The organism is Oleiagrimonas citrea (genome assembly GCF_012395255.1).
Taxonomy (GTDB): Bacteria; Pseudomonadota; Gammaproteobacteria; order Xanthomonadales; family Rhodanobacteraceae; genus Oleiagrimonas; species Oleiagrimonas citrea.
The window spans coordinates 338731-396401 of sequence record NZ_JAAZQD010000002.1 but is presented as its reverse complement, the minus strand read 5'-3'; the positions used below and the strand labels follow the sequence as shown (position 1 = coordinate 396401).

Here is a 57671-nt window from a genome sequence, read left to right as displayed (position 1 = left end):
GGACTTCGGGTCGCGAGATGACCTGACGGTTATTTTTGAACAGCCAGTGTTCCTGCTTTGTCGACATGTCGAAGAAGAGTACGTTGTGCACCTGCGTCGACACCGAACCGGAGAATGAAACCGTCGAGTCGGGGTCGGCTGCTTTCAGCGGTGCGTAGAGCATGGGAGTGCCCGAAAGGTCCCGCATCAGACCCAAGTGCAGCGCAGGCACGTGCGGGTGCGATGCGGTATGGGGCGTGATCGAACCTTCCTGGGCGACTTCGTTTCGTCCCGGGTGGAATCCGCTCGGAATCAGACTGAAAACGATCAGAGCGAACACCAGCAGGGCCAGCAGCAGCACGCCGTTGATCCGCCATACCCAGCGGAAAACGCCATCGAAAAAGTTCTTGATGCTCGACATGCAGCCCCCTCCCTCGCCTATCGTCGCGCGTTTGTGTTGAGCATACACATTCGGCATTGTCTGCGCCGGGCAGGCGAGATTAGAGCTTGTCGTTGAGTAGTTTCTCCAGCTTGACCTGATCGGCGGCGAAGCGGCGAATACCGTCGGCCAGTTTCTCGGTGGCCATGGCGTCTTCGTTCTTGCCCCAGCGGAAGGCTTTTTCGTCGAGGCTTCCGGGACGCTCCGCGCGGTGTCCGCTGTCTTCGAGTTGGCGCGGCAGTTCGGCGTCGGTGGCGTCCAACTTTTCCAGAAGGTCGGGGCTGATGGTGAGGCGGTCGCAGCCGGCCAGGGCGGTGATCTGCCCGGTGTTGCGGAAGCTGGCGCCCATGACCACGGTGTCGACGCCATGACGCTTGTACCAGTCGTAGATCTTGCGCACGGAGTGCACGCCGGGATCGTCCTCGGCGGCGAAGTCGTCGTGGTCGGTATTGGCGATGTACCAGTCGTAGATGCGGCCGACGAAGGGCGAGATCAGGAACGCGCCGACGTCGGCGGCGGCGACGGCCTGCTCGAAGGCGAACAGCAGCGTCATGTTGCAGTGGATGCCTTCGCGTTCGAGCTGTTCGGCGGCGCGGATGCCTTCCCAGGTGGAGGCGATCTTGATGAGGATGCGGTCGGTGCCGATGCCGGCATCGTCATACATGCCGACCAGGCGGTGTGCCTTGGCGATGGTGGCCTCGGTGTCGAAGGACAGGCGGGCGTCGACCTCGGTGGAGACGCGGCCGGGAATCCGTTTCAGGATGTGCGAGCCGGCGTTGACGGCGAGTCGATCGCTGGCGTCGAGGATCTGCGTCTCGCGGTCGTTGCTCTGGCCGCGTGCCCAGTCCAGTGCGTCGTCGATGAGCGTCTTGTAGCCGTCCATGGAGGCGGCCTTGAGCAGCAGCGACGGATTGGTGGTGGCGTCGACGGGCTTGTGGCGTTCGATGGCGTCGAGGTCGCCGGAGTCGACGACGACCGTGGTCATCGCGCGCAGTTGTTCGAGCTGGGAAGCCATGGGTTTCCTTGGGGGATGCGTGGCGGAACGTTCAGAGTAAAACCGTGGCGCGGGTCAGTACAAATCGACCGGGTCGACATCGATGGACCAACGCACGCGGCGCGCGCCCTCGAGCGCGGACAGCGCTTCGCGCCAGGGCCTGAGGACGGCGTGCAAGGTGTTGCGCGTATCGGCTTCAAGCAGCAGCTGACCGCGATGGCGGCCAGCGCGCAGTGGCATCGGCGCGGGCATCGGCCCGGATGTGCGCAGCGCGTCGGATGCCGGTAGCGCTTCGCGGGCAGCGGCGAGAAAGGCGTCGACGTGCTCGCGGCGGGTGGCGTCGGCGCGCAGCAGCGCCTGATGGGCAAAGGGCGGCAATTGCAGCGCGCGGCGTTCGTCCAGCATGAGTGCGCAGGTGGCACTGTAGCCGCGGTGAAGCAGAGTCTGCAGCAGTGGGTGTTCGGGGTGGTGCGTCTGCAGCAGGACGCGTCCGGGCTTGCCGGCGCGTCCGGCGCGTCCGGCGACCTGCACGATCAACTGCGCCAGTCGTTCGTTGGCGCGGAAGTCGAGGCTGTGCAGGCCTTCGTCGAGGCTGGTGATGGCGACCAGGGTCAGGTTTGGCAGGTCATGGCCCTTGGCCAGCATCTGCGTGCCGACCAGGATGGCCGGGCGGCCGTCGGCGAGCGGGCCCATAAGATCCTCGAAAGCTTCGCGCCGGCGCGTGGTTTCGCGGTCGATGCGCAGAACCGGGATATCGGCGTAGCGGGTCTGCAGGGCTTCTTCCAGGCGTTCGGTACCGTGCCCTTGGCGGTGCAGGCCCTCGCCGCCACAGCCTGGGCAGGCGGTCGGTACGGGACGTTCCAGGTCGCAGTGATGACAGATCAGGCGGTTGCGGCCGTGGTGCAGCGCCAGCGGTTTCTCGCAACGCTGACATTCGGCGTGCCAGCCGCACAGGTGGCAGGTCAGCAGCGGTGCGTAGCCGCGGCGGTTGCGGAAGATCAGCGCCTGCTCGCCGCGTTCGACGCAGGCATCCAGCGCGGCCAGCAGCGGGTTGGACAGGCCGTGCTGCATGGACTGGCCGCGCACGTCGATGATCTCCGCGCGCGGCGGCTTGCTATGCGCGCCGGTGCGCTCGCGCAGGTTCAGGCGTTGGTAGCGGCCAGCGTCGACATTGGCCAGCGTTTCCAGCGACGGCGTGGCCGAGCCGAGCACGATCGGCACGCCGAGCCGTTGTGCGCGGACCACGGCCAGGTCGCGGGCGTGGTAGCGGAAGCCTTCCTGCTGCTTGTAGGAGGTGTCGTGTTCCTCGTCGACCACGATCAGGCCGGCTTCGGGTAGCGGCGTGAACACGGCCGAGCGCGTGCCCAGGATCACTCGCGCCCGGCCGTTGCGTGCGCGCAGCCAGGCGCGCGCACGCGCGCCCTCGGCCAGGTTGGAGTGGAGCACGTCGACCGTCACGCCGAGTCGCGCCCGCAACCGCGCCACCGTCTGCGGGGCGAGGCCGATTTCCGGCACCAGCAGCAGACACTGGTGGCCGGCGGCCAGCGCGCGCTCAATCAGTGCGATGTAGACCTCGGTTTTGCCGCTTCCGGTGACGCCGTGAAGCAGAAAGGGAGCGAAGCCGCCCAGCGTGCCGGCCACGGCGTCGATGGCTTCGCGCTGGCCCGCGTTGTGCTCCGGTCCGGCCAGGGCGGGCGGCGTAGGTGGGTCTTCGGCGGTAATTGTGCTGTCGACCAGGCCGGCCTTCTGCAGGCGGCGCGCGGCATCGCGCCAGCCGGGCAGGCGCAGATCCAGTTCGCTGGCGCGCAGGGGCGTTTCTGTGAGCAAGTCGAGCAGCGCGCGGCTGCGTCCGCGTCGTTTGCCTTCCCGTTGCGCCGCGTGCCCTTCCTCGCTCAGGCTCCAGCGTTCCTCACCCAGTGTCGGCCAGGGCTTGGCCTGGCGCAGTGCGGTGGGCAGCGCGTTGTTGAGGAAGACATCGCCGGGCGTGCCGAGCCAGTAGTCGGTGGCCCATTTCAGGCTGTCGAGCAGTTCGCCGTGCAGCAGCGGTTCGTCGTCCAGCACGCGCTGTATCCGTTTCAGCTGCTTTTCGGGAACGCTGCTCTGTGCAGCATGCTCGACCACGATGCCGACTTGCATCCGGCGACCGAACGGCACCAGCACGCGCGTGCCGACCTCGACCGTGCCGTCGGTCGGCGGCAGGTAGTCGAACAGGCGCGGCAACGGAACCGCAAGGGCGATGCGCAGGACGGCGGACATGCGGCAAGTGTAGCGGGGAGCGCGCCGTGTGCAGGGCGAACGTGGTCAGCCGTGTGCGATGCGTTCAGTGCGCCATGCCGAGCGCCACGCCCACCATCACCACCGTGGTGAGCAGCACGCTGTAGAGCGTCCCAATGAACAGGAATTTCCAGATGGTGGCCGGCCAGCCCTGACGATAGACACGTTTCTGCATCCACAACAGGTAGATGGGGATCCACAGCAGCAGAGCGCGCATCAGCCAGCTCAGCGGATGCTCCAGCCAGGCGGCATGCGGGGTCAGCCAGTGAGAGAGCAGCCCGACGCCTGTGATCAGAAGCACGCTGAGGAACAGGAAGGCGTGGCTGTGCATGGCCACGATCAGGTGTTCCATGTACAGGCGACGCTTGAACAGGTAGAAGACTTTCAGCAGCAGGGCGAAAAGCGGAGCCATCAACAGCAGAGCCTGCGGCAGGGTGCCGAAGACGCCATCGGTCATGCGTCGCCGGGCGGCGCTGCGCTCGCGCGCGTTGCCTTTAGCGAAGGCTTTCCAGTTGGCTTCGATGCGTGAGGCGAGGGTATCCGAATCGGCTTCCTGCGACGCCGGTGTGGCGGCGGTGGATGTCGTTGCGGGCAGTCGGGAAGACGTGGCCGGCACGGGAAGCGGGGGTGCGCCGAGTTCGCTCAGGCGCTGGTTCGCCTGCTTGCGGAGGATGCGTTCGCTCCGGTCGATCTGCTCGATGGCCAGCGTCGGCACGTTCGGAGCCTGCCGTACTTGATCCAGGTCCTGAAGCCGCTTCTGCAGCGACTGGCGCACTTGCTCCGGCGTGTGGGCGTCGGCGAAATTGCTCGTATCGGGGGTGGCGCTGTTCTCGATCTTGGACAGGCCGCTGTCGATCGTGGAAATGTTGTCGACCGACCAATGCAGTGCAAAGAACGTCAACAGGCACAGCACGAACATGAGCCGGAACGGTGCGATGTAGCGGATGCGCCGGCCGGCGAAGTATTCCAGGGTCAGGAAGCCCGGTTTCAGGAATAGTTTCGGCACGGTATGCAGAATCCGGCTGTCGATATGCAGCACGGTTTCGACCGTTTCCTCCACCAGACCGTGCATGGGTCGCAGCACGCTGTGTACGGATTGTCCGCAGCGATGGCAGTACGCGCCTTGCAGCGGTTCGCCGCAGTTGGTGCAGTGCGCGCCCTCGAATACCTTGATGTCCTGCATGAGCTCCCCCCGATGAGCGATCGATTCTGACATAAGGCGGCAGCCTCATCGCGTGGTCCCTACGTCCATGGGTGGGTGCACGTCATGCGTCAGATACAGGGCACAGTTCACGGTTTTCCTCGGAAAAGTCCCTAAGTGTCCGCTTAGTCACGTATTTCCCGGTTATCCACAAAAGCTGTGGATAAGTCTGTGGACGTTGTTGGGATCATGGCCCCCAGAGGGCATGGCTATGGGGTCGGTTACATATTGGTGAAAGTTTAACCAGTCTGAAATAATTGTTTAAAAACATGCGCTTATAAATGTGTCGAAAGTCATTCGGAAGCTCGCCTCGGCCTTCGCTCACAGGTTGCTGAGACGCAACGCCGACTGTGCACAACCTGACGCGCGGGGTGTGAAAAATACTGTCGCGACAGTATTTTTGCCGAATCCGTGCACCGGCAAGCACTTGCGCGGCCCGGGTGGCCTGAAACCTCAGGGGGAGAAGTCGGTCGGGGTCACCTGAACCCCCAACCGCGGCTAGAATGACCGGCCCGAATCCCCCGGCGACTGTCCGTGCCCAAGCCCTTATCCAGCATCGATCGCGTGCGCGTTGCGCGTGAAACCGGCGCGTTGCTGCGTTTGGCGCTGCCGTTGATCGCGGCGCAGCTGGCGGCCGTGGGTACGAATGTGGTCGACGCCATGCTCTCCGGGCATCTGAATGCGCATGTGCAGGCGGCGGTGACAACCGGCGCCGGCATCTGGACGCTGGCGATCCTGATCGGCATCGGCACCATGCTCGCGGTGCCGCCGACCGTGGCGCAGCTGGATGGCGCCGGACGCCGCGGCGAGATTGGTGCGACGATCCGCCAGGCTCTGTGGATCGCGCTGCTGCTCGGACTGATCCTGGTCTACGCCGTGCGGCACGCCGAGTTCATGCTGCGGCTGGTGGGTGTGGTGCCGAGCCTGCGCCCCGATGTGGTGGCGTTCCTGCACGCCGTCGGCTGGGGCGCGCCGGCGCTGACGCTGTATTTCGCCCTGCGCGGACTGTCCGAAGGGCTGTCGCTGCCACGGCCGTCGATGTTCTTCAGCCTCGGCGGTCTCGTGCTGCTGGCGCCGCTGGGCTATGTGCTGATGTATGGCCGGCTGGGCTTTTCCCCGATGGGCGCGCGCGGTAGCGGCATCGCCACGGCGATCGTGCTGTGGTGCGAGATGCTCGGTTTCGCGTTTTACGTCCTGAAACATCCGAACTACCGGGGCATCCGCCTGACCGAACGTTTCGATCTGCCGCATCCGCGCGTGATGGGCGAACTGCTGTACCTGGGCGCGCCCATGGCGTTCACATTGCTGATGGAGGGCGGCCTGTTCGTGGCCGTGGCGCTGGCCGTCGCCACGCTGGGCGAAACGGTCACGGCGGCGCACCAGATCGCACTGAATGTGTCCTCGGTGGCCTTCATGGTGCCGTTGGGCACGGCCATGGCGATCACCATCCGCGTCGGTCATGCGGCGGGCCGCCGGGACGTGATCGGCGTGCGTTACGCGGCGCTGTGCGGCGTGGGCCTGACGCTGTTCACACAGGTGGTGTCGAGCAGCCTGATGCTGGGCATTCCGCACGCGATCGCCGGGCTGTACAGCGACGATGCGGCGGTGGTCGGGATGGCCGCGCAGCTGATGGTGCTGGCGGGCCTGTTCCAGTTCTCGGACGGCATCCAGGTGGCGTCCAACGGCGCTCTGCGCGGACTGAAGGATACGCGCGTGCCGATGCTCATCAGCGCGTTCGCCTACTGGGGCGTGGGCATGCCGGCAGGCTGGTGGCTGGCGTTCCATCTGCATTGGGGCGCGCGCGGCATGTGGGCGGGACTCGTGGTCGGGCTCAGTGCCGCGGCGGTGCTGCTGTTCACGCGGCTGTGGCGCACGCTGTCCAGCGAACGCTGGCTGCGTCACGTTCCGCTTGCGCCGGGGGCGGCGGTGGACGACTGACCTGTGGCAGATGACCGGATCGGGGCGACACGCTAGGCTGAGTCACCGATTCATCTGGAATGCGTTCATGGCGGGCACCCAACGCAACGGCTTCATCGCCTTCATCGTGCTGATCTTCCGCGGTCTCAACCTGTTCCGCTTGCTGATCCTCAACGTCATCTTCTTCGGGCTGCTGCTCCTGCTCTTCAGCATGCTGTCGGGTTCGAACAAGCCCGAGGTGAAACGCGACAGCGTGCTGGTACTCCAGCCGCAGGGGCAGTTGGTCGAGCAATATAGCGTCGCACCGCTCGAGCGCATGCTGGCCGGTTTGTCTGGCGATCCGATCGGCCAGGTGCAGGTGCGCGATCTGGTGGCGGCGATCGACCATGCGCGTACCGATTCGCGCATCACCCGCATCGTGCTGCTGCCGGGCGAGCTGCGCGCCGGCGGCTTTGCCGCGTTGCGCGAGGTCGGCGCGGCGCTGGATCGCTTCCGCGCGAGCGGCAAGCCGGTCGACGTATGGGCGCCGAGCATGGACCGCAGCCAGTACTACCTGGCCGCGCACGGCAGCAAGGTGCTGCTGGACCCGATGGGCGGCCTGCTGATTACCGGTCTGTCCAGCTACCGTCTGTTCTACAAGGATCTGCTCGACAAACTCGGCGTCGACGTGCATCTGTTCCGCGTCGGTCAGTTCAAGTCCGCCGCCGAGCCCTACGTGCTGGATCAGGCTTCGCCGCAGGCCAAGGAGGCCGATGCCTACTGGATGGGCGGACTGTGGAAGCAGTGGCTGAACGACGTCGCCAAGCAGCGCAAGTTGAATCCGGATGCGTTGCGGCAATCCGTGGACAGCGTCACCGACCGTCTGGCCGCGGCCGGTGGCGACCTGGGCAAGCTGGCGGTCGAGGATCACCTGGTCGACGGCCTGGCGACGCGTCGCGATCTGGTGATGATGCTGCGTAAGGACGGCGTGCCGGCGGGCGCGAAGGGGCAGGGCATTCGCGAGATCGACATGAAGGATTACTTGCGCGCGGTGAGCGGCCCGGTGTCGTCGAGCCGCGATCATGTTGCGGTGATCGTCGCCGAGGGCGAGATCGTCGGCGGCAAGCAGCGGCCGGGCAAGATCGGCGGCGCCTCCACCGCGCAGCAGTTGTACCGCGCGCGCATGGACAGGCATGTGCGCGCCGTGGTGCTGCGCGTCGATTCGCCCGGCGGTGAGGTCTACGCTGCCGAGCGCATCCGTCGCCAGGTCGCGCTGCTGCGCGCCGATGGCAAGCCGGTCGTGGTCTCGATGGGCGACGTGGCGGCCAGCGGCGGCTACTGGATATCCATGAACGCGGACCGCATCTTTGCCGAACCGAACACCATCACCGGCTCCATCGGCATCTTCGGCATGGTCTACAACGTGCCCGGTCTGCTGAACAAGATCGGGGTGCACAACGACGGCGTCGGCGTCGGCCCGCTGGCCGGCGCGGGTGACATCACGCGACCGCTGAATCCGCAGATGGCCCAGTTGATGCAGGGCGTGATCGACAAGGGCTACCGCGACTTCGTCGGCGGCGTGGCCAAGGCGCGCGGCAAGACCTTCAAGCAGATCGACGCTATCGCGCAGGGGCGTGTGTGGACGGGAACGCAGGCCTTGCAGCGCGGTCTGGTCGATCAGCTCGGCGGGGTGCGCGATGCCATCGCCTACGCCGCGAAGAAGGCCGGGCTGAAATCGAGCGCGGTGCGCTACATGGCTCCGCCGGGAAGTTCCGGTCTGAAGCGGTTGATGACGGGCTTCGGCGACAGCGCCGCGGCGCATGCATTAGCCAGTCTCGGTCTGCAGCCGCCGGCCTGGCTGCGCGAGATGCGCGAGCGCATCCCGGGCTGGACCCTGCTGCAGCACGCCAAGCCGGGCAAGCTCAACGTCTACGCCGACTGCCTCTGCGCGCCGCGTTGAGACATCGGGTGGCCCGTGATCGTTACTGCTGCGCGTCCTGCAGGGCCTTGCGCTCGGCGTCGTCGTGGGCCTTCAGGGTCTGCTGCACCGACTTGGCGCGGTCGCGCGTGTTCAGCAGCGGGGTGAGCGGGTTCGAGGCCGGCATCGCGGTGGATGCGGTGGCGGCCTTCGGCTGAGGCGGCTGCGGCGTATCGGGTGCGGGCGACTTCGAACAGGCGGCCAGCAGCGCGACGAGCAGTCCGCAGGCGGCGGTTTTCATGTAACGCATGAGTAAGTCCCCCGAGGCATGAATGTCCGCCGCAGTCTCGCGCGCGTTCGCGCACGCGGCAAGCGCATGCGTTGTACGATGCGGCGAAAGGGTCGTGTGGCGCACATTTCCCATCGTCGCGCACGGCCGTGCTCCTGATACGTGAAGGAAGAATCGAGCATGCATCCGCGACTCACCAGCTGGCGTCTGCACGGCCAGACCGCGTTGATCACCGGCGCCAGCAAGGGTATCGGCCTGGCCTGCGCGCGTGAACTCGGTGCGCTGGGCGCGGACTTGCTGCTGGTGGCGCGCGACGGCGACTATCTCGAGCAGGTTCGCGACGAGCTGGCCGAGGAATGTCCAGACGTGCAGGTGCGCGCGTTCGCTGCCGATCTCGCGCAGCCCGAGGAGCGCATGGCCGTGTTTGATTGGGTTGCCGACCTGGGCGTGCCGCTGTCGCTGCTGGTCAACAATGTCGGTGGCAATGTCATCAAGACGGCGCTCGAATACACCGACGAGGACGTGCGCGCGCTGTTCGAGCAGAACCTGTTCAGCGCCTTCGACATGAGCCGCCTCGCGCATCCGAATCTGGTGCAACACGCCAACGCCGGCATCGTGAACATCGGCTCGGTGTCGGGCGAGGTGCATGTGCGTACCGGCGTGCTCTACGGCATGACCAAGGCCGCGCTGCATCAGATGACACGCAATCTCGCCTGCGAATGGGCCGGTGACGGCATTCGCGTCAACGCGGTGGCGCCGTGGTACATCCGCACCCAGCGCTCGGAGCCGGCGCTGGCCGACGAGGACTACCTGGAGGAAGTGCTCGAACGCACACCAATGCAGCGCATCGGCGAACCGGAAGAGGTGGCGGCGGCGGTCGCGTTTCTGTGTCTGCCTGCGTCCAGCTACATCAGCGGAGAACTGATCGCCGTCGACGGCGGATTTCTGCGCTACGGTTTTTAGCGCAGGTGATGTAGCAAGGCCGGAGCGGGTCAAACAGTGGCTTGAGCTGCTCCGGCCCCACCATGCATACATGGCCGAAAATGGCTGGTTTAGTCTTTCGTCGGCGCTAAGCTTGGCGCATGACTTCCGTGGCCGATCCACTGCAGCTTCCCGAGCACCAGGTATGCGAACAGGCACGTCTGAGTCGCGACGCGCGCTTCGACGGCCTGTTCTTCACCGCCGTGCGCTCGACCGGGATCTACTGCCGTCCGGTCTGTCCTGCGCCCGCGCCGAAACCGCAGCACGTCACCTACTACGCCACGGCCGCGGCGGCCGCGGCGGCCGGTTATCGACCGTGTCTGCGCTGTCGGCCCGAACTGGCGCCGGGCGCGTGGGCGTGGCGCAGCGGCAACGAACTGGTGGCCGGCGCGTTGCGCATGATCGAGGACGGATTGCTCGATCATGCGCCGGTGGCCGTGCTGGCCGAACGGACCGGCTTGAGCGAACGCCATCTGCGCCGTCTGTTCGCCGACACGCTGGGTGCGAGCCCGCTGCAGGTGGCGGCGACACGGCGCCTGCTGTTCGCACGCAAACTGCTGGACGAGACCGCCTTGCCGATCACGCAGATTGCGCTGGGTGCGGGCTACGGAAGCGTGCGTCGCTTCAATGCGGCGTTCCTCGACAGCTTTGGCGTGCCGCCGCGCGAGATGCGCCGTCGCCGCGTCACGACCGACGCACCGGGTGTGCGACTGCGGTTGGGGTATCGACCGCCCTACGACTTTTCCGCGATGCTCGATTTCCTCGCCGCCCGCGCCATGCCGGGCATCGAGCGCGTCACCGATGATGCATACGAACGCGTGTTCCGGATGCGCGGCGAAGCGGGGCGACTGCGCGTGCAGGCACTGGCTGGTGAGTCGGCGTTGCAGTTGCATGTCGAGCATCCGCGAACGGATGTGCTGACCGACGTCGTGGCCCGCGTCCGGCGTCTGTTCGACCTGGACGCCGAGCCGCAGGCCATCGCCCAGGGGCTGTCCGGCGACCCGCTGCTGAGGCGTCTGCTGCGGCGGCATCCGGGCATCCGCGTGCCGGGCGGCTGGGACGGCTTCGAGATCGCGGTGCGCGCGGTGCTGGGTCAGCAGGTCAGTGTCGCTGCGGCGCGCACGCTGGCTTCGCGCATCGTCGAGCGCTGGGGCGATGCGCTTTCTCTGAGCACGCCGGACGGTACTCCATTGCATGCCTTCCCGACGCCGGGTGCGCTGGCCGATGCCGAACTGGAGGACGTCGGCGTGATGGGGCAGCGCGCACGCACGATCCGCGCGATGGCCGCGGCCGTCGCCGCCAGTGAGGTCGATTTCCGTCCCGAACGCGGTCTCGATGCCTTTGTGTCGATGTGGACCGCCTTGCCCGGCATCGGTCCGTGGACTGCGCACTACATCGCCCTGCGCGCGCTCGGTCATCCGGATGCCTTCCCGGCCGCCGACCTGATCCTGCGCCGACGCGCCGGGGCGGGTCGAACGCTTTCGACCCGAGAACTGGAAACGCGCAGCGCGGCCTGGCGGCCGTGGCGCGCCTACGCCACGCTGTTGCTGTGGCGCTGCGAGGAGTGACGACCATGTTCTACCAGGACCGCCTCGACACGCCGATCGGCGTGCTCACCCTGATTGCCGACGAGGACGGCGCGCTGGTGCGCGTGAATCTTCCGCAGTCGCGCAAGCCGCCGCCGGACCTCGGGCCGGTGCATGAGGATCGCGCACGGCTGGCGCCGATCTGTGCGCAATTCGCCGCCTATTTCGCCGGCGAGCGTTTCGATTTCGACCTGCCGACGCGTCCGCACGGCACACCGTTCCAGCGCGAGGTCTGGGAGGGGCTGCTCGATATCGGCTACGGACGCACGGCGAGTTACGCTGAGCTGGCCCGAAGCATCGGTCGGCCGCGCGCCGTGCGCGCCGTGGGCGCGGCCAATGGCGCCAATCCGCTTTCTATCATCGTGCCCTGCCATCGCGTGATTGGCGCGGACGGCAGCCTCACCGGCTACGGTGGCGGCATGGAAGCCAAGCAATGGCTGCTCGAGCACGAACGGCGCTGCATGCGCGCCGCGTGAGGGTCAGCGATTGCAGCCGACCATGTCCTTGCGCAGCGCCGCGGCCTGCCGTTCCAGCGGCGGACGGTCGCTGCGAAAAGCCTTCCGGATCTTGTCCTCGACCTCGTCGAGCTGGCCGCGGAGTGTGAGGCAGATTTCGTACGGACTCATCGGCCGACAGCGATCCTGCACCCAGGTGTAGTGTCCGGAGACCAGCCCCTTCGTGATGCGTCCACGCGCCAGTTGCGGGTCGGACGCCGCGCGCCGGGCGGCGTTCTTGCCACCGTAGGTATTGGCCAGCGGCAGCTGGAATGCACCGAGCATGCCCAGCGGCGCCAGGTAGGCGTTGGGATGGCCATTGCGGCTGACGTACACCTTGCCGTCGGTGGCGCGCACGCAACTGTAGAGCTGCGGAATCGTGACCGGGGCAGGCTCCGGTCTGGGCGCCGGCGCGATACGTGCCGGTGGCGGCTCGGGCGGTGCGCTAGGCGGTGCTGCCGGGGGATGGCTCACTGGCGGTGGCGCGGGCATGTCCAGCGTCTGTTGCTTGCTGGCTTTTGTGCACGGCGTGTCCTGATAGCTGACCTGGCCGTTGCGGTCGGTGCACTTGTAGATCGTGTCGGCCGCGGCCGGTGCGCTGATCAGCAGCGACAGAAGCAGGAGCGGAAGGCCGCGCCGGAGCGCGGCTCGCCGTGCATATGCGGAAAGATGCCGGGCCATGGCCGGATTGTAACCGCACGCGCATGAAGCGCGCGTGCGCTCAGAACTCGGGTTCGTAGGGTTCGCAGGCGAAGCCCGCGCACAGGCCGCCCTGACCGGTGTTGGCCATGCCGGTGATGCTCATCGGGCATTCCATCAGGCCGATGCCGTGGTCGGCGCAGGTCTGACGCAGCGCGTCGTAGCCGGGCAGGTCGCGCATCACGTCGAGATCGCCGCCGTAGCTGAGCGTCACGGTCGGCACCATCAGGCCGTGTCGGATGCGTTCCTCGATGTGCTTGAACAGGGTTTCCGCGGCGGCCTCGAAACCGCGAACCTTGGTCATCGGCTCGGTATTGCCGCGCCAGCCGCGCAGGATCGGCTTGATGTCCAGCGCCGAGCCCAGGGTGGCCCCGAACAGTCCGATGCTGCGGTCGCCGCGCCTGCGCGCGCGCTGACGCAGGTAGTTGAGGTCGCGGGGAATCAGGAAGCCGTGCGAGTTCTGCGCGACCTGTTCCAGTCGTTCGCGCATTTGTCCCGGACTCTGCTCGGTTTCCAGCAGACGCACCGCTTCGATGACCGGGATTGCCGAGCCGGCGAACAGCGTCTGCGTATCGATCACGCGCATCAGGAACGGGCCGGTCACACCGGCTTCCTGGCGGACCGGACGGTAGTTCTTCAGGATCGAGAAGCTGGCTTTGCTGACCTGTTCGTGCACCGGACTGCGCGTGGCGGTGATGGTGAAGCAGAACACGCAGTCGTAGTCGATCACCAGCCGTTCCATGAACAGCTGCATGACTTCCTCGGCGGAATAGGGGGTGGTCTCGGCGGCATGGCTTCGACTGCCCATGCCCGAGTCCAGAAAGCGCTGGGTTTCGACCGGATCGTGCTGGTCGGCGAAGGTTTCGCCTTCCACGTTGACGAAGATCGGCAGCACCGTGATGTTGTTCTTCTGCACAAATTCCAGTGGCAGATCGCACGTCGCATCCATGACCAGACCGATACGCATAGAAACCCTCCCAAAAGTCGTACGCATGGCTGACGGTGTGAAACCTATCACGTAATCAGCCCTTTCAGTGCAAGCTACGTTGCGCTAACAAAAATGGTTGCAACCGATGTCGAACGTCTTCAGCGCAGGGATTTGTAGGTATCGGCATCGAAGGCGTCGACCTGTACGACTTCGTTGCGCGCCTCGCGCGCCTCGTCGAGCAGTTCGTATTCCTCGTTGCTGATGACGCCGGCCTGCAGCGCGAGGTCGTCGAGCATATAGCCCGGCGCGCGTTCGAGCTTGCCCGCGCGCACAGCATCGCGCATCTTGGTCTCGACCGGAATGGCGCGCACGGCCTTGTCCAGCGCGGCTTCGAGCATGCCCAGCCCGGGTTCGTCGCCCTGCGGCACGAAAATGTCCTCGGTCAGGTGGATGCGCGCTTCGCGGTCTTCCAGGATGGTGCGCGCCACGCGCCGGCCGAGTCCGTCGGACGGCGGGCGGAAGCGGGCGCCAAGCGGGAACACCACGATGCGCGCCAGCCACGAGGCGGCGCGGTTGGGCAGGTTCTCCATCACGCCGCGCAGCGCTTCCTGGGTGCGGTACAGCGCGGTCGCGGCGCTCCAGCGGGCGAGGTCGTAGTTGCTGGCGATCTTCGGCTCGTCGAGGTAGCGCTTCATCGCGGCGGCGGCCATGTACTGCCAGGCCAGCGCATCGGCGAGGCGGCCGGAGATCTTCTCGCGCCGCTTCAGCGTGCCGCCCAGTGTCGCCATCGACAGGTCGGAGACAAAGGCGAACGCGGCCGAGAATCGCGACAGGTGCTGGAAGAAGCGCTTCAGATCGCCGTTCGGGGCGCTGGCCAGGCGACTGCCGGTCAGCGCCAGTGCGAAGGCGCGCATGGCGCGGGTGCAGACGAAGTTGACGTAGCCGAACAGGGCCTTGTCCAGCTTGGCCTCGTCCTTCTCCTCCACCGCGCCGATCAGCTTCTGCACGAACGGGTGGCAGCGGATCGCGCCCTGGCCGTAGATGATCATCGAGCGGGTGAGGATGTTCGCGCCTTCGACGGTGATGCCGACCGGGATCGCCATCCACATGCGCGAGAGCACGTTGCGCGGGCCACGCTGGATGGCGGCGCCGGCACGGATGTCCATGGCGTCGGCGACCACTTCGCGCATGCCCTCGGTCAGGTAGGCCTTGGCGATAGAGCCGAGCACGGCGGGGCGTTCGCCGGCGTCCAGCGCGCCGCAGGTGAGGGTGCGCGTGGCGCTCATCACGTAGGTCATGCCGGCGATGCGGGCCAGCGGTTCCTCGATGCCCTCGAAGCGGCCGATGGGGGTGTCGAACTGCTCACGCACCGTGGCGTAGGCGCCGCAGATGCGCGTGGCCATCTGCGCCGCGCCGATCGACAGCGCCGGCAGCGAAATGGAGCGACCGGCGGCCAGCGACTCCATCAGCATGCGCCAGCCGTGGCCGATCTGCTCGCGGCCGCCGATGATGGCGTCCAGCGGCACGAACACGTCGGTGCCGACGGTGGGGCCGTTGTTGAAGGGCACACCCATCGGGTCGTGGTGGCGGCCGATCTCGATGCCGGGTAGGTCGCGCGGAATCAGCGCGCAGGTGATGCCCAGGTCCTCGGCGCCGCCGAGCAGGCCGTGCGGGTCCTTCAGGCGGAAGGCCAGGCCGATCAGCGTCGCCACCGGGGCCAGCGTGATGTAGCGCTTGTCCCAGGTCAGGCGCATGCCCAGCACTTCCTCGCCCTCGTACATGCCGCGCTCGACGATGCCGGTCGACTGCGTGGCGGCGGCGTCGGAACCGGCTTCAGGACCGGTCAGGGCGAAGCAGGGCACTTCGCGGCCATCGGCCAGGCGCGGCAGATAGCGCTGCTTCTGTTCGTCGGTGCCGTAGTGCAGCAGCAGTTCGCCGGGGCCGAGCGAATTGGGCACCATCACGGTCACTGCGGCGGCGATGGAGCGGCTGGCGATGCGCGTGACCACGCGCGAATGGCCGATTTCGGAGAAGCCCAGGCCGCCGTATTCCTCCGGGATGACCATGCCGAAGAAGCGTTCGCGCTTGAGGTAGTCCCAGACCGCCTCGGGCATTTTGCGGTCCTGTTCGATCTGCCAGTCGTCGAGCATGCGGCACAGGGTCTCGACCTGGTTGTCCATGAATGCCTGCTCGCGCTTGCTCAGTGGCTGGCAGCGGAAGTGCTGCAGGCGATTCCAGTTGGGCATGCCGGAGAAGATCTCCGCGTCCCACCACACCGTGCCGGCCTCCAGTGCGATGCGTTCGGTCTCGCCGATGCGCGGCAGCGCGCGGCCCATCAGCGGCATCAGCGATTTCGCGAACAGTGCGCGCCGCAGCGGTGCGAAGCCGGTGATCAGCGCCAGCGCCACGGCCAGCAGCAACAGCAGGCCAAACAGCGCGGGTGAGGCCACGCCGTGCACCAGCCAGGTCAGGAACAACACGGTCAGGGCGGCGGTCCAGCTCTGCCAGCCGCGGCCGCCGATGGCGAAGGCGAACAGCACGAGCACGGCGATGAGGATTCCTGCAAGCAGCATGGGGCGACTCCTTATCCGCGACGCCCCCATTCTGACGGTCTACGCGCGTGACTGCCAAAACATCTTTCGCGTGCCGGTGCGTTGCGGTTCATGTCCGCGGGGCGTGTCGCCGGTGCCGGCACCGATTCATGCCTGAGCGCGTACAATAGGCGGGATAACCGAAATGTGTGTTTCCTGCCGGCGTGGCGTCGCCGGCGCTGCGCGTCGCATGCCGCGGCGCGCCCGATGCGAGAATCTGCGTGAAAGACAAGAATGAAATCGTCGCCAACTGGCTGCCGCGCTATACCGGCACCGAACTGGGCGACTTCGGCGACCATATCCTGCTGACCAATTTCGGCCATTACCTGGAACTTTTCGCCCAGTGGCACGGCGTGGAGATCCGCGGCGCGGATCGTCCGATGCCCAACGCAACCGCCGACGGCATCACCATGATCAACTACGGCATGGGTAGCCCCAACGCCGCCACGGTGATGGATCTGCTGTCGGCGATCTCGCCGCAGGCAGTGCTGTTCCTGGGCAAGTGCGGTGGCGTGAAGAAGAAGAACAAGATTGGCGACCTGGTGCTGCCGATCGCGGCCATCCGCGGTGAGGGCACGTCCAACGACTACCTGCCGCCGGAAGTGCCGGCGATGCCGGCGTTCCAGCTGCAGCGCGGTGTGTCGACCATGATTCGCGACCTCGGCCACGACTACTGGACCGGCACGGTGTACACCACCAACCGTCGCGTCTGGGAGCACGACGAGAGCTTCAAACGCTACCTGCGCCAGACCCGCTGCATGGCGGTGGACATGGAAACCGCAACCATCTTCGCCGCGGGCTTCGCCAATGGCATTCCCTCCGGCGCGCTGCTGCTGGTGTCTGACCAGCCGATGATTCCCGAGGGCGTGAAGACCGAGGCCAGCGACCGCAAGGTCACCGAGAACTACGTCGAGGCGCACATCAAGGTGGGCATCGAGGCGTTGAAGTTGGTGCGCCGGCACGGTCGCAGTGTGAAGCATCTGCGCTTCGAGGAAGATCTCGAGATCGATCCCGACGAGGATTGACCCCGCGGGCACGCGCGGCGCTCCGGGAGGCGCTCGGGGTGTCGCGCAGCGTGCCCTTTTTTCTGTGTTTTTTGGACAACGTTGTCAATCGATTGGTGCGTGTGCTTGCCAGCGCGCGCAACGCAACGCTGTGCTTCGGCTGGTTTGCATGTTGGTGTGCCCGGTATGCGTGCAGTTGTTATGCAGGCAATGATTGTTCTTCTGTGGTTCACCGGATTTCGGCGTGCGGACGGTGATCGACATGGTCTTCGATAGAGGTCTGTCCGCCACGAAAACGTGAACTGCGTCACATCATTCGAGGCTTCTTCAGTCTTGCTGGACAAGTTTGTAGACAACGTTGTCATCCGGTTGCTATCACAACCGGCATGACCGCATCAGAACGGTCGCCCGCACGGACGCGGACGGCGACTGTCCCCACCGATCACCCGGACGTGGTCGGTCGATCGCCAGGCAGCAAGGCCAACACATGCGATTCCCGAATGAGGAGGAGACAGAGATGATGCAGACACAGCAATGGAAGAGATGGGCGCACCTGACCCTGGGTGCGTTGGGCAGCGTGGTCGGCGGAAGCATCGCCACGCTGATGCTTGCCGTCGTGCCGGTGCGCGCGGTGCATGCGCAGACGGCCACCGCCTGCGCCGCGCCGTGGAGCGCGACGACCGCCTACAACGGCGGCGACGTCGCCAGCGAGAACGGCGTCAACTACCTGGCCAACTGGTGGACGCAGGGCGATGACCCGGCCACGAACAACGGCCCTGGCGGCTCCGGGCAGCCGTGGACGTCGCAGGGTGCCTGCGGTTCGTCGGGTTCCGGCGGCGGCACGGGCAGCGGAAGCTGCGCGGCGACGTGGAGCGCCTCGACCGCGTACAACGGCGGCGATGTGGCCAGCGAGAATGGCGTCAACTATGTGGCCAACTGGTGGACGCAGGGCGACGACCCCGCCACGAACAACGGCCCGAACGGTTCCGGTCAGCCGTGGACGTCGCAGGGAAGCTGTAGCGGTAGCAGCGGCGGCGGCAACAATCCGCCGACGGCGAATTTCTCCGATGCGATCAGCGGCCTCAGTGTCAGCTTCACCGATGCCTCCAGCGACAGCGACGGCTCCATTGCCTCGCGCGCCTGGAACTTCGGCGATGGCGGGACTTCGACTGCGACCAACCCCAGCCATACCTACGCCGCGGGCGGCACCTACACCGTGACCCTGACCGTGACCGATAATGGCGGCGCGACGGACACCAAGAGCGCGTCCGTGACCGTGTCGAGCGGTAGCGGCGGCGGCGGTACGCCGGCGGGCTTCATCTTCAGCCCGTACAAGGACATCACCGTCAATCTGAATTGGAACACCAACGTGATGTCGACCAAGGTCACCGGCTCGCTGATCCCGGTGGTCGGCAGCGGTAGCCTGATCTCGGACTACGAGCCGAATCTCGGCGCGATCACCCTGGCCTTCGCCACCGGCACCTGCGGCAGCGAGAACTGGGGCGGCGTGCCGGGAGCGGACTTCGCCAGCGCCAACGTTTCGGCGCTGGACAGCGCGGGCGTGGACTACATCGTCTCCACCGGCGGCCAAGCAGGCACCTTCAGCTGCTCCGATCCGTCGTCGATGGTGCAGTTCATCCAGCGCTACTACTCGCCGCACATGGTCGGCGTCGACTTCGACATCGAGGGCGGCCAGACCGCATCGCAGCTCAACGCGCTGGTGCAGCAGGTGGCTTATGCCGAGACGCAGTACCCGAACCTGCGCTTCTCGTTCACGCTGGCCACGCTGGCCGCGTCGGACGGCAGCTACGGCGGCCTGAACTCGCTGGGCGACACGGTGATGCAGGCGATCCAGAGCAACAGTCTGCAGCACTACACCATCAACCTGATGGTGATGGACTACGGCTCGGCGGGTTCGAACATCTGCGTGGTCGTCAATGGCGCCTGCGACATGGGCCAGTCGGCGATCCAGGCGGCCAAGAACCTCGAACACACCTACGGGGTGCCGGCCAGCCAGATCGAGCTGACGCCGATGATCGGCCTCAATGACAACACGTCCGAAGTGTTTACGACGGGCAACGTCGACACCGTGGCCAACTACGCCAAGAGTGCGGGCCTGGCCGGCGTGCACTACTGGTCGCTGGACCGCGATACGCCGTGTGCGAGCAATAGCGGCTACGCGTCGCCGACCTGCAACTCGGTCTCCGGCACCACGTCGCTGGAGTACACCAACCGCTTCCTTCAGGACTTCGGTCTGTAAGGCAGGCCACGGAAGGCATGAACGGACCGGGCCTCGTGCCCGGTCCGTTTCGTTTCGGGCATCCGAAAGCCGGGCGGGCTGTGTATCCTTCCGCTCCACGTCGACGGAGAATGTCCATGTACCCGCTGCCGGACCTGCGCACCGCGCGCACGCACATCCGCCTGCCGCGCGAGGACGATGCAGAGCGCCTGCTGGCCTATCGTCTCGGCAATCGTGCACATCTGGCGCCATGGGAGCCGGAGCGCGACGAGGGCTATTTTTCGCTGGAAGGCTGCGAACGCGCCATTGCCGAACAGATCGCGGCGGCGCATGCCGATCGCGCCTATCCGCTGTTGGCGCTGGACCCGGACGAGCGTGCGGTGGTTGCCTCGTTCACGTTCTCCAACGTGGCGCGCGGCATCTTTCAGGCCTGTCATCTGGGCTACGGGGTCGCCGCGGAACAGCAGGGCAAGGGCGTGATGTTCGAAGTCCTGCAGGCGGGCCTGTCTTGGGCATTCGAGGATCTGCGCATGCATCGCGTGATGGCCAACTACATGCCCGAGAACCAGCGCAGCGAGCGCCTGCTGCAGCGACTGGGCTTCGAACGAGAAGGCTACGCGCGCAGCTATCTGAAGATCGCTGGTGCCTGGCGCGACCACGTGTTGACCGCGCTGCTGCATCCCGACGCGCGCGGCTGAAGCTGGGCGGGTTCGCCCGTCCGCGGGCCTGTGCCATGCTGATCGGCAATGCGTCGCGACGGGATCATGTCCGCCGCGGCGTCCGGCAACGGCAAGCAGAAAAGGGATGCGCATGAGCAAGACGGAATCGTTCGATCTGCACGGCAAGGTCGCCCTGGTCACGGGTGCTTCGCGCGGTATCGGTGAGGCAACAGCCCGGCAGCTGGCGCGTTGGGGCGCGCGGGTCGTGGTCAGTAGCCGCAAGCAGGACGCCTGCGAGAAGGTGGCCGAAGCGATCCGTGCCGAGGGCGGCGCGGCCGAGGCGCTGGCCATGCATATGGGCGACACCGATGCCATCGAGGCCGGATTTGCCGCGCTCGACGCGCGCGATGCCGCGCCGGATATCCTGGTCAACAATGCCGCCGCCAATCCGTACTACGGGCCGCTGACGGAGCAGGATCTGGACAGTTTCCAGAAGACGCTCGACGTCAATGTGCGCGGCTACTTCTGGACCACGGCGCAGGCCGTGCAGCGCATGCAGGCCAAGGGTGGCGGTGCGGTCGTCAATGTCGCATCGATCAACGCGCGTCGGCCCGCGCCGGGGCAGGGCGCGTATTCGATGAGCAAGGCGGCCATCGTGTCGATGACGGAGAGCTTTGCGCGCGAACTCGGTCCGCAGGGCATCCGCGTCAACGCGGTGCTGCCCGGTTTGACCGACACCCGCTTCGCCTCGGCCCTGCTGGACGACGAGAAGCTGATGCGCTTCCTGCGCGCGCAGATTCCGCTGGGGCGTGCCGCGCAGCCGCAGGAGATCGCCGCGGCGATCGCGTTCCTGTGCACGCCGGCGGCGAGCTACGTCAACGGTGCGAGCTGGGTGCTCGACGGCGGGTTTCTGGCCTGACGACCAGGATGCGGGACGCTCCGACGAGCGTCCCGCGTGCCGTGTTCAGGCGTTCGGCGAGCGTCGCGTACGCGAACCGCCACGCCGGCGGCGCTTGGCCTGCGCCTGTGCTTGTGCCTGAGTGCTGCCGCCGGACTTGCGCTCCTGCGTGTGCGGACGGCGCTGGTGCGAGGACTTGTTGCCGTTCGGACGCTGGCGCTGGCCGCCCTGACGCGGCTTCGGCGCGCCGGCGTCCATGCGTAGCGGCTGTGACGGCTCGAAGCCCTCCATCGGCGCGATGTCGATCTCGTCCTTCAGCAGCTTCTTGATGTCGCGCAGCAGTCCCGATTCCTCGTGACTGACCAGCGAAACCGCCAGTCCGCTGGCGCCGGCGCGGCCAGTGCGGCCGATGCGGTGCACGTAGTCCTCGGCGACCATCGGCAGGTCGTGGTTGATGACCATCGGCAGCTGCTCGATGTCCAGGCCGCGCGCGGCGATATCCGTTGCCACCAGCACGTCCACCTTGCCTTTCTTGAAGTCGCCCAGGGCGCGGGTGCGCTGGTTCTGGCTCTTGTTGCCGTGGATCGCCGCGCTGCGCATTCCCGACTGGTTGAGGAATTTGCACAGCTTGTCCGAGCCGTGCTTGGTGCGCGCGAAGACCAGGGTCTGGCGGCGGCTGTCTTCGGCCAGAATATGCAGCAGCAGGTCGCGCTTGCGCTCGGCATCGACCGGATGCACGCGGTGGCTGACCGTGGCGACCACGGTGTTGGCGCGCGCCACTTCGACTTCCTTCGGGTTGTGCATGAACTGCGACGCCAAAGCCTTGATGGCGGGCGCGAAGGTGGCCGAGAACAGCAGCGTCTGGCGCTGCTGCGGCATGGCCGAGATCACGCGCTTGAGCGCCGGCAGGAAGCCCATGTCGAGCATGCGGTCGGCTTCGTCCAGCACCAGGATCTCGATGCCGGACAGGTCGATGTGCCGCTGCTGCATGTGGTCGATCAGGCGGCCCGGCGTGGCGATCACGATGTCCACGCCGCGGCGCAGATTCTGGATCTGGTTGCCCATGCCGACGCCGCCGAAGATGGTCGTGCTGTAGACGGTCAGGAACTTGCTGTAGTCGCGCACGGAATCGTGCACCTGCGCGGCCAGTTCGCGGGTCGGTGTCAGCACCAGCGCGCGCGGCTTGCGCGGACGGCCCGATGTCGGACGCTGCCCGTTCGGGAACAGCCGTTCCAGCATGGGCAGAGAGAAGCCGGCGGTCTTGCCCGTGCCGGTTTGCGCGCTGGCCAGCAGATCATGGCCCTCCAGCACCACCGGAATGGCGGCGGCCTGGATCGGCGTGGGCTCGTTGTAGCCCTGATCGGCAAGCGCGCGCAGCAACGCGGGCGAAAGCCCGAGAGATTCGAAATGCATGAAAGCTCCACCTGTGAAGACAGGTTTGACGACTCGGAGCGTTCCCGATGAACCGCGCTGCGAGTGGGGAATATGGCGGATGCACGCCGTGATGGCGGACTGCCCGGTCAATGCGAAGGACGCCGAGTGGCGTGGGCCGGGCTGCACAGCGGGGCTGGCGGCCGCGGGGATCCGTAGGGAAGTCGACGATCCGACCCGCAAGACACGGCGGAGGATATAGCAAAACCTCCGAATAGACCATGTTTTTCTTTTTCATTCAGAAGTTTCGGCTGAACGGCCCGGCACGGGGGTGTTGAATTCGCGTGCATCCGACAGCATCCATGAGGGCCTGCATTCGCCGATCACCCAGGACACTTCTCGATGCCTCAGACTTCCGATCAGAACCGCCGCTTCGTGCTGGCCTCGCGCCCCGAGGGCGCGCCGGTGCCGGACAACTTCCGCCTGGAGACCGACGCGGTGCCCGAGCCGGGCGACGGCGAGGTGCTGCTGCGTACAGTGTTCCTGTCGCTGGACCCATACATGCGCGGCCGCATGAGCGATGCGCCCTCGTACGCCGCGCCGGTGGAAGTTGGCGGGCTGATGGTCGGCGGCACGGTGTGCCGGGTGGCGAAGTCCAGGCATCCCGACTACGCCGAAGGCGACTGGGTGCTGGCCTACAGCGGCTGGCAGGACTACGCGCTGTCCGACGGCAAGGGCCTGTTCAAGCTCGACCCGCAGCGCGCGCCGCCGTCGTGGGCGCTGGGCATCCTCGGCATGCCGGGCTTCACCGCCTATATGGGGCTGACCGATATCGGCCAGCCCAAGGCTGGCGAGACCGTGGTGGTGGCCGCTGCATCCGGCGCGGTCGGGTCGGTGGTGGGGCAGGTCGCCAAGCTGCTCGGCTGTCGTGTGGTCGGTATCGCCGGCGGCAAGGAAAAATGCGACTACGTCACCGACACGCTGGGCTTCGACGCCTGCATCGATCACCGTCAGGCGGACATGGCCGAGCAGCTGAAGACCGCGTGTCCGGACGGTATCGACGTCTATTTCGAGAACGTCGGCGGCAAGGTCTTCGACGCCGTGCTGCCGCTGCTCAACAGCAAGGCGCGCATTCCGCTGTGCGGCCTGATCGCCAGCTACAACGCCACCGAGCTGCCGCCCGGACCGGATCGTCTGCCGCTGCTCACCGGCACGCTGCTGAAGAAGCGCATCCGCATGCAGGGCTTCATCATCTTCGACGACTACGGCGACCGCTACGGCGAATTCCTCGCCGCCATGCAGCCGTGGCTGGCGGCCGGCAAGTTGCATTACCGCGAAGACATTGTCGACGGCCTTGAGCGCGCACCCGAAGCCTTCATCGGCATGCTCGAAGGCGCCAACTTCGGCAAGTTGGCGGTGCGCGTCGGTCCCGACGACGCGACGGCCTGAGCGGCACGAATCCCCCTTTTCCCGCATCAAGCAAGGAGTTCATCCATGAAGATCCTGATGGTTCTGACATCCCACGACCGCCTCGGTGACACCGGCAAGAAGACCGGTTTCTGGCTGGAGGAGTTCGCCGCGCCGTACTACGCGTTCAAGGACGCCGGTGTCGACATCACGCTGGCGTCGCCGGCCGGCGGCCAGCCGCCGCTTGATCCCGGCAGCGACGCCGAGGATGCGCAGAGCGACGACACCCGCCGCTTCAAGGCCGACGCCGAGGCGCAGCAGGCGCTGGCCAACACACGCAAACTGGTTGACCTCGACGCCAGCGAGTACGACGCGGTGTTCTATCCGGGCGGGCACGGTCCGCTGTGGGATCTGGCCGAGGACCAAGCGTCCATCGACCTCATCGAGACTTTCTGGCGCGCCGGCAAGCCGGTCGGCGCGGTCTGCCACGCACCGGGCGTGCTGCGTCATGTGCATGACGGCGACAAGCCGCTGGTCGACGGCCGCCGCGTGACCGGCTTCAGCAACAGCGAGGAAGCGGCGGTCGGCCTGACCGACATCGTGCCGTTCCTGGTCGAGGACGAGCTGGCGCGTCTGGGCGGCAAGTACGCCAAGGGCGACGACTGGTCCAGTTTCGTGCAGGTCGACGGACGACTCGTCACCGGACAGAATCCGGCGTCCTCGGTGGCCAGCGCCGAGGCGCTGCTGAAGCTGCTCGCCTGAAGCCGGGGCGGCGACATCGGCCCGGGGCCTGCTAGAATGCAGTATCGCGCGCGGCGGTTCGCCGCGCGTTACCCCCCGAGGTTCCCATGACATCCCCCGCTTCCGATTCCGCTCCCGTCGCCAAGGACGGGCCGAGCTTCGCCGCGCTTGCGCTGGCGCCCGCCGTGCAGCAGGTGCTGGCCGACGTCGGCTACGAGTCTCCGTCGCCGATCCAGGCCGCGACCATTCCGCCGCTGCTCGAGGGGCGCGACGTGCTCGGTCAGGCGCAGACCGGCACCGGCAAGACCGCTGCCTTCGCGTTGCCGATTCTGTCGCGGCTCGACGCCACGCCCGGCAAGCCGCAGGCGCTGGTGCTGGCGCCGACACGCGAGCTGGCGATCCAGGTTGCCGAAGCCTTCCAGCGCTACGCCGCGCACATCCCCGGTTTCCGCGTGCTGCCGATCTACGGCGGGCAGGGCTACGGCCCACAGCTGCAGGGGCTGCGTCGCGGCGTGCACGTCGTGGTCGGTACGCCGGGGCGCGTGGTCGATCACCTGAAGAAGAAGACGCTGGACCTGTCCGCGCTGCGCTTCCTGGTGCTCGACGAAGCCGACGAGATGCTGAAGATGGGCTTCGCCGAAGACGTCGAGGCGGTGCTCACGGCGACGCCGAAGAGTCGTCAGGTCGCGCTGTTCTCGGCCACCATGCCGGCGCCGATCAAGCGCATCGCGCAGACGCATCTGAGCGATCCGGTCGAGGTGGCGATTGCCGCCAAGACCACTACCGCCACCAACATCCGCCAGCGCTACTGGTGGGTCAGTGGCGTGCACAAGCTCGACGCGCTGACGCGCATTCTGGAAGCCGAGCCGTTCGACGCGATGATCGTGTTCGCGCGTACCAAGCAGGCCACCGAGGAACTCGCGACCAAGCTGCAGGCGCGCGGATTCGCTGCGGCCGCCATCAACGGCGACATCGCCCAGCCGCAACGCGAGCGCGTCATCGGTCAGCTCAAGGACGGTCAACTCGACATCCTCGTCGCCACCGACGTCGCCGCACGCGGCCTCGATGTCGAGCGCATCAGCCACGTGCTGAACTACGACATTCCCTACGACACCGAATCCTACGTGCACCGCATCGGCCGCACCGGCCGCGCCGGACGCAGCGGCGAGGCGGTGCTGTTCGTGACGCCGCGCGAGAAGGGCATGCTGCGCGCTATCGAGCGCGCCACGCGGCAGCCGATCGAGCAGATGCATCTGCCCGGCGTGGACGTCGTCAACGACCGCCGCGTCACGCGCTTCATGGAGCGCATCGACGCGGCGCTGGAGCACGACGACCTGCAGCCGTTCCGCGATCTGGTCGCGCGCTACGAGAGTGAGCGCGGTCTGTCGGCCGAGGACATCGCGGTGGCTCTGGCGCGCATGGCGCACGGCGACAAGCCGCTGCTGCTCAAGGAGAGCCTGATCGAGCGCGCGCCGCGCAAGGCCGGCGCCGACGACCGCGGCGCACCCGGCCGGCACAAGAGCGGCAAGCACGACAAGTTCGGCAAGCGCAGCGAGCGCAGGCACGTCACCGAGAGCGGCAAGCGCACCTACCGCGTGGAAGTCGGCCACGTCCACGGCATCAAGCCGGGGAATGTCATCGGCGCGATCGCCAACGAAGCGGGGTTGGACAGCCAGTACATCGGCCGTTTGACCATCCAGGGCGATCACAGCCTGATCGACCTGCCGCCGGAGATGCCCAAGGAAATCCTTGCGCATCTGAAGAAGGTGCGGGTGGCCGGGCGCATGCTGCAGATCTCCGCGCAGGAAGCGTTTGCGGATGGCGCTGGCTCCGACTTTCGCGCACCGGGCAAACCCAAGCACAAGTCGAAGCCTTCAGTGAAAGGGGCAGGCAAGGCGAAGGCAAAGAAAAAGAAAGCCAAGGATGCCGGCAAGCCGCGCGGCAAGGCCGCGTCCTCGGCCAAACGCGGCAAGCACGGCGATTGATCCTCCGGCCGAGGTTCACAAACTGCTAGAAAAACGCGCGCAAACTGCTACGCTGTCAACACTTTTTCATGTATGCCCGCGTTCGACCCATGCCCATGTCCCGCTGTCTGGTTGCCGTTTTAGCCGTCTGCGCCTTCGTGGCGCCCTGGACCATGGCCCACGCCGAAACGCATCCGGGCGAAGCGGCCCTGGTGCGCGAAGTGGCCGCCGATACGGGCAAGGACCCGGCCAAGCTCACCGCCCTGCTTGACGGGGCGCAGAAGCAGCAGAGCATCCTGGATGCGATCAGCCGTCCGGCCGAGTCCAAGCCGTGGAAGGACTACCGACCCATCTTCGTGACGCCGGAGCGCATCCAGGACGGCATCGCCTTCTATCGCGCACACCGCGCGCTGATCGACGCCACAGCGAAGAAGTACGACGTGGCGCCGCAGTACCTGATTGCCATCCTCGGCGTCGAGACCCGCTATGGCCATATCACCGGCAAGTACAAGGTGCTCGATGCGCTGGTCACGCTGGCGTTCTACTACCCGCCGCGCGCCAAGTTCTTCCGCAAGGAACTGAAGACGCTGCTGGAGCTTCCCGACAGCAAGCTGGCCGGTCCGCTGGACACGCTGACCGGTTCCTACGCCGGCGCACAGGGCTGGGGACAGTTCATGCCGTCGTCGATCAAGGCCTATGCCGTCGATGCCGATCACGATGGGCACATCGATTTGCATGATTCGCTGCCGGATATCCTGGCCAGCGTCGCCAACTACTTCCACCAGCACGGCTGGAAGCCCGGCGGCGAAGTCGCCGCGCAGGCGCAGGCGCAGCCCGACGCCAGCGTGCTGAAGTACCGGGCCAAGCCGCCCCGGCGGACCCTGGAGCAGTACGAAGCGCTGGGCTACGCGCCCCTGCAGCGCATGAAGCCGGACACGGCGGCCAACCTGCTCACCCTGCAGAGCGAGCACGGTCCCCAGCACTGGTTCACGTTCCAGAACTTCTACGTGATCACGCGCTACAACCGCAGCCCGTTGTATGCCATGGCGGTGCGGCAAATCGCCGACGCCATCGCCCACGGTGTCGACGACCCGGCGGCCGTCGAGGCCGCGCCGTGAGGCGCGGAGCACTTCTTCCGCCCCTGCTGATATTGCTGATGCTCGCCGGTTGCGCGGGCCATCGCCCGCGGCCGATTGCACCTCCGGCTTCCGCGGAGGGCAAGCCGACGACCGCCAATCCGACCGTGGTCGCGACCGGCCCGGTGGACGACACCAGCCTGCCGCAGGACAGTCGCTACGGTCGCACCCGCGACGGCGGTCCGGTCAAGCCGCCGTCCTATATCGCCACGCTTTCCGAACCGGTACCGGTGCCTGAGCCGCGATCGCGCTACGGCAACAAGTCGCCCTATGTCGTGCGCGGCAAGACCTATCGCGTGCTCAAGAGCGCCAAGGGTTACGACCAGCGTGGCATCGCCAGCTGGTACGGCAGCAAGTTCCACGGCTACATGACGTCCAACTTCGAGAAGTACGACATGTACAAGTTCAGCGCCGCCAGCAAGGTGCTGCCGCTGCCGACCTGGGCGCGTGTGACCAATCTGGAGAACGGCAAGAGCGTGATCGTGCGCGTCAACGATCGTGGTCCGTTCGTCAGCAACCGCATCATCGATCTCAGCTACGCCGCCGCCGTGCGCATCGGCATCTGGCCGAAGGGCACCGGCCTGGTCGAAGTGCAGGCGATCGATCCCGAACATCCGCAGGAACTGCCGAAGCCGCACGCGGTCGAAAGCGCCGGCGCGCACCCCGGCATCTGGCTCCAAGTCGGTGCGTTCGGCGATCCCGAAAATGCCGAGCGCGTGGCCAGCCGACTGCGTGCCGCCGGCCTCGGGCCGGTGCAGATCACTCGCCTTGACGTGCAGGGACGCGACGTGCGACGGGTTCGGCTGGGGCCGCTGAAAAGCGTGTCCGCGGCCGACCGTCTGAGCCGCCGGGTGACCGCCTTGGGTCTGCCGACGCCCCAAGTGGCGGTAGACTAGGCGGTTGTGGCGAGCTGCGCGCCACGAACGGGCCGCTTGCGTGCCCGTTCACGGCCATCGTTTTACCGTATACCTGTATTGCACGCGCCCCCGGCGCTGGACCCATCACCGATCGGATCGCACCCATGACGTTTTTCCGCTGCCGCACCACTGTTCTGGCCACCCTCGCGATTGTCGCCGCCGCTCTGGTCGGCGGTGCATTCGCCCAGCAGGCGCCGCCCGCGCCCACGGTGCCCCGACCCGTGGTGCCTGCCGCGCCGGTGCCGCCGCCGCCGGACATCGACGCCAAGTCCTGGGTACTGATGGACTACGCCACGGGCCGCATCCTCGCCAGCAAGGACCCGAACAAGCGCGTCATCCCGGCCTCGATCACCAAGATCATGACCGACTACGTGGTCTCGGCCGAGATCGCCGCCGGCAAGGTCCACATGAACGACAAGGTGTTCATTTCCAAGCACGCCTGGCAGGCGGGTGGCGCGGGCACCGACGGTTCGACCAGCTTCCTCAAGGTCAACTCCGAAGTGCCGCTGAAGGATCTGCTGTACGGCATGATCATCCAGTCCGGCAACGACTCCGCCATTGCCCTGGCTGAGCACGTGGCCGGCAGCGAGGGCGCCTTCGCCGCGCTGATGAACGCCTACGCCAAGCAGCTGGGCATGAGCGGCACGCACTATTCCAACGCTTCCGGCTACCCGGTGCCCAACCACTACACTACGGCCCGCGACGTGGCCGTGCTGTCGCGTGCGCTGATCCACAACTTCCCCGCCGATTACGCGATCTCGGCGATCAAGGAGTTCAAGTGGAACGGCATTACCCAGCACAACCGCAACACGCTGCTGTGGCGCGACCCGTCGGTGGACGGCATCAAGACCGGCCACACCTCCGCGGCCGGCTACTGTCTGGCGGCTTCGGCCAAGCGCGGCGACCAGCGCCTGATCGCCATTGTCATGGGTGCGACCACCGAACAGGGCCGCGCCGATGACGCGCAGGCATTGCTGAACTACGGTTTCCGCTTCTTCGAGACCCACAAGGTCTACACGCCGGGCAAGGCGCTGGCGACGCCGCGTCTGTGGAAGGGCGAGGCCGACAAGTTGCCGATCGGCGTGGCCGAGCCGGTGCTGGTCACGGTCAAGCGCGGCGAGTACGACAAGCTCAAGGCGACCATGGACATTCCCGATCCGCTGATCGCCCCGTTCAAGAAGGACCAGAAGATCGGCACCCTGCGCATTACCCTGGACGGCAAGCCGGTACTGACACAGCCGCTGGTGGCCCTGCAGGATGCGCCGGAAGGCGGCTTCTTCTCGCGACTGTGGGACACGATCCTGCTGTGGTTCCATCACAGCAGCCACGACAAGAAAGACGCCAAGTGATGCGTGACGTCGAGAACATCCAGCCGGAGAACCCCGATCAGGGCTTCCAGTTTCCCGGCACCTTCACCATCACCGCCATGGGCAATGCCGAGGCGGTGCTGGAGAGCAAGGTGCCGGAGATCCTGCGCCAGCTCGGTCGCCGGGTCCACATCGATCGCATGAAGACCCGGCCGTCGAGCAAGGGCAACTACATGGCCGTGACCGTCGATTTCGATTGCGCGCGCCGTGAGGAGTACGATGAGGCCCACGCCGCGCTGCGCGCGGATCCGGATATCCGTTACACCCTCTGAGCACGTTCGCGCCTTGAATCGGCGGGCCGCGGACACCAGGAATCGAGCATGACTGCAACCGCCCCATCCCGAGCCGCGTCCGCCGAAGGCGGGCGCGAGCTGCGCATCCGCCGTCTTGGACGACAGCCCTACGAGGCCACCTGGAAGGCCATGAGCGCCTTCACCGATGCCCGCGACGGCGATACGCCCGACGAGCTGTGGGTGCTGGAACACGACCCGGTGTTCACGCTCGGGCAAGCCGGCAAATGGGAGCATGTGCTCATGCCCGGCGATATCCCCGTCGTTCCCGTCGACCGCGGCGGCCAGGTGACCTATCACGGTCCCGGCCAGATCGTGGCCTACCCGCTGATCGACCTGCGTCGGCTCGGTGTCGGCGTGCGCGAACTGGTGAATCGCATCGAGCAGGCCATCATCGACACGCTGGCGCACTGGAACATCGTCGCCGAGCGCGTCGAGGGCGCGCCCGGCGTGTACGTGGCCGGCGCCAAGGTCGCGGCGTTGGGCCTGCGCGTGCGCCGCGGCTGCACGTTCCACGGCCTGGCCTTCAACGTGAACATGGACCTGGAGCCGTTCCACCGCATCAATCCCTGTGGCTACAAGGGCTTGCAGGTGACGCAGGTGGTAGACTTGGGCGGACCCTCTGGTCTGGAAGCGGTCGAGGACGTGCTGATCGACGAGATCTGCCGTCAATTCGACTTCCGGGCCCACATTTCCGAACCGCGCATCCCTGAACTCCCGGGGCAGGGCGCGGTCTGCGTATAAGTACAGCCATGAGCGAAATTCAGTCCTCCAGCAAGAACATTCCCCTGCAGGTCGTCGACAAGCAGGTCGCCGGCGACAAGATCGCCCGCAACCGCGCCGGCTTCGACACCGACGGCCCGGTGCTGCGCAAGCCCTCGTGGATCCGTGTGCGCCTGCCGCAGGGCAATGCGGTGCAGCAGCTGAAAGCCAAGCTGCGCGAACACGATCTGGTGACGGTGTGCGAGGAAGCCTCGTGCCCGAACATCCACGAGTGCTTCTCCAAGGGCACCGCGACGTTCATGATCCTGGGCGAGGTCTGCACCCGTCGCTGCTCGTTCTGCGACGTGGCCCACGGCCGTCCGGCGCCGCCCGACGCGCTGGAGCCGGCACGTCTGGCCGAGACCATCGCCAACATGCAGCTGCGCTACGTGGTCATCACCTCGGTCGACCGCGACGACCTGCGCGACGGCGGCGCGGCGCATTTCGCCTCGTGCATCCGCGCGGTGCGCCACGCCAGCCCGAACATCCAGATCGAGATCCTGACCCCGGACTTCCGCGGCAAGGGCCGCATGGAGCGCGCGCTGGAAGCGCTCGCCGAGCACACGCCCGACGTGTTCAACCACAACCTGGAAACCGTGCCGGAGCTGTACCGCGAGGTGCGTCCGGGCGCCGACTACCAGTGGTCGCTGGACCTGCTGAAGAAGTTCAAGGCCGCGCATCCGGAAGTGCCGACCAAGTCCGGCATCATGCTGGGTCTGGGTGAGACCATGGAGCAGGTGCTGGGCACGCTGCGGGACCTGCGCGCGCACGACGTGGACATGGTCACCATCGGGCAGTACCTGCAGCCGACCGCCCACCACCATCCCGTAGTCCGCTACTGGACTCCGGACGAATTCGAATCGCTGCGCGTGGCCGGCATGGAGATGGGTTTCACCCATGTCGCGTCCGGTCCGCTGGTGCGTTCTTCCTATCATGCCGACGAGCAGGCCCATGCCGCCGGTTTTGTCGAGGTCGCCTGAATGATCAAGCGCTTTCTCCTGGCCACGCTGCTGCTCGCCCTCACCGGTGTGGCCGCGCATGCCGACGTCCCCACCAAGTCCGATTCGCTGACGCTGAAGCCGACCACGGCCGAGGCCCAGGCCGCGGCGCTGTCGGCGCGCTTCCTGACGCGCTTCCAGTACGACGCCAAGCCGCTGGACGACGCGATGTCGGAGAAGATCTTCGACACTTACCTGAAGGACCTGGATGGCGACAAACTGTATTTCACGCAGGCCGACATCAAGCACTTCGACAGCCTGCGCGACAGCCTCGACGACGCCATCTGGAATCAGGACCTGTCCGGCCCGTTCGCCATCTTCAACCTGTACGTGCAGCGCGCCACGCAGCGCCTGCAGTATGCGCGCAGCCTGCTGAAGAAGGGCTTCGACTTCAGCAAGAAGGAAAGCTACGACTTCGATCGCGACAAGGCCAAGTGGGCGCCCAACGAGCAGGCGCTCGACAGCATCTGGCGCAAGCGCGTGAAGAACGATTGGCTGCGCTTGAAGCTGGCCGGCAAGGACGACGCCGACATCCGCAAGACGCTGGACAAGCGCTACAAGAACTACATCGACCGTATCGATCAGCTCGATTCGCAGGACGCGTTCCAGACCTTCCTCAACGCGTACGCGGAGACCACCGACCCACACACCGACTATTTCGGTCCGCGCGCGGCGCAGAACTTCGACATCGCGATGAAGCTCTCGCTGGAAGGCATCGGCGCGGTGCTGCAGGCCAGCGATGAATACACCATGGTGCGCGAGGTCGTGCCGGGTGGTCCGGCGGCCAAGTCGGACAAGGTGCATGTCGGCGACCGCATCGTCGGCGTCGGCCAGGGCAAGGACGGTCCGATCCAGGACGTGATCGGCTGGCGTCTCGATGACGTCGTGTCCAAGATCCGCGGCAAGAAGAACACCACCGTGCGGCTGGAGATCATTCCCAGCAAGACCGGTCTGGACGGCAAGCACGAGATCGTGACCCTGGTGCGCAACAAGGTCACCATCCAGGAGCAGGCCGCCAAGAAGAAGATCATCCAGGTCAAGGACGATGGCGTCACCCGCCGTATCGGCGTCATCGAGTTGCCGTCGTTCTACGAGGACTTCGGCGCGCGCCGCGACGGCGATCCGAACTACAAGAGCGCTTCGCGCGACGTCGCCAAGCTGCTCAAGGAACTGAAGAAGGACAAGGTGGACGGCGTCATCGTCGACCTGCGCAACAACGGCGGCGGTTCGCTGACCGAAGCCACTGCCATGACCGGCCTGTTCATCAACAAGGGGCCGGTGGTGCAGGTGCGTTCCAGCAACGGCAGCGTCGAGGAACAGACCGACGATCAGCCGGGCATGGTCTGGAGCGGTCCGCTGGCGGTGCTGGTCAACCGCGGCACCGCGTCGGCCTCGGAAATCTTCGCGGCGGCGATCCAGGACTACGGCCGCGGCCTGGTCATCGGCGAGCCGACCTTCGGCAAGGGCACCGTGCAGAATCTGGTCAATCTGGACCGCTTCGGCGATGGCGAGAAGAAGCCGAAGTACGGCGAGCTGAAGATGACCATCGCCAAGTTCTTCCGCATCAATGGCGGCTCCACCCAGCTGCGCGGCGTGACGCCGGACATCGCCTATCCCAAGAACGGCAACGAGAAGCTGTTCGGCGAGTCGACCTACGACAACGCCCTGCCGTGGACCGACATCCAGCCGGCCAAGTACAAGCCGGTGGCCAATCTGAAAATGCTGGTGCCGATCCTCGAGCACAAGCACGCTCAGCGCATCGCCAAGCTGCCGGCGTGGAAGCTGATGCTCGACGAGCTGGCCGAGTTCCGCAAGAACCGAGACAAGACCACGGTGTCGCTGAATTACGACACGCGTCTGGCCGAGCGCAAGCATGTCGAGGCGGTGCAGAAGGCATTCCGTAAGCGGCACAAGGCTATCAACGGCGACACCTCCGATACCATGGAGGTCACGCTGGACGACGGCCTGACGCCGGGCGAGCGCAGCATCAAGGATCAGATCAAGCAGGAGAAGGAGGCCGACAAGGCCACCGACGTGATGCTCGACGAGACCGCGCACATCGTCGCCGACGAGGTGGGCCTGATCCAGGCCGACACCAAGCTGGCGGCCGAAGTGCTGCCGTATCACGGCAAGTCGGCGTCCGCTACCGACTGATCTGCGCGATACGCTGAAATCGAGAAGGGGAAGGCTTCCGGGCCTTCCCCTTTTTCATGTGCGACCGTCGTGTGTGTTCAGGAAGCACGATCGACCCGGCACGAAAAACAGCCGCGCCGGGCATTGTGCAGGTGCATGTACGCAGCGTGTGGGTGGGCGAATGCTTGCGTCATGCACGCAGCCACTTCCGGACCTTCCAGGACATGCGCGTCGATCATCCGGTGCGTGGTGTCGTACACGCGCAGCGAGATCATCCGGCGCGTGACATAGGGCGGTACCTCGCCGGGTGCCAGCACGCGCTGCTTTGCGTGACGCCGGACGAAGACGGGCCCCGAGGAACGGTAGGGCGAGGCTTCGGGAAGGTGCTCGAACGGGAGGAGCAGCAATTCGTCGCCGATGGCGGCATCCTCCAGGCTGACGCGGCACGGATAGCCCGAGTCGCTATCCGCGAACATGCGCACCATGTTTCTGCGCGCCAACTCGGCATCGGGCAGCGCGAAGAGCGGAGCGAACGGTGTGGGGTCGAGGCCGCTGAGGCGAAAAGGGGCCATGGCATGTCTCCATTGAAGTGGTGCGACAAGCATGGCGGCGATACGCGTCGTCGACGCGCCGTTTCCGGCCATGGCATCGATGCATATGCGCGCCGCACTGCTGACGGGCCGAGCTGCGGTTATCATCGGTCCGTGCGCACGGCGTAAGCGTGCGCAGTCATGACGACAACAGGAGTTCAGCACAGACGATGAGACTGGGACGTCAGTTGCGGAAATGGTCGGTTGGTCAGCGGGTGGCGATGATTGTCGCGCTGCTGCTGTTGCCGATGGCGGTGCTGAGCGCGGTCAGCATGGTCGTGCTCAACGAGCAGGAGATGGCCTTTCGCGAATCGGTCGAGGAGTCCGTGCACACGCTGCTGCCGCTGACCACCCTGGAGCATTACCTGCAGCGCGCGCTGGTCGATGAATTGCTGGCTGAATCGAATCAGTCCGCACCGGATTTTTCCGGCCTGACCGACAGCATCGACAAGAGCTTCTCCGGTTTGCGCGTCGGCGCGGACAAGCAGGATCTTCCGCTCGCCGTGATGGACGATGCGCAGCATGCCTGGATGCAGGCGCGTCCGGCCGTGCGGCGCCTTGTCGAGCTGGTGCGCACCACGCGCGGCAGCCTTCCGCAGGACGGCCTGGCGCATACGCGCGAGGAGCTGGAGCGCGCCATTCACGACGTATCCACGGCACGCCAGCACTTGTCGTTCGTGATCGAAGCACGGTACACGCGCGCCGCGGCGCAGCGCCACCGCCAGTTGTGGTGGCTGGTCTGGGGTTGGGTGCTGACGCTGACGGCAGCGATCGCGCTGGCCGGCGCCTTCCTGTATTCGCTGTTGCGCCCGATACGGCAGCTGGTCGGCGCGTCGCGCGAGATCGGTGCCGGTCGAACCGGCGTGCGCGTGCCGGTGGAGGGACAGGACGAGCTGGCCGCACTGGCCACCTGTTTCAACGAGATGGCGGAGAATTGGGAAGTCACGCGGCAATCCCTGGTCACCGAGGCCGCGGAGGATCCGCTGACCGGCGCGCTCAATCGGCGTGCGGTGCTGGCGCTGCTGGAGACCGAGCTGGAATCCTGTCTGCGTACGCAGCAGCCGTTGAGTCTGTTCGTGCTCGACCTGGATCACTTCAAGGCCATCAACGACCGCTTCGGCCATACTGCCGGCGATCGCGCACTGCGTTGGGTCGTGGAAAAGGTGCGGGGGCTGCTGCGCGAAGGCGATCATCTGGGCCGCTACGGCGGTGACGAATTCATCGCGCTGCTGCCGCGCACCGGCAAGAAACAGGCCGAGGTGATCGCGCGTCGCATCGTGCAGGCCGTTCACGACGTGGCCGCGCGTGAGCCTTCCTATCCCGGCGTCAGCGCCGGCGTTGCGGCCGCGCCGGAAGACGGTCGCGATGCGACGACGCTGATCGAAGTCGCAGACGCGGCGCTCTACACCCATAAAGCGCGTCATCGCGCACGTTAGGATTCCGCATGACTATGTCCCGCTCGTGGTCGCCCGCCACGGCTGCCTGGATCGCATTCGCGATCGCCGCATTGTTCTTTCTTTTCGAATTCGTGGTGCGCATCGAACCCAGTCTGGCCACGGATGCAATCGAGCGCTTCTACGGTCTTTCGGATGCAGGTTTCGGCACCGTGGCGAGTCTGTTCTTCTGGATCTACGCGCCGATGCAGATCGTGGTGGGATTGCTGCTGGACCGTTATGGCGCACGTCGTTTCGTGCTGCTGGGCAGCGCGCTCTGCGCGAGCGGCGTGCTGATGTTCGCGCTGACTGCGCAGCCGTGGATCGGTGGCGCGGGCCGCGTGCTGATGGGTTTCGGCGCGTCGTTCGCCTTCGTCTCGGCGCTGTGGCTGGTCAACCACTGGTTCGCGCCGGAACGCTTCGCACTGCTGTCGGGCAGCGTCAACGCGATCGGCATGCTGGGCACGGCGATCGGCGGTGTTGCCCTGTCGGGGCTGATCGATCACGTGGGCTGGCGCGCGGTGTTCATTGCCACTGCATGCGGCGGCTTCGTGATCTGTCTGCTGGCCGCACTGTTCCTGCGCGAACCAGCGTCGCCGGCATCCGGGCCGAAGGCGTCCGGTGCGGCCGCCCATGTGCGCGACAGCCTGCGGGCCGTGTTCGGCGACGCGCGGACCTGGGGCATCGCCGTGGTCGGACTGCTGTACTACATGCCGGTGAACGTCTACGGCGGGCTGTGGGGCGTGACCGAACTGGTCCGCGACCGCGGACTGACCCCGGTGCGAGCCGAGACTGTGGTGTCGACGATCTTCTGGGGCATCGCCTGCGGCAGCGTCGCAGGTGGCTGGCTCTCCGACCGGCTCGGCCATCGCAAGTATCTGGTGTTCGCCGGGGCGGTGCTGACCGGCGCGGCCTATGCCGGAGCGCTCTATCTGCCTGCGCTGACCGAGTGGCAACTGGGCGCGCTGCTGTTCGCGGGCGGTTTCTTCGGTGGCCTGCAGATGCTGACCTTCGTGATGGCCAAGGAGGGGCAGGACAACCGCCGCGTCGGCACCGTGGTCGCCTTCGTCAACATGATCGGCATCGGTGGCGCGCTGATTTTCCAGCCGCTGGTCGGTGATCTGGAGAGCCTGGCCGGTGGTGACCTGCGGGTGGCGCTGCTGACGGTCCCGGCATGTGTCGTGCTGGCCGCGGTGATCGTGCTGTTCGTGCCCGAATACCGCCACCCAGCGCACCAGCCGGGCGCGCCGCGTCCGGCGCGGCACGGGTGACGCGTTCCGCCCGCTTCGTCAGCGCGGTCGGCGTTCGGTCAGGAAATACAGCAGCGACAATCCGGGCAGGATCAGACCGGCGGCAAGGGTAAGCGGCCAGCCGCCATGCGCATAGGCCCAGCCGCCCAGTGCCGATCCAACCGCGCCGCCGACGAAGAAAGTAGCCATGAACAGGCCGTTGAGGCGTCCGCGCTCCGCCGCGCCGAGGCTGTAGATGGCGCGCTGGCCCAGCACCAGGTTCGCGGTCACGCTGAAATCGAGAAGCACGCCGGCCGCGGCCAGCGTCACCAAGCGCAGATCGCCGGCGACATGGCCGACGTAGGACAGCGCCAGCGCCAGCATGGCGCCGAGGATGGCCAGTGCCGTGGCGCCATGGCTCCAGCCACGGTCGGCGATGCGCCCGGCGATGGGCGCGGAGATCGCCCCGGCGACGCCGACTAGCGCGAACACGGCGATGCCGTTCTGCGACAGTCCGAACGTGTCCGCCAGCTGCAGGGGCACGGCGGTCCAGAACAGGCTGAATGCGCCGAACAGGCCCGCGTGGTACAGCGCGCGCCGGCGCAACACCGGCGTGTCGCGCATCAGACCCGGCAGCGAGGCCAGCAACGCCGCGTAGCTCATCGTCTGTTCGTGCGCGTGACGCGGTGGCATGCGCCACCGCAGTAGCGCGGCCAGCGCCGCCATCAGCGCTGTGGCCAGGAAGAACACGGCGCGCCAGCCGAACGCGTCGGTGAGAAAGCTCGCCAGCGGGCGCGCGAACATGATGCCCAGCATGATGCCGCTGACCACATTGCCGACGACCTGCCCGCGCCGCTGCTCCGGAGCGAGATGCGCGGCGTAGGGCACCAGCACCTGAGCGCCGACCGCGCAGATGCCGATCAGCATCGCGGCAATCAGATAGGTGTCCGGTCCCTGCGCGAAGGCAGCGGCGAGCGAGGCCAGCGCGCACAGCAGTACCAGGCCGACGACCAGGCGGCGGTTCTCCAGCCGGTCGCCGAGCGGCACGATGAACAGCAGGCCGATGCCGTAGCCGGCCTGGGTCAGGGTCACGATCAGGCCGGCGGCCTCGGCAGACAGTCCCAAGGCGCGATGGATCGGACCGACCAGCGGCTGCGCGTAGTACAGGTTCGCCACCAGCAGACCGCAGGCGGCAGCGAGCAGTACGGTCAGGCCGGCGGAAATGCCTCCGGCCGCGTCGTCCGGCGACGCGGAGGAAGTCGAGGATAGGGTCATGCAGCGATTCCGAGGCGAGAGGGCAGTGCGGGATTTCTGCGTCCCATTATCGCGCAAGGACGGTGGGGCGATGCTAACTGGACCGGACCTGTCTTTTCAGGGGGCGAGCGGCGATACGGGGTGAGGCGCATCCTTCGATGTCACCGTCGATGCGGGCGTGATGCAGGAACGGAAGCGCTCGCGCAATTCCGGCAGTGCATAGCCGTGCCGCGCCGGAACGTTCAGCAGCGGAAGCTCGATCACGTCGCATACATCCGCGACCAATCGGTCGCGCCGGCGCGCACGCGCACGGTTGTGCGAGGCGTCATCGAGTTCCACCGCGCAGACGACCGAGAGATCGTCCGCGCGGCACACCACGTAATCGAAATGCTTGAAGGCGATCCGGTTCAGGGCGGCCTGCCGAGCCGATGCGCTCAGGCCGCTGCGCACCGCGGCGATGTCCGCGATGCGCACTTTGCCGAACACGCGGTAATCCCTGCCGACGGCGGCATCGAGCAGGCCGAGAAACGAGCGCTCCGCCGGGGAGAACAGTGTCTTGCGTGCTCGGTAGGGAAGTCCCACCGAGCCGCTCGCGACACGCTTGAAATACGTCAGCGCGATCAGTGCGATCAGCACGATGGCAACAAGCAGGATCGGGGACGTCAACATGGCTTGGTCACTCCTTTGGCCGCGCCGTCGTGTTCCCAAGCGGGAAGATCGTGCGGCTATTTCCTGAATTCGGTCGGTCGTTCCAGTTGTCCGATCGCGTCCTGCACATCGTCGAGGCGCGCCGACAGGGCCGTCTGCGCATCGTACAGGCCGCGATTGTAGAAGTAGGCGCCGATGTCCTCGGCGAAGAAGTCGAGCAGGAACTCGGCATCGAACTGCCCGATCTCCTGATCCAGTTCCTCGGAGAAATAGCGCTTGATGCGACCAATGATTCGGTCCTTTTCTTCGCGTGAAAACGTGATCGGACTCATGGCGTTTCGTGACGGGCGATGGCTTTGCGGTCGAGTGTACGCGGTCAGGACGGTGTGCCGTCCGGAATATCGGGTTCGACCAGGTGCCAGCAGCGTCAGCGATTCCTGCCCGCCCAGATAGCCGGTCTCGACTGGGATCGCGTCGGGCCGCCCCTCCTGGACGATATTCAGTTCCGTGCCCAGAGGCTTGCCGGTGGCGCGCGGTCGATGCAGTGCAGACGGACGGTTCTGGTCATGGCGGGTTCCTTGTGGCCGTTGCGCGCGGTCGATTCAGCGTGGCGGGACGATCTCGCAGTGCATCGGCGCAGCGCCGTGGCCCCAGACCAGGGTCATGCGGCCATCGCGCAGGACGATGCGTTCGTTGCGTCCCCGGTAGATCTCGGGAGACTCGGCGAACATCAGCGATGTCTGGTCGCCACGTTCGGCGATCAGCGTGCGCGGCCGCGTCTCGAAGAACGTCACCACGACATTGTTGGCGCGCTGGCCATCGCAGGCGTAGGTCTGCGGTCCCTTGGACGGCACCAGTCGATAGCGCGCTTCCAGCTCGGCGATGCGCTGCAGGTAGGCGCTGCGCACGCAGCTGGGTCGGTCGTCGCTCTTCCAGCAGTCGTCGCGGCCCTTGATCCAGCCGCGTTGCTCGGCGCGCAGCTGCGCCTGCATGCGCGCATCGACCTTGTTCGAGGCGGCGGTGTAGAGGAAGGTCAGCTTGCGGTCCAGATCGGACAGCGCCGGTTCCCGGCAGATCAGCGCCTCGATGCTGCCCGGCTGCACCTTGGCGCAATCGAAGGAGGGGCCGTTCGACACGTGCTTCGCGTCTTTCGTGGTGGCGATCTTGGGGGTGGCGATGCGCTGGCGCACGCGGGCGTCGATGGCTTGGCACCAGGCTTTGCTGCCGCGCGCGGGCAGGTTGGCATTGCCGCGCAGTCCGAGTCGGAATTCCAGCGCCGATTGCCACTCCGGCGACCCCACGTCCGGGCCGTGCTGCTGCGCATCGCGGGTGGACACATTGCGGTCGACCCAGTGATACCAGGCCGGTGTGCAGACCTGCGGCGGTGAGGGCACGGTGGCGTGCGCATCGGCGCGTGCGCCGGAGGCGAATGTCGGTGCGGTGAGCAGAACCAGCAGCAACGGCAGCAACCGGATCATCGGAGCCTCTGCCATGACGGGAGAAGCTGACAGTATCCCCGCCCTCGCACCGTGCGCAAGCGCGTGCCGCATGTCACGCGGACGCCGATGGTACGACGTCCGCATGCGCAGTGCGGCGTCAGTCCTTGCGCTTGCGCGGTTTGCTGGCGCGGTGGGCCTTGCTGTAACGCTTCTGCAGGAAGGCGAAGAAGGCGCGCAGGCTCTGCGCCTCGCCGCCGCGCGGGCGGCCCGGGCGATGGCTGTCGTTCCAGGCATAGACGTCGACGTGCATCCAGGGCGTGGCCTCGGGCACGAAGCGCTCCAGGTACAGCGCGGCGGTGATCGCGCCGGCGTGACGCGAGGCGCCGGAATTGGCGAAGTCGGCCAGATACGAACTCAGCATGCTGTGGTACGGCCGCCACAGCGGCAGTCGCCACATCGGGTCGTGGGTGGCCTCGGCGGCTTCCAGCACACCCGACGCCAGCGGCTCGCGATTGGTGAACAGCGCCGGCAGGTCCGGCCCCAGCGCCACGCGCGCGGCGCCGGTCAGGGTGGCGAAGTCGACGAGCAGGTCCGGCTCCTGTTCGCCGGCATAGGCCAGCGCGTCGCACAGGATCAGGCGGCCCTCGGCGTCGGTGTTGTCGATCTCCACCGTGTGGCCGGCGCGTGTGCGCACCACGTCGCCGGGGCGCAGGGCGTTGCCGGACACCGAGTTCTCCACGGTCGGAACCAGCAACGTCAGATGCACCGGCAGCTTGGCCGCCATCACCAGGCTGGCCAGGGCGATGGCGTGCGCCGAGCCGCCCATGTCCTTCTTCATCCAGCGCATCCCGGCGGATGGCTTCAGGTCCAGACCGCCTGTGTCGAAGCACACGCCCTTGCCGATCAGCACCAGTTTCGGGTCAGTGGCCTTGCCCCAGGTCATCTCGACCAGGCGCGGCGGACGGTGGCTGGCGCGGCCGACCGCGTGGATGGTCGGGAAATTGGCCTTCAGCAGCGCGTCGCCGACCCATTCCTTGACCCGTGCGCGATGCGTGCGCGCCATCTCCTTGATGGTCTGCGCGATCTGCTCCGGCCCCATGTCCTCGGTCGGCGTGTTGACCAGATCGCGCACCAGGCCGACAGCTTCGATCTGCGGCTTCAGCACGTTCAGATCGGCGCGCGAGACCACCAGCTGCGCCGGCACCGCGGCGCTCTTGCGGTAGCGGTCGAAGCGGTACGCGCCCAGCGCCCAGCCCAGCGCCGCGAGCTGCGGGTCCAGCGCAACGCCTTCCTCGGCCAGCCGGTAACGGCCGGCGGGCAGCTGCTGCGGCAGGCCGGCGAGGGCCGCCAGTGGCTGCTGCGGGTCGACGCCAACCAGCACGCGCGCTAGGCCGTTCTTGTCGTCGGGAATCAGCACGGCGCTGCCGCGCGAAGGCTCGAATCCGGAGGCATCCAGCCAGCGGCGCGCCGCGGCGCCCAGTCGGCGTCGGCAGGCGGCGATACTCTGGCGGTCGACGGCCTCGATCGGCGTGACGGCGCCACGGCCCCGGTATTCGATCAATCCGCTCATATGCCCAACTCCTTCTGCGTAGTGCTGTGTGCGAAGGGACAAGCATACCGTTTGCCTGCCCGTGCATGCAGCGTCAGGGCGCCGTAAACGACGACGCCCGGCGCGATGGCCGGGCGTCGAAGGGCGTACGGATCGGGGAGATCAGCCCTGCTTGTCGTTCGCCTTGCGCGTGGCGGCGGCATTGGCCGCATTGGAGCGTTTGGCCGCCTTGCGGTTTTCCGCCTCACGCGCCTGCTTGTCGAGCATGCGGTCGCGCGCGGCCCGCGTCAGCGGCGAGGTCGGCGCGATGGCCGTGCGCGAGGTGTAGGTGGCGCGCGGCGCGGCGGTCGGACCGTTGTGGATCACGCGGCCGACCGCGTCGGCGATGTTCGCCATGCGCTCGTCCTCGCCCTGGGCCAGTGACAGGCCGTCGGCATAGGGCAGCAGATGATGCTTGCGCAGGATGCGCTTGCCGGTGGCGCTGGCGGTGAAGTCGATGAAGGCCTGCGCGCTGGGGTTGTGTTCGTTGTTGCGCGTGACCAGGTACAGCGGCGTGTATAGCGGATAGCTGCCGTCGGCTACGTGCGCGGTGCTCGGACGCACGCCACTGATGGCCAGCATCTTCAGCTTGCGGTTGCCGTGCACGCCCGACAGCGTGCTGACGCCGAACCCGTCCGGGTCCAGCGCCACGGCCTTCTCCAGGCTCTTCACGTTGATGTACAGACGCGGTGCGGCGACAGGCTGGTTGCCGCGCCCGTACAGCAGGCGGCGCAGGCTGAATTCGACGCCGTCGCTGGGGCTGGCGACCGCGTAGACGTTGATCGGACGATGCGGGCCGCCGAGCTGGCTCCAGTTGCGGATCTTGCCGAAGTAGATGTCGTGCAGCTGCTTCAGGGTCAGGCCGCGCACCGGGTTGCGGTGATTGGTGATGATGACCAGCGCATCCCAGGCTACCGGCGTGAACTGCAGCGACTTCTCCTCGGCGCGGCGCGGCGCGATGCCGCGCGCGGTACCGGCGATGTCGACCTGTCCGTGGCTGAGCTGATCCAGCGCCGAGATGGTGTTGAACGGCTCCAGCGTCATGCGCGCGTGCCCGCTGCGCCGCCAGGCCGCGGCCATGTCGTCGACGAAGGCGCGCGCGGTGGTGACGTCGCCGCGCCAGGTCAGCGCATGTCCGGCCGGGGCGCGGCCGCCGTGGGCGAAGGCGCCGCCGGAGACGCAGGCCAGGGCGAAGGCGGCGATGTAGCGGAATCGGATCTTCATACGGGACAGGCAGATCATGGGAATACAGCCACGATTATGCGGTCCGTGGCTGTATCCCGCATGTCTAGCGCGTCACGTTGCGTTCATCCGCGGGCGATGGAAGTGCTTGAATTCAGCGCAGCATCACAAAACGCACCCGGTTTCCGTGGACCACCGTCAGTACCAGCCGCGAGGGATGGAATTCCTTCAGCAACTGGCGCATCTGCCGCAGCGTGGCGATGCGCTGGCGGTTGATGGCGATGATGACGTCGCCCTTCTGCAGCCCGCTGCGTGCAGCGCGGCTGCCGTCCTGCAGGGTGTCCACCCGCGCGCCGTACAGGCCCTGGTGGCGCTGGTTGCGGGTCAGCCCGCTCAGGCGCACGCCGTCCAGGCGCGGATCGATGCTGGCGCCGTCGGCGTGCGCGACCTGTTCCGGCTCGATGCGTGAGGTCACGTGCACGGTGCGGTCGTCACGCTGCAGGGTCAGGTCGACCCGGCTGCCGACCGGCAGCAGGCCCTCGCTGTTGTCCAGGTCGCGCGGGCCGCGTACCGGCTTGCCGTTGATTGCGGTCAGCACGTCGCCGACCTGCACGCCGGCCTTGTCCGCCGGCGAGCCGGGCTGCACCCGCGTCACCACCGTGCCCTGTGCGCGCTGCAGATGCAGGGCGTTGGCCATGCGGTCGTTGATCGCCTGCACCGATAGTCCCAGGCTGCCGCGACGCACCTTGCCGTACTTCAGCAGCTGCTGCATGACCTCGTGCGCGAGGTTGGCGGGAATGGCGAAGCCGATACCGGCGCTGGCGCCGGATGGCGAATAGATCATCGAATTGATGCCGATCAGCTGGCCGTTCAGGTTCACCAGCGGGCCGCCGGAATTACCCGGATTGATCGAGGCGTCGGTCTGGATGAAGTTCTGGTAGGTGTCGCCCAGCCCGCTGCGTCCCAGCGCCGAGACGATGCCCGAGGTCACGGTCTGACCGAGGCCGAACGGGTCGCCGACCGCGACCACGAAGTCGCCGACCTGGGTCTTGCCCGAGTCGGCCAGCGGCAGCTCGTGCAGGTTCCGGGCGGGAATCTTCAGCACCGCGATGTCGGTGTCCGGGTCCGCGCCGACCAGCTTGGCCTTGAAGTCGCGGCCGTCCTTCAGCGTGACGGTGATGTCGTCGGCGCCGGCGATGACGTGGTTGTTGGTCAGCACGTAGCCCTTGGCCGCGTTCACGATCACGCCCGACCCCAGACTCTGCTCGACGCGTTCGCGCGGCGGCGGGCTGCCGAAGAACTGGCGCAGCACCGGATCATTGAAGAACGGGTTGCGCTCGCGCACCAGGGTCTTCGAGGAAATGTTCACCACCGCCGGGGTCACCTGCTTGAGCATGGGCGCCAGCGACGGCACGGGCTGGCCATTCACGGCGGTCGGCAACGCCGCGCGGGCGGTCCCGGCGGGCAGCGCGCAAACCAGTGCGGCGAGCCCCAGGCAAAGGGCGAGAAACGTGGATGAGCGGCGCGCCGGTGCGGCAGCTTGCATGGTCGTCTCCTTGGTGTGTCGGTCGCGGGCGCGAAGCGCCCATGGAACATGGACTGTGGAACCCCCGCCGGAGTTTCTCAAGGCGCGGATAAAACCGTTCCGGATGTCTCCCGATTGCCGCTTTTCTTCAGCTTTCAGGCCCCTGCGCGGCTTCTCGCGCACCTCGGCCATTTGGATGCTTTACAAGCGCCCACCGCAGGGTTAGTGTTATCTCCCGCGAGCGATCACAACATCTTGTGTCCCATTCACAAGTACGCCGGATCAACGTGCAGCACGGGCTTCGGCCCCATGGGGGATGTGCGCAGTGACTTCCAGGGTTCGCCAGCGATAACAGGAATTTCCGTCGATGCGCTCGCGTCTTGCGTGCGCAGCGACACCGCTTCGTCGCCGGTTCGCACGCCGGTGGACCAGAAAAACAAGGCCAGATCCATGCAAGTAGAGACCATCGGGCGGGGGGTATCGGAACAATGAGCACGGCACGCAAGAAAGCCATGGGCACCGACATCACCGCCATCCCGCTGCAACCCGCCTCCCAGGACATCTGGGACAAGAAGTACCGCCTCAAGGCCAAGAGCGGCGAACCGGTCGATGTAGAGGTCGACGACACCTGGAAGCGCGTCGCGCGCGCCCTCGCCGATGTCGAGACCACCGACGAGCTGAAGCAGACCTGGTACGAGAAGTTCCTGTGGGCGCTGCGCCATGGCGCGATTCCGGCCGGTCGCATCACCTCCAACGCCGGCGCGCAGGAGCACAAGCCCAAGACCTCGACCATCAACTGCACCGTGTCGGGCACCATCACCGACTCCATGGACGACATCCTGGAGAAGGTGCACGAGGCCGGCCTGACCCTGAAGGCCGGCTGCGGCATCGGCTACGAGTTCTCCACGCTGCGTCCGCGCGGCGCGTACGTGTCCGGCGCCGGCGCCTACACGTCCGGCCCGCTGTCGTTCATGGATATCTACGACAAGATGTGCTTCACGGTGTCCTCTGCCGGCGGCCGCCGCGGCGCGCAGATGGGCACCTTCGACGTGCGCCATCCGGACGTGCGCGAGTTCATCCGCGCCAAGCGCGAGGATGGCCGCCTGCGCCAGTTCAACCTGTCGCTGCTGATCACCGACGGCTTCATGCAGGCCGTCGAGGCCGACGCCGACTGGCCGCTGGTGTTCCCGGTGCACATCAAGGAACAGCACGAAGTCGATCTCAACGACGAGTCGCAGGTGGTGTGGCGCGAATGGCCCACGCACGCCGACTACGTCGACCGCGAGGACGGCCTGGTCGCCTGCAAGATCTACGGCCACGTTCGCGCGCGTCATCTGTGGGACATGATCATGGTCTCGACGTACGACTACGCCGAGCCAGGCTTCATCCTCATCGACCGCGTCAACGAGATGAACAACAACTGGTGGTGCGAGCACATCCGCGCCACCAACCCCTGCGGCGAGCAGCCGCTGCCGCCGTACGGCTCGTGCCTGCTGGGCTCGGTCAACCTGACCATGTTCGTGCGCGACGCCTTCGGTCCGAAGCCGCGCTTCGACTGGGACGAGTACCGCGAGGTGGTGAAGATCTTCACCCGCATGCTCGACAACGTGGTCGAGATCAACGGCCTGCCGCTGCCGCAGCAGCGCGCCGAGATCATGAACAAGCGCCGCCACGGCATGGGCTTCCTGGGCCTGGGCAGCACGCTGACCATGCTCAAGCAGCGCTACGGCTCCAAGGAAGCGGCCGAGTTCACCGAGCGCGTCGCGCGCGAGATGGCCGTGGCCGGCTGGGAAGTCGCGCTGGAACTGGGCGAGGAGAAGGGCGTCGCGCCGGTGCTGGCCGACGAATACACCGTCACCGCCGAGATGCTGCGCAAGCGTCCGGAGATGGCGAAGGACGGCTGGACCGTCGGCGGCAAGATCCGCGGCTCCGTGCTGCACGCCAAGTACAGCCGCTACATGCAGCGCATCGCCGAGGCCGCGCCGGAACTGGTCGAGCAGCTCGCCGAGAAGGGCGCGCGCTTTACCCACCACACGTCCATCGCGCCGACCGGCACCATCAGCCTGAGCCTGGCCAACAACGTCAGCAACGGTATCGAGCCGAGCTTCGCGCACCACTACTCGCGCAACGTCATCCGCGAGGGCCGCAAGACCAAGGAGAAGGTCAACGTGTTCTCCTTCGAGCTGCTGGCCTACCGCGCGCTGATCAACGCCGACGCCATGCCGTACTCGGACGACCCCAAGGCCAAGTTGCCGGACTATTTCGTGGCTGCCGACGACATTTCGCCGACCCAGCACGTGGACATGCAGGCCGCGGCGCAGAAGTGGGTGGACTCGTCCATCTCCAAGACCGCCAACGTGCCCACCGAGTACCCGTACGAAGACTTCAAGGACATCTACGTCTACGCGTACAAGCAGGGCCTGAAGGGCTGCACCACGTTCCGCTTCAACCCGGCTGCCTTCCAGGGCGTGCTGGTCAAGGAGTCGGACCTGGAGAACACCACCTACCGCTTCGAACTGGAAGACGGCACCGTGGTGGAAGCCAAGGGCAACGAGGAAATCGAATACGACGGCGAACTGCACACCGCCGCCAACCTGTTCGATGCCCTCAAGGAAGGCTATTACGGCAAGTTCTGAGCACCCCGTCATTCCGGCGAACGCCGGAACCCAGCGCCTTGGGACCACGCAAGTGCGCGCAGTCACTGGGTCCCGGCCTTCGCCGGGATGACGACAAAAAGTTTTGGACATTCCCCAAGGGGGAAGCCGAGGCAGCGGCAAGACTGCCGACAACGAGGCGACGGGCAAGAACCCGACGCCGGGACGGCCGCCACCGGCGGCTACCGAGCCCACTGCCAGCGCGGTCGCAGCACCGGACCGCGAACACTGAGCCCGCTTCGGCATCGCGCCGGGGCGGGACCTCTTTCCGGCAGGGCGAGACAGGAACCACCGACATGACCATCAAGATCGAAAAGAAAATCAAGGGCTACCAGGTCGTCAAGCCGGACGACAAGCCCGTCGAGACCCCCAAGGCCGCCGCCAAGCCCAAGAGTGCCGGCGCCGAGGTCATCCAGATGCACGAAAGCGTGGAGCGCCCGGAGGTTCTGGTCGGCTCCACCTACAAGATCAAGTCGCCGCTGTTCGAGCACGCGCTGTACGTCACCATCAACGACATCGTGCTCAACCAGGGCACCCCGCACGAGCAGCGCCGCCCGTTCGAGATCTTCATCAACTCCAAGAACATGGACCACTTCCAGTGGATCGTGGCGCTCACCCGCATCATGTCCGCGGTGTTCCGCAAGGGCGGCGACGTCACCTTCCTGGTGGAGGAGATGAAGGCCGTGTTCGACCCGCGTGGTGGGTATTTCAAGGCGGGTGGCGTGTACATGCCGTCCATCGTCGCCGAGATCGGGTCTGTCATTGAGCAGCATCTCAAGCTGATCGGCATGATCAAGGACCCGGATATCAGCGACAGCCAGCGCGCGTTGATGGAAGAGAAGCGGGCGGCCTACGAGGCGGGGCAGAAGACGGCTGAGGATACGGATATGCCGGCTGCGGAGAGTGCCGAGGGTGGGGCGTTTCCGGCTAGTGCGAGTCTGTGCAGCAAGTGCAATACCAAGGCGCTTGTGCTGATGGATAATTGTCAGACTTGTTTGAATTGTGGGTATTCGAAGTGTGGGTGATGTGTTGAGTTTGCTCGGGTCTGTGGATAACTAGGTGAGATATTTAAAAGGGCGACTTTGGGGTCGCCCTTTTTTGTGTCCAGTAATTTGATTGTACGGCGGCTTTAAACCAATGAGAGCTCCTAGCTAGGAGGGAAGGATGACGTTCGAACTAACCGGAGTGCAGGCGGACAATCTTCGCGGATATCGATCCACCTATCTTCCTATCGATAGAGATGTGTCGGTTGTCGTGGGTCCAAATAATGCAGGAAAGACGTCCATATTACGTATCCTCGATTGGTTCCTAAATGGGGTTGACCCGTCCGTTTTTAAATCGGAATGGGAGCTTCCGACAGATGTTGCGGAGTTTATCCTTCCGGCGCGAGAAACAAAACATCGTGCTCGACGATTGACGTTAAGCATACGTGTGCTCGATGGCCGTGCGCATCGGAAGTATAAATGCTCAAAAGATGGCGTTGCTATCCTCAGGTTGAACGTGCGGTTGAGCCCTTACAGGTTAGCCTATTTGGCGCTTGGTAATCCGAGTCGAAAAGAGTCTCCTCGGAGCGACGCTAACGCAGTCGATCTGCTTACTAGGTTGCAGGAGGCGCTGAATTTCTTCTATGTGCCTAGTTTTCGTGATGTCTCATCAGTTCGCTTTAAATCAACTTTAAAAAATGCGTACCTGTCACGTTTGGTTAATAAGGTGTCGCACCATCAGCAAGGGGGTGCGCCACAAGAATATCGAAGCTTTAAGAGGCAGTTTGATTCGATTAAAAGTATGTTGGAACGATTTGTCGAGCCGTTGTGGTCTGACATGAACGGAAATCTGCCGCGGGGTCTTGCTCGTGAAGGAGCAATATCACTTAATTGCGACACAGCAGACTTGGTCGACGTGCTACTGGATAAATTTTCATTGAAGGTGTCGACGGGCAAGCACGATTCATCCCTCGTTCAACTTGATGAATTGGGGTCTGGCTTACAGTCACTGCTTGATCTTGCCGTTAATCAAAGCGGAGCGCAGCAGAGTAACAATCGAACTGTATTGGTGGTGGAAGAGCCGGAGTCATTTCTTCATCCGTCTGCTCAGCGCGTTCTCACTCGATCGCTACTTTCTAGAAATGGTGTTGACAAGGTTGTCATTACGACGCACAGCCCTACTGTTGTAGATGAGTCCGGCTTCGATCAAGTTGTGATCTGCAAAGATCATCACTTCTATTTCCCAAAAATAGACAGTGGCGCCCGTGTGGATATAAACACAGCTCTTCTTAATGGCAAGGGTTCGGAGATGCTCTTTGCGAGCTCTGTGTTACTCGTTGAAGGTGAATCGGACAGACTTTTCTTTGAATGGTTGCGAAGGCGGTTGGCGGAGCATGATGCCAGCGGTCGAATGGATAAGATGTTTGTCGTCGATGTCGGAGGCAAAGCGAGTTTTGCTCCTTGGATAAGAGTCTTGGAGTCATATGGGACGCCCTCAGATCGACCTATTTCATGGCTTGTGTTGGCCGATGGTGATGCGTCGAGCGCGGTCCGTAGGGCATTTCAGGATGCGAAATATACGCTTCCTCAACCGGTGCTGGAAAAGATTTCACCAGTGGCTGCCTCGGTAGGCGGAGAAATTGATCAATGGGTGGTGAGTATAAGGTCGCTAAATAAAACTGCCATCACTCATGGCGTGCCTTTCCTGTTAGCGCCGGTTGATCTTGAACACACGGCATTGAGCTCTGCTGGCGCGGGGACGCTGCAAGTCATTGCGGATGCGGCATCATGCCAAGATTCTCGGCTAGAGACAGTACTCAAAAAGTTAGGTTCAAAGGCTTGTGAAAGGAATGACTCGGCAATGAAGAGTCCCTGGGTGCGTGGTCTTATTGCGAAGACGCTGCCGGGGACAGAAATTTCATCGGATGTGCGTAGAATTATGAGATATTGGGGGCGTGACCTGTTGTCGTCGGACGAAATGAATAAGTTATTTAAGGCTCTATAAAACATGCGGCTAAAGGGGGGGGGTGACAATTTCAAAACTTCCGCTTAATACAAGGAGTAATTACATTGCGAGACTGGGTCGACTATCTATCAGCAATATCTAGTGCAGTCACTCCCGTATTAGTACTGGTGCTTACGGGAATGGGATGGCGTATCAAGGTAAGGTTTGAGCGTTCAAGGGAGCAGCGTGTACGCGATCAAGAGCGTATTAAGGAATTGGAAGATAAGCTGCGTGAAGATCGCATAAACACATATAATTCCTTGCTTGAACCATTTTTTATATTGTTCACTTCCGATGAAGTATTTAAGTCTGATCCTAAGTATAAGAATAAAGATAAAAGCCACCTTTCAATAGGGCGCATGCTCACGGTCGATTACAGAAAAATTGGATTTAAGCTATCACTTGTGGCCGATGATGCAGTAATACGTGGGTACAATAAGATGATGCAATTCTTTTATAAAAACGAGAGTCATGGCTCGTCTGAAGAAGATCTGATGGTGCATACTTCGCAATGGATTAGACTTCTATCTGAGCTTTTGCTGGAAATAAGGAAAAGTATGGGGAATCAGGCTACGAGGCTCGATAATTGGGAAATGATAGAATGGTTTATGTCAGATGTTGACGAGTTAAAAAAGGCTTTGCCTCATAACAAATGAAAGCGGTTCCCCTAAAACAAGAAAAGTCGAAAAAGGGGGCGGAGGGAATTAAATCGAGATAATTTCCTCCATCCCCTTTGATTGAGCGTTCTTCTTTTTCCTCAGCTCGGAAGTGTGTCCGTGCTTGCTACCAAGGCCGAAAGTTGAAAAAATGGTGCCAGGGACATTTCTTGAGGGTAGTTGCCTGAAGTGATGATGCCGGAAGACTTCATCGATCACCCGGAAGGCGGCAGATTTCTGCAGGTCTTCAAATCCCGTGCGACCGTCGCCACGCCCGACGGCCGGTTCCGCTAAAGGGGCGCTTATGGTTCTATTGACGGGGGTGGCGAAATGGTGACCCTTTTCGGAAAGTGTCATCTGCGTCTTATTTATTGTGTGGAGACTGACATGAGCTCTAGTCCATACCTTTCAATGTGTAAAAAAAGGTGTCAGGGACAATTTACGAAATTCTTGAAAAGATGGTTTGGGTCGCTTCTAACTGTTAACTAGAGGTAGTGCCAAGAGAGATATGCGTCATGACAGACGGCATGCTGAAGAACCTGATCTGGCCGGCCATGGAAAATGGTGTCAGGGGCCATTTTCCCAAACGCACGGTGGGCTGCGCAAACGGGCGGCGACTTAAATCCAGCGTAAGCACTCAGATGTAATGGACAATTCCAATCAACAGGATCCACCGGCTGGCACTCCGGAAGGGTCTATACCTATCGACCCTGATGTGGGCTTCGCCCCGCACATCACAGACGACTTTTTGGATAGTTACGGTGAGAGCTCAGTATTTGTTACTGCGGCCGTTGACTGTCTCACGTACCGTTTCGTCAGGGTGCTCGTGAAGGCGGGCAAGCTCCCCCAAGAGCATCACACGCCGCAATACGGTACGCCGGAAATGCGCGAAGCATTGGAGCAACTTCTTTCCAAGCTTGCGTCCTGCGGCATGGACAAACCTCCTGTTGTGCTTATGCGCTCTGCGGTTGGACGTTCTGAACCGCGCGCATTCCAGGATGCTGCAGGTGCGATTCTTGGCGTAGGGTTAGTTGGAAACTGGTTTCGCGAGCTAGAGCATGAGAACTATTCTGGTGCACGTTCACTTTTGGTGGCTCACTGAGTGAGCGCCAACCTATCATTCAAAGAAAAAGGGTTCAGAGTGCGATTGAATGGAAAGCTGTCGGGGGCAAGGTGCGCCAGCGCGGTAGCTTTCGAAAGGCTTCTGCGCAGGCATACGTGGTTGGCGGTGGGCATCGTAGTGGTGCCGATCGTGCTCGGGTTGCCTGTGCTTAGTGCGCAAAAAGGCGGCTACAGTTTGGTGCAGGGGCTGTTCATTCCCACCTATGTGCCCAATGTCGCCGTGATCGGCACGGCATGCTCGAATTTGCTGCTTCTGGTGGGCGTACTGGGACTGCTGGCAGGTCTTGTCTGGCCTGCACTCTCGGTATGGACGGGAGGCATTTCGCGTACCCGCGTCGTACTCGCCTATGGTGCCCTGATCACACTGGGCATTTTCTGCCGCATCGAGACGGCAGCGTTGGTGAGGTACGTGTTTGCGCGAGATAATCGCGCCGTGAAGGCGCTCTATGCAGAAGTGCATGCGGGTACGACAATCGGACAACTTAAAGCACTCGCAGCACGGTATTCGCCGGATATCCGAATCCGCTATAGCAGCCTGAGTTCATACGATATGCTGCGTGCCGAGAATGATCGTCACGATCCGTGCACCGTCGAATATTCCTCGCCGGGGCGGTATTCGGGCACGCGCCTGGTGGCCGAAGTCTCCGAGTGCGGAGGCAAACCGGGGGCGCGACTCGCCCGCATCTACCTCGTTGACCACAAGAAGAAGGTGGGACAAAAGGGCGGAGGGATTTGAGTGGGGAAAATGGGGTCAGGGACCATTACCCTCTCAGTCGATAGGCAGCAACTGCCGCTGGCTGTGCCAGGCTCTAGGCTGGCCATTCAACGGGTCGACAAATTCCAGCGTGCGCGCCAGTAGTTGCAGCGGATGGGCGTGATCATCGTCCGCCATCGAAAATGGTGTCGCCATTTCGCCGCCGCCTGTCAATAGAACCATAAGCGCCCGTCGCCCCGCTGCCGGGGAGATCGGTGCCACGTAGCCATGGGTCCGACTTCCGCTGCGTTTTTTCCGGCGCTGAGGATCGCGCCAGTCACCGTTCTGGTTGTCAGCCAAACACTCGTCGGTCAACGCGGGATCCGTCCAGGTGCGCGCTTGCGCTGCACAGGATGACGGGCTCTAGGTCCCAACCCTTCGTGGCTCGGTCCGCGTGCGGTCCTGCCTGCTACATGGTGGCCGGCGATCACGACCATTCAGGGTCACTGGCTCAAAGCCAAACACCTGTTCCGGCCTGCGACCGCCGGCACGATCAGCCGAAGGCACGCTTCGGATCAAACTCGGTGCCGTCCCTGAGCAGGTGGTAGCACGCCCGCGCCAGCTTGTGCGCGACGGCCTTGATCGCCACTACCCGGTGCTTCGTTGCTTTCTTGCGGTCGTACCAGCTTCGGATCTGTGGGTTGAAGCGGGTCGCGTAGTTGGCCGCTTCGATGTACGCCCAGCACAGGTAGCGGTTGCCGCTTTTCCGATTACCTCGACCCTTCTTCTTGCCGTTGGACAGGTGCACGCTCTCGACCATGCGGCAGTACGAGGCGTACTCGCCCACCGAGGCAAAGCGTTCGATCGGGCCGGTCTCCAGCGCGATGGTCATGCACAGGATCGGACCGATGCCCGGCACGCTGCGCAGGCGCATCAGGTCACCGGGTCGGGCCAGATCCTTGCGGACCCATTGCTCGAGGCTGCTGATCTGCTCCTGCAGCGTCAGCCACAGCCTGTACTGCAGCAGCACGCCATAGCGCGTACTGACGTCCGGGAACAAGGCTTCCAGCTCATTCGGTGCGATGCGGCGCAGGGCGTTGGTCGACAGCTGCTTGCCGGTGCTGCGGCTGAAGCTGGACTGGATCGCCAGCATGAGCTGCACCGCCTGGCGCACCAGCATGAAGCGCCGGCGCAGCAGGTCACGGGTGGCGCGTTGCTCGCGCGAGTAGATGTAGCCTTCGTAAGCAAAAACGGTTCCAGGTACACATACGCCCGTTTGAATCGGAGCGGCGAAGGCCTCTAAAGTGAAGCTGGAATCGTTCTTGCGCCGGAAATGCGCGAAGCATTGGAGCAACTTCTTTCCAAGCTTGCGTCCTGCGGCATGGACAAACCTCCTGTTGTGCTTATGCGCTCTGCGGTTGGACGTTCTGAACCGCGCGCATTCCAGGATGCTACAGGTGCGATTCTTGGCGTAGGGTTAGTTGGAAACTGGGTTCGCGAGCTAGGAAAATAGGTGTCAGGGACCATTACCCTCTCAGTCGATAGGCAGCAACTGCCGCTGGCTGTGCCAGACTCTAGGCTGACCATTCAACGGGTCGACAAATTCCAGCGTGCGCGCCAGCAGTTGCAGCGGACGGGCGTGATCATCGTCCGCCTCGGGCTGCAACTGCGGATACCAGCGGTCATGCAGGATCGGCGCACCCAGCGCGGCCATGTGCACCCGCAACTGGTGCGTGCGGCCTGTGACCGGGGTCAATGCGTAGCGCCATAGATCCGGGCCACGCTCGAGGACGTCCATGCGCGTTTCGCTGTTGGGGCGACCTTCTTCTTCCCGCATGCGAAAGAACGGCTCGCCTCGTACCAGTCGCGAGCGGTAGACCCGTGGCCATGCCTGTTGGCGCAGCGGGGCCGCCAGCGCCTCGTAGGACTTCACGATACGGCGTTCGCGAAACAGCGCCTGATACGCCGCTCGGCTGGATGCATTAACGGAAAACAACACCAGGCCCGCCGTGGCCCGGTCGATGCGATGCAACGGCACCAGGTCCGGATGGCCCATGCGGCGACGCAAGCGCGTCAGCAAGGTCTCCTCGACGAACCGTCCCGCGGGCATCACCGGTAGGAAATGCGGCTTGTCCGCCACCAGCAGGTGCGCATCGGCATACAGAACCGTCTCGGTCACCGGAATGCGGGGTTCGTGGATCACCTCGCGGAAATAATGCACGCACAGACCGTCCCGAACAGGCGCATGCATGGCCAGAGGCTCCCAGGCTGCATCGAGCACGCGTCCCCGCTGCATGCGTTCCTTCCAGGTGTCCGGCGACACGGCGGGAAAGCGCGAACACAGGCATTCCAGCACCGTGTCTCCGTCGCCCGGCGACAGGTGCACCGTACTGGCGCCAGGTGGTCTGCGCGGTTTGTGCTGCGGCGGGTGCATGCAGATCTTCACCGTGGTGAGTACACAAGGTCAGCGTCGATTCTTTCACGGCTCGACCGCTAATAGGTGCAAAAAGGGGAAGGCGGCTATTAAGCCGATTCAATATCTTGTGCCCTTTGCCTCCGTGTCGCGTCGACCGGCGAGCCGGGCGATCGGCGCCGGACTTGATCCAGGTCCAATCGCCCGCGGCACGATGCGGGCACACTTCGAATCCGTCCCGACGACCCGGAGTGCATATGTCCCACCTTTCATTCAAGACCCTGACCCAGGATCTCAACCAGGCCCTGGCGACCTTCCGCGCCGATCAAGCGGACACCATGGCCGGCTTCTCGTCCCTGGCCAAGGCGGCGCTCGCGCCTGGCGCGTTGACGGCGGTGCACAAGGAACTCATGGCGCTGGCGATCGGCGTCGCCGGGCACTGCGATGGCTGCATCGGGTTCCACGTCAAGGCGCTGCGCCGCATGGATGTCCCGCGCGATCAGTTCATGGAGACCCTGGCCGTCGCGGTCTACATGGGTGGCGGCCCGTCGCTGATGTATGCCGCCGAAGCCGTGCGCGCCTACGAGGAATTCGAGGCGGACGGTTGATGGCGAAAAGGGAAGCGGAGGTCATTAAATCGCCTTGATGGCCTTCCCCTTCGCTCCGTTGTGCGTGGGGCTGGAGCGGTTTGCGCGCTTTGTTTGGATGGTCGCGCTGGCGTGTATGCTCGAGTTGTTGCCGTTTCCACCTATTCATTACGCCTCCTGCCTCGAAGCCGCCGCATGAAAGCCGACAAGAAACGCATCATCCGCATACTCCGGATCGTCATGCCGGTCGTGGCGATCGTCTGTGTCGTGACGCTGCCGCCGTGGCCGGGCATCAAGGCCTGGCTGGCGCCGTTGCCGGACACGGTCCAGCAGCAGGTCGACGATGCCGCGCATGACGGGCTGGACGGCATCATCGTGTATGTCGATCAGGGCGGGAAGCCGCCCCGGCTCTACGCCGCGGGCTGGAAGGACGCGGCGCATCGGGTGCCCGCCGATGCGCATGCCTTGTTCAAGATCGCCAGCATCAGCAAGCTGTATATCGCCGTGGCCACCGTCAAGCTGGTCCACCAGCATGTGCTGTCGCTGGACGACACCCTGGCCGAGCGATTGCCGGAGCTGGCCGGTCGCATCCAGAACGCGGACCGCATTACCCTGCGCATGTTGCTGCAGCATCGCAGCGGTATTCCCAATTTCGTCGACGCGGACGGGTTCGACTGGGGGCAGCGGCAGGCCGATCCCCATGACAATCTGAAGCTGGTGCTGGACCAACCGGCCGACTTCGCACCAGGCGCGCGTCGCGAGTACTCCAATACCAACTACCTGCTGCTTGGCGCCATCCTGGACCGGGCGCTGGGTTATAGCCATCAGCGCTACATCCAGCGGGAAATCCTCAAGCCGCTCGGGTTGACGCACACCTACGGCTCGCTCCGCGATGTGAACCTCGCCGATCTGGCCAGCGGCCATCAGCACGGTGTCGACGCGGACATGAAGACGCTGGATTTCGAGACGCCCGGCGGTTCGATGGTGGCCACGGCACGCGATGTCGGGGTGTTCGTGCGGGCGTTGAATGACGGCACCCTGCTGAGCCCCGACGAGCAGGCCCTCTATGCCTCGGTCTACCAGTACGGGCATGCCGGCTGGCTACCGGGATATCAAAGCATCGCGCGTTATTACCAGGACATCGACACGGTCGTGGTCGAGTTCGCGAGCACCACGGGTGACAACAAGGAACTGCTGACGAATGTCGTCTACCACCGCATCGTTCGTATCCTGCGCAGGCAGTCGAAAAAGGGTGTCTGAGGCATCGTTGCTTCCTTTCGCGGGCGGCGCTCGGGTGCTGGTCAGCACAAACGTACCGTCTCGCGCAGGGGCGGCGACCTGATTCTTCAGGGGCACTGTTCTGGCCAGGCAATGGATTCGAGAGGGAAGTCCCGGACTCTTCCCTGGGGTCGTCATCAGGACAAGGTAGTGTCCAGTACGGCGCGGTCGCGGCCCGTTTCTTTGGCCTGGCGCATGGCTTGGTCGGCGCGCACCAGTAGCGCGTCGATGGTTTC

Annotated in this window: 52 protein-coding genes (2 of these 52 only partly in view); 29 read left to right on the top strand and 23 right to left on the bottom strand. The window is 65.0% G+C overall.

Annotation, left to right across the window (positions count from 1 at the left end; all coding sequences use genetic code 11):
- The 4 genes from HF690_RS05815 to HF690_RS05800 all read right to left on the bottom strand — a co-directional run.
- Nucleotides 1-400: the 5' portion of a hypothetical protein gene (locus tag HF690_RS05815; protein WP_113064218.1), read on the bottom strand. Its footprint begins 314 nt before the window's first position; only the first 400 of its 714 coding nucleotides appear in the window; the start codon lies at nt 398-400; its stop codon lies beyond the left edge, outside the window.
- A gap of 79 nt (nt 401-479) precedes the next feature.
- Nucleotides 480-1433 carry a transaldolase gene (gene tal / locus HF690_RS05810; RefSeq protein ID WP_168608784.1) on the bottom strand — a complete coding sequence of 318 codons (954 nt, stop codon included), beginning with the start codon at nt 1431-1433 and terminating at the stop codon, nt 480-482.
- Nucleotides 1434-1487: 54 nt separating this feature from the next.
- Nucleotides 1488-3668 (bottom strand): primosomal protein N', encoded by a 2181-nt coding sequence (locus tag HF690_RS05805; protein WP_168608783.1) that lies wholly within the window; start codon nt 3666-3668, stop codon nt 1488-1490.
- A gap of 64 nt (nt 3669-3732) precedes the next feature.
- Complete coding sequence (locus HF690_RS05800) at nt 3733-4869, bottom strand: DUF3667 domain-containing protein (protein WP_168608782.1); 1137 nt, start codon at nt 4867-4869, stop codon at nt 3733-3735.
- Nucleotides 4870-5421: 552 nt separating this feature from the next.
- On the opposite strand from HF690_RS05800, the gene HF690_RS05795 reads away from it, so the two are divergent.
- Together HF690_RS05795 and sppA are read left to right on the top strand one after the other, a co-directional pair.
- Nucleotides 5422-6825, top strand: coding sequence for an MATE family efflux transporter (locus HF690_RS05795; RefSeq protein ID WP_338042878.1), 1404 nt, complete (start codon nt 5422-5424; stop codon nt 6823-6825).
- Between the two features lie 67 nt (nt 6826-6892).
- On the top strand, nt 6893-8743 hold the full coding sequence (sppA, locus tag HF690_RS05790) for a signal peptide peptidase SppA (protein WP_168608781.1): 1851 nt from the start codon (nt 6893-6895) through the stop codon (nt 8741-8743).
- A gap of 22 nt (nt 8744-8765) precedes the next feature.
- Here sppA and HF690_RS05785 read toward each other — a convergent pair whose 3' ends face one another.
- A complete protein-coding gene (locus HF690_RS05785; protein WP_113064223.1) occupies nt 8766-9011 on the bottom strand; it encodes a hypothetical protein in 246 nt (81 codons plus the stop codon).
- 159 nt (nt 9012-9170) lie between these two features.
- On the opposite strand from HF690_RS05785, the gene HF690_RS05780 reads away from it, so the two are divergent.
- The 3 genes from HF690_RS05780 (at nt 9171) to HF690_RS05770 (ending at nt 12033) form a co-directional block, all read left to right on the top strand.
- On the top strand, nt 9171-9953 hold the full coding sequence (locus HF690_RS05780; RefSeq protein ID WP_168608780.1) for an SDR family oxidoreductase: 783 nt from the start codon (nt 9171-9173) through the stop codon (nt 9951-9953).
- A gap of 119 nt (nt 9954-10072) precedes the next feature.
- A complete protein-coding gene (locus HF690_RS05775) occupies nt 10073-11539 on the top strand; it encodes a DNA-3-methyladenine glycosylase 2 family protein (RefSeq protein ID WP_168608779.1) in 1467 nt (488 codons plus the stop codon).
- Between the two features lie 5 nt (nt 11540-11544).
- Nucleotides 11545-12033 carry a methylated-DNA--[protein]-cysteine S-methyltransferase gene (locus HF690_RS05770; protein WP_168608778.1) on the top strand — a complete coding sequence of 163 codons (489 nt, stop codon included), beginning with the start codon at nt 11545-11547 and terminating at the stop codon, nt 12031-12033.
- Between the two features lie 3 nt (nt 12034-12036).
- On the opposite strand, the gene HF690_RS05765 is transcribed toward HF690_RS05770, so the two are convergent.
- From HF690_RS05765 to HF690_RS05755, 3 genes are all read right to left on the bottom strand, one after another.
- Nucleotides 12037-12732 (bottom strand): DUF4124 domain-containing protein, encoded by a 696-nt coding sequence (locus HF690_RS05765; protein ID WP_168608777.1) that lies wholly within the window; start codon nt 12730-12732, stop codon nt 12037-12039.
- A 40-nt stretch (nt 12733-12772) separates the two neighbouring features.
- Nucleotides 12773-13717: a DegV family protein gene (locus HF690_RS05760; RefSeq protein WP_113064226.1), complete on the bottom strand. Its 945-nt coding sequence runs from the start codon at nt 13715-13717 to the stop codon at nt 12773-12775.
- Nucleotides 13718-13836: 119 nt separating this feature from the next.
- Nucleotides 13837-16251, bottom strand: a complete 2415-nt coding sequence (locus HF690_RS05755; protein WP_168608776.1) for an acyl-CoA dehydrogenase — start codon at nt 16249-16251, stop codon at nt 13837-13839.
- A gap of 239 nt (nt 16252-16490) precedes the next feature.
- On the opposite strand from HF690_RS05755, the gene HF690_RS05750 reads away from it, so the two are divergent.
- From HF690_RS05750 to HF690_RS05735, 4 genes are all read left to right on the top strand, one after another.
- Nucleotides 16491-17294, top strand: coding sequence for an AMP nucleosidase (locus tag HF690_RS05750; RefSeq protein ID WP_113064556.1), 804 nt, complete (start codon nt 16491-16493; stop codon nt 17292-17294).
- 496 nt (nt 17295-17790) lie between these two features.
- Nucleotides 17791-19533 (top strand): PKD domain-containing protein, encoded by a 1743-nt coding sequence (locus HF690_RS05745; RefSeq protein ID WP_240151601.1) that lies wholly within the window; start codon nt 17791-17793, stop codon nt 19531-19533.
- Nucleotides 19534-19649: 116 nt separating this feature from the next.
- Nucleotides 19650-20210: a GNAT family N-acetyltransferase gene (locus HF690_RS05740; protein WP_168608775.1), complete on the top strand. Its 561-nt coding sequence runs from the start codon at nt 19650-19652 to the stop codon at nt 20208-20210.
- Between the two features lie 112 nt (nt 20211-20322).
- On the top strand, nt 20323-21090 hold the full coding sequence (locus HF690_RS05735) for a glucose 1-dehydrogenase (protein ID WP_168608774.1): 768 nt from the start codon (nt 20323-20325) through the stop codon (nt 21088-21090).
- Between the two features lie 45 nt (nt 21091-21135).
- On the opposite strand, the gene HF690_RS05730 is transcribed toward HF690_RS05735, so the two are convergent.
- Nucleotides 21136-22482 (bottom strand): DEAD/DEAH box helicase, encoded by a 1347-nt coding sequence (locus tag HF690_RS05730; RefSeq protein WP_168608773.1) that lies wholly within the window; start codon nt 22480-22482, stop codon nt 21136-21138.
- 360 nt (nt 22483-22842) lie between these two features.
- Here HF690_RS05730 and HF690_RS05725 point away from each other — a divergent pair, with 360 nt between their 5' ends.
- The 10 genes from HF690_RS05725 (at nt 22843) to HF690_RS05680 (ending at nt 34176) form a co-directional block, all read left to right on the top strand.
- Nucleotides 22843-23889 carry an NADP-dependent oxidoreductase gene (locus HF690_RS05725; protein ID WP_168608772.1) on the top strand — a complete coding sequence of 349 codons (1047 nt, stop codon included), beginning with the start codon at nt 22843-22845 and terminating at the stop codon, nt 23887-23889.
- A gap of 45 nt (nt 23890-23934) precedes the next feature.
- Complete coding sequence (locus HF690_RS05720; protein ID WP_168608771.1) at nt 23935-24609, top strand: type 1 glutamine amidotransferase domain-containing protein; 675 nt, start codon at nt 23935-23937, stop codon at nt 24607-24609.
- Between the two features lie 86 nt (nt 24610-24695).
- Nucleotides 24696-26573 (top strand): DEAD/DEAH box helicase, encoded by a 1878-nt coding sequence (locus HF690_RS05715; protein WP_168608770.1) that lies wholly within the window; start codon nt 24696-24698, stop codon nt 26571-26573.
- 152 nt (nt 26574-26725) lie between these two features.
- A complete protein-coding gene (mltB, locus tag HF690_RS05710; protein ID WP_240151600.1) occupies nt 26726-27670 on the top strand; it encodes a lytic murein transglycosylase B in 945 nt (314 codons plus the stop codon).
- Nucleotides 27667-28584 (top strand): septal ring lytic transglycosylase RlpA family protein, encoded by a 918-nt coding sequence (locus tag HF690_RS05705; RefSeq protein WP_240601736.1) that lies wholly within the window; start codon nt 27667-27669, stop codon nt 28582-28584. The genes mltB and HF690_RS05705 overlap by 4 nt, the downstream gene beginning before the upstream one ends.
- A gap of 125 nt (nt 28585-28709) precedes the next feature.
- Nucleotides 28710-29954, top strand: coding sequence for a D-alanyl-D-alanine carboxypeptidase family protein (locus HF690_RS05700; RefSeq protein ID WP_113064235.1), 1245 nt, complete (start codon nt 28710-28712; stop codon nt 29952-29954).
- On the top strand, nt 29954-30244 hold the full coding sequence (locus HF690_RS05695) for a YbeD family protein (RefSeq protein ID WP_113064236.1): 291 nt from the start codon (nt 29954-29956) through the stop codon (nt 30242-30244). Before HF690_RS05700 ends, HF690_RS05695 begins: the two co-directional genes overlap by 1 nt.
- 48 nt (nt 30245-30292) lie before the next feature.
- A complete protein-coding gene (lipB, locus tag HF690_RS05690; protein ID WP_113064237.1) occupies nt 30293-31006 on the top strand; it encodes a lipoyl(octanoyl) transferase LipB in 714 nt (237 codons plus the stop codon).
- An 8-nt stretch (nt 31007-31014) separates the two neighbouring features.
- On the top strand, nt 31015-32004 hold the full coding sequence (gene lipA, locus HF690_RS05685; RefSeq protein ID WP_168608768.1) for a lipoyl synthase: 990 nt from the start codon (nt 31015-31017) through the stop codon (nt 32002-32004).
- Nucleotides 32005-34176, top strand: a complete 2172-nt coding sequence (locus tag HF690_RS05680; RefSeq protein ID WP_168608767.1) for a carboxy terminal-processing peptidase — start codon at nt 32005-32007, stop codon at nt 34174-34176.
- 77 nt (nt 34177-34253) lie between these two features.
- Here the strand turns inward: HF690_RS05680 and HF690_RS05675 are convergent, their stop codons facing one another.
- The gene (locus HF690_RS05675) at nt 34254-34727 is read right to left on the bottom strand and encodes a DUF1203 domain-containing protein (RefSeq protein ID WP_168608766.1); all 474 of its coding nucleotides are present in this window, start codon (nt 34725-34727) and stop codon (nt 34254-34256) included.
- Nucleotides 34728-34915: 188 nt separating this feature from the next.
- Here HF690_RS05675 and HF690_RS05670 point away from each other — a divergent pair, with 188 nt between their 5' ends.
- Together HF690_RS05670 and HF690_RS05665 are read left to right on the top strand one after the other, a co-directional pair.
- On the top strand, nt 34916-36181 hold the full coding sequence (locus HF690_RS05670; RefSeq protein WP_168608765.1) for a GGDEF domain-containing protein: 1266 nt from the start codon (nt 34916-34918) through the stop codon (nt 36179-36181).
- Between the two features lie 8 nt (nt 36182-36189).
- Complete coding sequence (locus HF690_RS05665) at nt 36190-37449, top strand: MFS transporter (protein WP_168608764.1); 1260 nt, start codon at nt 36190-36192, stop codon at nt 37447-37449.
- Nucleotides 37450-37467: 18 nt separating this feature from the next.
- On the opposite strand, the gene HF690_RS05660 is transcribed toward HF690_RS05665, so the two are convergent.
- The 8 genes from HF690_RS05660 to HF690_RS05620 all read right to left on the bottom strand — a co-directional run bounded on the left by HF690_RS05660 (nt 37468) and on the right by HF690_RS05620 (nt 45495).
- Entirely contained in the window at nt 37468-38682 is a 1215-nt protein-coding gene (locus tag HF690_RS05660; RefSeq protein WP_168608763.1) for an MFS transporter, read from the bottom strand.
- A 96-nt stretch (nt 38683-38778) separates the two neighbouring features.
- Nucleotides 38779-39330, bottom strand: coding sequence for a DUF2726 domain-containing protein (locus HF690_RS05655; RefSeq protein ID WP_168608762.1), 552 nt, complete (start codon nt 39328-39330; stop codon nt 38779-38781).
- A gap of 56 nt (nt 39331-39386) precedes the next feature.
- On the bottom strand, nt 39387-39641 hold the full coding sequence (locus tag HF690_RS05650; RefSeq protein ID WP_113064250.1) for a DUF2164 domain-containing protein: 255 nt from the start codon (nt 39639-39641) through the stop codon (nt 39387-39389).
- Between the two features lie 270 nt (nt 39642-39911).
- A complete protein-coding gene (locus HF690_RS05640) occupies nt 39912-40787 on the bottom strand; it encodes a lysozyme inhibitor LprI family protein (RefSeq protein ID WP_168608761.1) in 876 nt (291 codons plus the stop codon).
- Nucleotides 40788-40905: 118 nt separating this feature from the next.
- Entirely contained in the window at nt 40906-42318 is a 1413-nt protein-coding gene (locus HF690_RS05635) for a leucyl aminopeptidase family protein (protein WP_168608760.1), read from the bottom strand.
- Between the two features lie 141 nt (nt 42319-42459).
- Complete coding sequence (locus HF690_RS05630) at nt 42460-43560, bottom strand: substrate-binding domain-containing protein (RefSeq protein WP_168608759.1); 1101 nt, start codon at nt 43558-43560, stop codon at nt 42460-42462.
- Between the two features lie 112 nt (nt 43561-43672).
- Nucleotides 43673-45064 carry a DegQ family serine endoprotease gene (locus tag HF690_RS05625; protein ID WP_168608758.1) on the bottom strand — a complete coding sequence of 464 codons (1392 nt, stop codon included), beginning with the start codon at nt 45062-45064 and terminating at the stop codon, nt 43673-43675.
- A gap of 245 nt (nt 45065-45309) precedes the next feature.
- Nucleotides 45310-45495, bottom strand: a complete 186-nt coding sequence (locus HF690_RS05620) for a hypothetical protein (protein WP_168608757.1) — start codon at nt 45493-45495, stop codon at nt 45310-45312.
- A gap of 36 nt (nt 45496-45531) precedes the next feature.
- On the opposite strand from HF690_RS05620, the gene HF690_RS05615 reads away from it, so the two are divergent.
- The 4 genes from HF690_RS05615 (at nt 45532) to HF690_RS05600 (ending at nt 51341) form a co-directional block, all read left to right on the top strand.
- Entirely contained in the window at nt 45532-47679 is a 2148-nt protein-coding gene (locus tag HF690_RS05615; RefSeq protein ID WP_168608756.1) for an adenosylcobalamin-dependent ribonucleoside-diphosphate reductase, read from the top strand.
- Between the two features lie 314 nt (nt 47680-47993).
- Entirely contained in the window at nt 47994-48722 is a 729-nt protein-coding gene (locus HF690_RS05610; RefSeq protein WP_168608755.1) for a TSCPD domain-containing protein, read from the top strand.
- Between the two features lie 139 nt (nt 48723-48861).
- Complete coding sequence (locus HF690_RS05605) at nt 48862-50685, top strand: ATP-dependent nuclease (RefSeq protein ID WP_168608754.1); 1824 nt, start codon at nt 48862-48864, stop codon at nt 50683-50685.
- 65 nt (nt 50686-50750) lie between these two features.
- Entirely contained in the window at nt 50751-51341 is a 591-nt protein-coding gene (locus HF690_RS05600) for a hypothetical protein (RefSeq protein ID WP_168608753.1), read from the top strand.
- A gap of 48 nt (nt 51342-51389) precedes the next feature.
- Here the strand turns inward: HF690_RS05600 and HF690_RS05595 are convergent, their stop codons facing one another.
- Nucleotides 51390-51698 carry a hypothetical protein gene (locus HF690_RS05595; protein ID WP_168608752.1) on the bottom strand — a complete coding sequence of 103 codons (309 nt, stop codon included), beginning with the start codon at nt 51696-51698 and terminating at the stop codon, nt 51390-51392.
- Between the two features lie 289 nt (nt 51699-51987).
- On the opposite strand from HF690_RS05595, the gene HF690_RS05590 reads away from it, so the two are divergent.
- Together HF690_RS05590 and HF690_RS05585 are read left to right on the top strand one after the other, a co-directional pair.
- Entirely contained in the window at nt 51988-52443 is a 456-nt protein-coding gene (locus HF690_RS05590) for a hypothetical protein (protein ID WP_168608751.1), read from the top strand.
- On the top strand, nt 52444-53199 hold the full coding sequence (locus HF690_RS05585; RefSeq protein ID WP_168608750.1) for a hypothetical protein: 756 nt from the start codon (nt 52444-52446) through the stop codon (nt 53197-53199).
- 33 nt (nt 53200-53232) lie between these two features.
- Here the strand turns inward: HF690_RS05585 and HF690_RS15000 are convergent, their stop codons facing one another.
- From HF690_RS15000 to HF690_RS05570, 3 genes are all read right to left on the bottom strand, one after another.
- A complete protein-coding gene (locus HF690_RS15000) occupies nt 53233-53373 on the bottom strand; it encodes a hypothetical protein (protein WP_205300799.1) in 141 nt (46 codons plus the stop codon).
- Between the two features lie 337 nt (nt 53374-53710).
- On the bottom strand, nt 53711-54511 hold the full coding sequence (locus HF690_RS05575; protein ID WP_240151598.1) for a transposase: 801 nt from the start codon (nt 54509-54511) through the stop codon (nt 53711-53713).
- 180 nt (nt 54512-54691) lie between these two features.
- Complete coding sequence (locus HF690_RS05570; RefSeq protein ID WP_168608748.1) at nt 54692-55591, bottom strand: pseudouridine synthase; 900 nt, start codon at nt 55589-55591, stop codon at nt 54692-54694.
- Between the two features lie 236 nt (nt 55592-55827).
- Here HF690_RS05570 and HF690_RS05565 point away from each other — a divergent pair, with 236 nt between their 5' ends.
- Together HF690_RS05565 and HF690_RS05560 are read left to right on the top strand one after the other, a co-directional pair.
- The gene (locus tag HF690_RS05565; RefSeq protein ID WP_168608747.1) at nt 55828-56178 is read left to right on the top strand and encodes a carboxymuconolactone decarboxylase family protein; all 351 of its coding nucleotides are present in this window, start codon (nt 55828-55830) and stop codon (nt 56176-56178) included.
- Between the two features lie 174 nt (nt 56179-56352).
- Entirely contained in the window at nt 56353-57417 is a 1065-nt protein-coding gene (locus tag HF690_RS05560; RefSeq protein ID WP_168608746.1) for a serine hydrolase domain-containing protein, read from the top strand.
- Nucleotides 57418-57572: 155 nt separating this feature from the next.
- Here the strand turns inward: HF690_RS05560 and HF690_RS05555 are convergent, their stop codons facing one another.
- Nucleotides 57573-57671, bottom strand: the end of a protein-coding gene (locus HF690_RS05555; protein WP_168608745.1) for a GGDEF domain-containing protein. It continues 885 nt past the right edge of the window; 99 of the gene's 984 nt are visible here — the last part of the coding sequence; the start codon falls outside the window, past its right edge; it ends in the stop codon at nt 57573-57575.

Bases quoted from the DNA above. Each gene is read 5' to 3' on its own strand.
- tal (WP_168608784.1), bottom strand. From the start codon at position 1,433: ATGGCTTCCCAGCTCGAACAACTGCGCGCGATGACCACGGTCGTCGTC.
- HF690_RS05805 (WP_168608783.1), bottom strand. From the start codon at position 3,668: ATGTCCGCCGTCCTGCGCATCGCCCTTGCGGTTCCGTTGCCGCGCCTG.
- HF690_RS05800 (WP_168608782.1), bottom strand. From the start codon at position 4,869: ATGCAGGACATCAAGGTATTCGAGGGCGCGCACTGCACCAACTGCGGC.
- sppA (WP_168608781.1), top strand. From the start codon at position 6,893: ATGGCGGGCACCCAACGCAACGGCTTCATCGCCTTCATCGTGCTGATC.
- HF690_RS05785 (WP_113064223.1), bottom strand. From the start codon at position 9,011: ATGCGTTACATGAAAACCGCCGCCTGCGGACTGCTCGTCGCGCTGCTG.
- HF690_RS05780 (WP_168608780.1), top strand. From the start codon at position 9,171: ATGCATCCGCGACTCACCAGCTGGCGTCTGCACGGCCAGACCGCGTTG.
- HF690_RS05775 (WP_168608779.1), top strand. From the start codon at position 10,073: ATGACTTCCGTGGCCGATCCACTGCAGCTTCCCGAGCACCAGGTATGC.
- HF690_RS05770 (WP_168608778.1), top strand. From the start codon at position 11,545: ATGTTCTACCAGGACCGCCTCGACACGCCGATCGGCGTGCTCACCCTG.
- HF690_RS05765 (WP_168608777.1), bottom strand. From the start codon at position 12,732: ATGGCCCGGCATCTTTCCGCATATGCACGGCGAGCCGCGCTCCGGCGC.
- HF690_RS05760 (WP_113064226.1), bottom strand. From the start codon at position 13,717: ATGCGTATCGGTCTGGTCATGGATGCGACGTGCGATCTGCCACTGGAA.
- HF690_RS05755 (WP_168608776.1), bottom strand. From the start codon at position 16,251: ATGCTGCTTGCAGGAATCCTCATCGCCGTGCTCGTGCTGTTCGCCTTC.
- HF690_RS05745 (WP_240151601.1), top strand. From the start codon at position 17,791: ATGATGCAGACACAGCAATGGAAGAGATGGGCGCACCTGACCCTGGGT.
- HF690_RS05740 (WP_168608775.1), top strand. From the start codon at position 19,650: ATGTACCCGCTGCCGGACCTGCGCACCGCGCGCACGCACATCCGCCTG.
- HF690_RS05735 (WP_168608774.1), top strand. From the start codon at position 20,323: ATGAGCAAGACGGAATCGTTCGATCTGCACGGCAAGGTCGCCCTGGTC.
- HF690_RS05730 (WP_168608773.1), bottom strand. From the start codon at position 22,482: ATGCATTTCGAATCTCTCGGGCTTTCGCCCGCGTTGCTGCGCGCGCTT.
- HF690_RS05725 (WP_168608772.1), top strand. From the start codon at position 22,843: ATGCCTCAGACTTCCGATCAGAACCGCCGCTTCGTGCTGGCCTCGCGC.
- HF690_RS05720 (WP_168608771.1), top strand. From the start codon at position 23,935: ATGAAGATCCTGATGGTTCTGACATCCCACGACCGCCTCGGTGACACC.
- HF690_RS05715 (WP_168608770.1), top strand. From the start codon at position 24,696: ATGACATCCCCCGCTTCCGATTCCGCTCCCGTCGCCAAGGACGGGCCG.
- mltB (WP_240151600.1), top strand. From the start codon at position 26,726: ATGGCCCACGCCGAAACGCATCCGGGCGAAGCGGCCCTGGTGCGCGAA.
- HF690_RS05700 (WP_113064235.1), top strand. From the start codon at position 28,710: ATGACGTTTTTCCGCTGCCGCACCACTGTTCTGGCCACCCTCGCGATT.
- HF690_RS05695 (WP_113064236.1), top strand. From the start codon at position 29,954: ATGCGTGACGTCGAGAACATCCAGCCGGAGAACCCCGATCAGGGCTTC.
- lipB (WP_113064237.1), top strand. From the start codon at position 30,293: ATGACTGCAACCGCCCCATCCCGAGCCGCGTCCGCCGAAGGCGGGCGC.
- lipA (WP_168608768.1), top strand. From the start codon at position 31,015: ATGAGCGAAATTCAGTCCTCCAGCAAGAACATTCCCCTGCAGGTCGTC.
- HF690_RS05680 (WP_168608767.1), top strand. From the start codon at position 32,005: ATGATCAAGCGCTTTCTCCTGGCCACGCTGCTGCTCGCCCTCACCGGT.
- HF690_RS05675 (WP_168608766.1), bottom strand. From the start codon at position 34,727: ATGGCCCCTTTTCGCCTCAGCGGCCTCGACCCCACACCGTTCGCTCCG.
- HF690_RS05670 (WP_168608765.1), top strand. From the start codon at position 34,916: ATGAGACTGGGACGTCAGTTGCGGAAATGGTCGGTTGGTCAGCGGGTG.
- HF690_RS05665 (WP_168608764.1), top strand. From the start codon at position 36,190: ATGACTATGTCCCGCTCGTGGTCGCCCGCCACGGCTGCCTGGATCGCA.
- HF690_RS05660 (WP_168608763.1), bottom strand. From the start codon at position 38,682: ATGACCCTATCCTCGACTTCCTCCGCGTCGCCGGACGACGCGGCCGGA.
- HF690_RS05655 (WP_168608762.1), bottom strand. From the start codon at position 39,330: ATGTTGACGTCCCCGATCCTGCTTGTTGCCATCGTGCTGATCGCACTG.
- HF690_RS05650 (WP_113064250.1), bottom strand. From the start codon at position 39,641: ATGAGTCCGATCACGTTTTCACGCGAAGAAAAGGACCGAATCATTGGT.
- HF690_RS05640 (WP_168608761.1), bottom strand. From the start codon at position 40,787: ATGATCCGGTTGCTGCCGTTGCTGCTGGTTCTGCTCACCGCACCGACA.
- HF690_RS05635 (WP_168608760.1), bottom strand. From the start codon at position 42,318: ATGAGCGGATTGATCGAATACCGGGGCCGTGGCGCCGTCACGCCGATC.
- HF690_RS05630 (WP_168608759.1), bottom strand. From the start codon at position 43,560: ATGAAGATCCGATTCCGCTACATCGCCGCCTTCGCCCTGGCCTGCGTC.
- HF690_RS05625 (WP_168608758.1), bottom strand. From the start codon at position 45,064: ATGCAAGCTGCCGCACCGGCGCGCCGCTCATCCACGTTTCTCGCCCTT.
- HF690_RS05620 (WP_168608757.1), bottom strand. From the start codon at position 45,495: ATGGATCTGGCCTTGTTTTTCTGGTCCACCGGCGTGCGAACCGGCGAC.
- HF690_RS05615 (WP_168608756.1), top strand. From the start codon at position 45,532: ATGAGCACGGCACGCAAGAAAGCCATGGGCACCGACATCACCGCCATC.
- HF690_RS05610 (WP_168608755.1), top strand. From the start codon at position 47,994: ATGACCATCAAGATCGAAAAGAAAATCAAGGGCTACCAGGTCGTCAAG.
- HF690_RS05605 (WP_168608754.1), top strand. From the start codon at position 48,862: ATGACGTTCGAACTAACCGGAGTGCAGGCGGACAATCTTCGCGGATAT.
- HF690_RS05595 (WP_168608752.1), bottom strand. From the start codon at position 51,698: ATGACACTTTCCGAAAAGGGTCACCATTTCGCCACCCCCGTCAATAGA.
- HF690_RS05590 (WP_168608751.1), top strand. From the start codon at position 51,988: ATGGACAATTCCAATCAACAGGATCCACCGGCTGGCACTCCGGAAGGG.
- HF690_RS15000 (WP_205300799.1), bottom strand. From the start codon at position 53,373: ATGGCGACACCATTTTCGATGGCGGACGATGATCACGCCCATCCGCTG.
- HF690_RS05570 (WP_168608748.1), bottom strand. From the start codon at position 55,591: ATGCACCCGCCGCAGCACAAACCGCGCAGACCACCTGGCGCCAGTACG.
- HF690_RS05565 (WP_168608747.1), top strand. From the start codon at position 55,828: ATGTCCCACCTTTCATTCAAGACCCTGACCCAGGATCTCAACCAGGCC.
- HF690_RS05560 (WP_168608746.1), top strand. From the start codon at position 56,353: ATGAAAGCCGACAAGAAACGCATCATCCGCATACTCCGGATCGTCATG.